This window comes from Pseudomonas migulae (genome assembly GCF_024169315.1).
GTDB classification, from domain to species: domain Bacteria; phylum Pseudomonadota; class Gammaproteobacteria; order Pseudomonadales; family Pseudomonadaceae; genus Aquipseudomonas; species Aquipseudomonas migulae_B.
This window is the reverse complement of record NZ_JALJWR010000001.1, coordinates 6,162,355-6,217,685: the sequence shown is the minus strand read 5'-3', so window position 1 is coordinate 6,217,685 and position 55,331 is coordinate 6,162,355. Positions and strand designations below refer to the sequence as shown.

Sequence of the window (55,331 nt, the reverse complement as noted above, 5' to 3'; positions counted from 1 at the left end):
TGATCAACAGGGGCTTCGTCGTCCGACTGCAACGGAATCTCTGGTTCATCCCGTTTTGGGTCATGACCGGCTTCGTTATCCGCCGTGCGCGTCACGTTCTGCTGCGATCTGTTGCCAGGTGCATTCTCGTCAATGTCCATGGTGACTCTCCGCTCTCATGCCCGGGTGAATCCGTGCTTAAACGTGAGAGGGCCACACCGCGCTCGAGTGCCCGGCATTGGACGAATGGCGAAAACGAAAAACCCGGCAAGTGGCCGGGCAGTCAAGAAAGTAAGCCCACCCTGACCAGTTGCGGCCACTCAGCATTTCTCTGAAACAGCTGGCAGGGCGAACTACTGCACCTTATTCGAGTGAGGCTTTCGCGTATATCAGCTTTTCCCTGATACCCACTCTCAGCATTCCCCGCAAATGTCGCGCACATGAAAAAGGCCAATGCTGTGAACATTGGCCTGAGTCATTGAAGAATATGGTCAGGGCGGAGTGATTCGAACACTCGCCCCCTGGCACCCCATCGCCTTTCTTTTCATACCAGTCGAATGAGCATCAAGACCAAGAGCACGTTCAATACGGCCAGCGCACTCAGGCCCGCAAGCACACCGCCAGCGCCCCAGGTCTGCAACAGGTAGATCCGCCGGTCGATTGAGAAACTTTCGCCACCCACTGCCTGGCTTTTTATGAGTGGTCCCGTGCCCCGCGTCAGCACCCAGCGATAAAGCGGCGCAACGCCAATGACCAATAACACGCCATAAGCCACGCACGTCGTGCGCCAACCAACGTGTTCAATGACCAGCGCAACCGCGGGCCATGACAGTGTTGTCGCAAACCCTGGAGGTCGGCACTGGCACCATTCCGCGCAGCGGGTTTCGGCTGTAATCCGCTGCTCGGGAGTAGGCCTGCAATAGTCTGCTTTGGACCTCGAACTATAGGCAGCCGTCGGCCAGAAGCAGTCGGTCGTGACCGGCAGACAACGGCCAATAGCTGACTGTCGAATAATCAACGGAAATGACTCAAATAGATAACCGTCCGGTAGACACGTCTTGACGAATTCATCTTAGGGCGACGGCGTGAGCAAGGCGCCCTTGTTGACGGTTGCGGTGGGTGGTCAAGTCCATGCAATTACGCCGCTGGGATAAAGCGAGTGAGCCTCGCGACCGATGTTAGGTTGCGCGCCCTTTCCCGCTGAAGCGAGCGATTCACCTCAATCGAGCCAATACAGCCAGAAAATTCCAGCAAAAAACTTTTACCTAACAAGTGTTAGATAGGTGTTGACGCGCGTCGAATCACCCGCTAAGGTTTGGCTACCTAACGACAGTTAGGTAGCCCAGCCACCAATCTGCAGGATCGACCATGACTACTAAACTTCAGCTTTTCACTTCGCCTTCGGCCTTTCCGAACCCACAGCGTCTGCGTCTGTTCATGCACGAAAAAGGCATCGCTGACCAATTTGCCGAGACTATCTATGACATGTCCCCTGTAGGAGAACAGCGTGGCTGGCGTCATTTGAATATGAACTCGTGGGGCGAAACTCCCACCCTTCAACTGGCTGACGGTAGCTACATTTCCGAAACGGCTGCCATCGTTCGTTATCTTGACCAAGAGTATCCCGGTCGCAAGATCATGGGAGAGACCGCACTGGAACAGGGTCTGGATAACATGTGGGATAACCGGGTGTGGGTGCACATCCTGTACCGCATCGTTACAGCGTTCCACGTGTTGCACACCGGACTCGGCTTCAAGCTAGAACTGACCAAGAATGAGGCTTGGGGCGAACACTGCCGTAAGGAAGCTTTGGCTCACGCTGCACTGGTCAATCGTCATCTGTCAGACGGCCGCGAATGGCTGCTCGGCGGCGATGCCCCGACCTTCTCGGACATTACCCTGGCAACCGCGATCGCCTTCTCGAAATTCCCGGTCAATGCCACTCCACTGGACGAGCGGTTTGAGTTCCTGGATGCGTACTGGCAGCGCTGGACAAAACGTCCAAGCTTCCAGGCTGCCTACGCTGATCACAACAGCGGCATTCCTGAGCTGGATTCGCCAGCCCAGTAACAGCTTCTCAATGGAAACTCCGGCGCGCCGAGATCGCCACGCCCCTGGCTTTCTCGGTGACCGTAGTAATCTCGCCAGTGTCGGCTGGCGGTGCCGCTTGCTGAACCATGATGGAACGGCTTCAGCCTGAGCACCCAAGTCGCATTGAACTCACTGCTCTCACTGACAATCTACCTGTCACACGGTAGGCCTTTGCTGTAAATTAGCTTTCCCTATTTAAGCGATCGTCCCAAGACGAAAGGCACCAAGATGAGCGTCAACTCCAAGGAAGCCATCTTGTTGGCGGCCAAGAAAATTGCCCAATCGCAGGGCTACAATGGTTTGAATTTCCGCGACCTTGCGCAAGATGTTGGTATCAAAGCGGCGAGTATTTACTACCATTTTCCAAGCAAAGCCGATCTGGGTATTGCCGTTGCCAAACGATATTGGGAGGACGGTGCGCTCGCGCTCGAGATGATCGAATCAGAAAGCCCCTCTCCGATTGACGCTCTGCGTCGCTTTCCTGAAATCTTCCGAAGATCGCTTGAGGCCGACAATCGTCTCTGCCTGGGCAGTTTCATGGGTGCTGAAACCGATACTTTACCCATTGAAATGACAAAAGAAATTCAGACCTTTGCGGATGTCAACATTGCATGGCTAAGCAAGCTTCTAGTGGCTGCGAAGGTGTGCAAATCAAGTGAGAGTGAATCTAGAGCACGTGCAATTTTCGCAGCTATTGTCGGTGCCCAGCTCTTAGCTAGAAGTCGCTCGGATATCTCGCTTTTCGATGCCCTGGTCGATTCATACCGCGCGTTCGGACCTCTGCCGACTTAGCAACTGACTGCGACTCGGTTCAGCGAACGGGCGGCTTCGTCGCATTCGCGTTCAATGCGAAGCGGCGTAGCTGTTGCGAAATTGCACTTCACTTGACCACCTGATTGCATCGGTACTGACCGCTGAACGGTTTAGCCAATCTGTTGCATCGACCGGTTGAATCCACAGCCAATAGCAGACATTGGATCAAATCCGATCTGGCAAATTACGGACTGCTGCCTGACTTACTCGAATCTGCCTTCTGTCAAGCCTGGTTTCGCGATGTGAAAAAGGCCATCACTGCGGCGAGAACCAACAAAATGGAGCTTGCGAGAAACGTCATACGATAACCGCTCCCGTCGAACAGCAACCCGCCGAGGGTAGACCCCATTGCAATGGAAAGCTGAATGACTGCCACCATCAGGCCGCCACCGGCCTCAGCATCCTTGGGTAACGCCTTGGCCAACCACGACCACCACCCCACAGGTGCTGCCGTCGCGATCAGTCCCCACAGCCCCAGCAATACAAAAGCTGCCACGACTCCGCCGCCAAGGATAATCAAGGAAAGTGCAATGGCGGCCATCAACAGTGGAATGCCGATCAGGACCTGGTACAGGCCGGTTTTCAGGAAAGCGCCGATCAGGATGGTCCCTGCAAAACCCGCCACGCCGATGACCAGCAGGATCATCGACAACAGGGAGACATCTACACCAGTGACGGTCTCCAGAAACGGGCGCAGATAGGTGAACAAGACAAACTGCCCCATGAAGAAAATGCCCACACTCAACATGCCGAAACTGACCAATCGGCTCTTGAACAATCGAAAGACATTGCCATTGCCCGCATTGCGCGGCGCCGTCGTCATGGCTGGCAGGCTGATCCACTGCCAGATCAACGCGATGATCGCTACCGGAATCAAGCAGAAAAAAGCACCTCGCCAACCGATGACACTCCCCAGATAGCTTCCCAGTGGTGCGGCCACTACGGTTGCCAAAGCATTGCCGCCGTTGAAGATTGCCAATGCCTTGGGCACGCTATGGGACGGTACCAGGCGCATGGCCATTGCCGCCGACATCGACCAGAACCCGCCGATCACCACGCCGATCAGCGCACGCCCCATCATGTACACCGTATAGTTTGGCGCCAGACCGACCACCAGTCCCGACACGCACATAATCCCGGTCAGTAGAAGCAACAGCGTCTTGCGGTCCATTGAGCCCGCAAGCCTGGAAATCGAAAGGCTTGTCAGCACCGCAAAGGCGCCGGAGATGGCGATCCCATACCCGGCCAGTCCTTCACTGATTTGCAGATCCGATGCAATCGGCGTGAGCAAACTGACCGGCATGAACTCCGATGCGATCAGCGCGAATACGCACAGTGTCATCGCAAAGATGCCACTCCAGTAAGCCGGCTGCTCCTCTGTCCCCGGCGTGCCGAGGGCATCACCTGTCGGGGTGTCGAATACAGGTGTCTCGCTCATCATAAGTACTCCGTTCCAGATACGTGACAAAGCTTGACGGATTCGAGATACCCTGATTAGTAGGCGTAATCTTCATGTGGTTTTGAGAAAAATTCAGCAATGTCCAATACCAAAGTCAACGATCTCCAGGCTTTTCTGGCGGTGGCGCGCGATCAAAGCTTTACCAAAGCTGCCGCCAAACTGGGCGTTACGCCTTCTGCGCTGAGTCATACAATCCGGGCACTTGAACAAAGACTGGGGATACGTCTGCTGGCCCGCACGACACGCAATGTGTCGCCGACAGAGGCGGGAGAAAGATTGATGCGCTCGATCGCCCCGCTTTTCGAGCAGATCACTGTTGAGCTTGAAGCGTTGAGCGAATTACGGGACAAGCCGAGTGGCACGATTCGTATTTCCTGCACTGACGATCAGATTGAGTTGTGCATTCGACCGATGCTTGCAGAGTTCTTGAAGAGTTACCCGGATATCACACTGGAGTTCTACGTCGACTATGGATTCACCAACGTGGTCGAGGAACGCTTCGATGCCGGCATTCGCATGGGTGAATCGATCAGCAAGGACATGATTGCGGTTCGCATAGGACCGGATTGGCGGTTGGCGGTGGTGGGATCTCCGGCGTATTTCGAACGCAAACCGGCACCAGCGACGCCCCATGAGTTGACTGCCCATGAGTGCGTCAATATTCGACACAGGCCATCAGGGGCAATTTACGCCTGGGAGTTTGAACGAAATGGCGAGGCGTTTACGGTCAAGGCAGATGGGCAACTTGTTTTCAACAGCATCATGCATGTCCTCAATGCCGCCGTTGATGGCATTGGTCTGGCTTATGTACCAGAGGAATTGGTCGCACCGTATCTGGCCGACGGCCGCCTCAAAGAAGTCCTGGCCGACTGGTGTCCTGTGTTTCAGGGTTACCATTTGTATTACCCCAACAGACGCCAGACGTCTCCCGCCTTTTCTGCACTGGTCGAGGCGCTGAAATATAGACGCTGAGCTTTCTGTATTCGACGTGCTGCAACGTCTGCTATGGGTTGTGGATTCAACCGGCAAGCGGTGAGGATTCTACTGAGAGCCAGTCGTTTTGCAGGGGTAAAACGCCTGAAAATAAAAAGGGTCGCAAGATAAAATCTCGCAACCCCTTGAATTATATGGTCGGGACGGAGTGATTCGAACACTCGCCCCCTAGCACCCCATCTTCTTTTTTATACTTCTTGATAGCTTCGAAAATTCTGCTCTGAACTCTTAGAAGCTAGTATTCACGGGGGTCCAGCAACGTCTATCAACAGCCGACGTTTTATGGGGGAAAAGTAGGGGTAACCGTGAAAAAGCCGACACACTGAGTGATGCGCATGGTCATCCAGTGTGCTCAGGCGATACGGGCCACACCACTGCTTTTTTCCAGGTCTCCAGGCGAAAAAAACCCGCCGAAGCGTTTTTTCATCTATGTCCAGGTCAGTTTGGCGAGGCGCCACTCAAATTTTCAATCAATGACGGGGTCACCACTGCGCGATATCCATCCGCATTTGGGTGCAATCCATCCGCAACATACTGATTAAAAAGATCCGGATTTGATTTCAAGACCGCCTGCCACCTTGGAAAATTGTCGATCAAACGAAGCCCCCTGGCTTTTGCGACATCCCGGTACATCTGGAAGTAATCCCTTAACTTCGGTCTCTCCACTCCAGAGCCTCCAATCACTGGATTCGTCACCATTAAAATGATCTCCGTCGATGACTTGGCAGCCTTGATCCGGTCAATCATTAACTCGAGGTTTTTCCGCGCTTGTTCGACGGTGGTTTTGTGGGGAAGGAAAGCGTCGTTGATCGCGAATTCGATAAACACCGTATCCGGGCTTTTGGAGATAACTCGACTTTCGAGATTTTCAACACCCCATCCCGACCACATCGAACCCTTGCCACTATTTATAACCGTGGCACGTCCTGGGTATCGCTGATTCAGATCATCCCCAAGCTGCTGCACCCAGGCGCCAGAGGCCGTCAAGCTCGTACCATAAGCTACGACGGTCTGCGCCTTGCCAGCATCTAGGTTTGAATACAGGTCGCTTTCCTGACCAGCAAAGCTGGCCGCGCTTAACGAAAGTAACATTCCAGCAAACAGAGCCTTGGCCCACAAACCATTCATTCAACTGTCCCGATCTTTTCACAGATGGCAAGGATGAACCTGTGAGCTTGAGGCGTCCACAGGTGGCATTGGGCCTCACCACGTAAGGTGCGGGCGAGGATGTCTCGGTCATTGTCAGGAAAGATGGGCAGAAAATTGCAGGACATGCGAACGAAGGCATGGCCAAAAACTACCAGCGGGACCAGGAAATCGTCTGCTCCGAGGCGATTCCTGACCCGAATATCAGCGAAATCACCGGGTAGTTTTGCGCGGGTTTGTGCAGACCTGAAATGAGAAAGGGATCAAGCCCGTTAAGCACTTGATCCCCTTACGAAATATGGTCGGGACGGAGTGATTCGAACACTCGACCCCTAGCACCCCATGCTAGTGCGCTACCGGACTGCGCTACGCCCCGACTAGGCGTGAAACTCGTTCTTCACCTCGAAGAACGCTCAAGAATATATCGCAAGCTTTTGAAAACTGGAAGTATTCAAACGCATGAATTTATTTCTTGAGCACCACCAGCACATCTTCCAGTTCGGCAATCATCTGCCGAATCATCTGCTTGTATTGAGTGGTGTCGTCTTTGGCTTCATCGCCGGACAAACGCAAGCGCGCGCCGCCGATGGTGAACCCTTGATCGTAAAGAAGCGCGCGGATCTGCCGGATCATCAGCACGTCTTGTCGCTGATAATACCGGCGGTTTCCGCGGCGTTTGACGGGGTTGAGTTGAGGAAACTCCTGCTCCCAATAGCGCAGCACGTGCGGTTTTACCGCACACAGCTCGCTGACTTCACCAATGGTGAAGTAGCGTTTGCCTGGGATGACGGGTAGCTCGTCGTTATGACTTGGTTCCAGCATAAGCCTCAACTCGGGCCTTCAACTTCTGCCCTGGACGAAAGGTGACCACACGGCGAGCCGTGATCGGGATTTCTTCACCCGTTTTCGGATTGCGGCCAGGCCGCTGGCGTTTGTCCCGAAGGTCGAAATTGCCGAAACCGGACAATTTGACTTGTTCGTTGTCTTCAAGAGCGTGCCTGATTTCTTCAAAAAACAGTTCGACCAATTCCTTGGCCTCCCGTTTATTCAGGCCCAGCTCTTCATAAAGACGTTCCGCCATTTCAGCTTTCGTCAGAGCCCCCATACGTCACTTCCTTAACGTGGCGTTCAACCTTTGTTCGAGCGAGGTGAGGATGTTTTGCGTCGTGGTATTCACCTCATCGTCATTAAGAGTGCGCGATGGATGCTGCCAGGTCAAGCCGACTGCAAGGCTTTTTCTATCAGGATCAATGCCTTTACCCTGATATACGTCAAATAGCCTGAGGTCCGTCAGCCATTCCCCTGCATTTTCACGGATTACGTCCAGTACAGCGCTGGCCGCGACGTCTTTTTGGGCGATCAGTGCAAGGTCACGTCGCACTTCAGGAAAGCGCGATAACTCCTGGAATTTAGGCATTTTGCCCAACGCCACTTCAGCCAGAACCAGCTCGAATACGAAGACCGGACGATCGAGACCGAGGGTTTTCGACAATTCAGGGTGGATCGCGCCAACGAAACCTACCAAACGACCTTCACGTTCGATGCGCGCGGTCTGACCCGGATGCAATGCCGGGTGTTTACCCGGCACGAACGTGAACGAATCCAGCGCACCGGCGAAGCCCAGCACCGCTTCCACATCGGCTTTGACGTCGAAGAAATCCACGACATCGCGACCTTGTGCCCAGCCTTCCGGCAGACGGCTACCGCACACGACGCCAGCCAGCATCGGCTCTTGCTTCAAACCTTCCAGCTGACCGACAAAACGCAGACCGCTTTCGAACAGACGGACGCGATCCTGTTGACGATTCAGGTTGTGCTGAAGCGCCTTGACCAGACCAGGCCACAGGGACGAGCGCATGGCCGCCATGTCGTTGGAAATCGGGTTGGCCAGCAGCAGCGGCTCGACACCCGGATTGAACAACTCGAACTGTTTCGGATCGATGAAGCTGTAGGTGATCGCTTCCTGATAACCACGGGCCACCAGCAGACGACGCAACTCAGGCAGGTCACTGCGCGCTTCCGCCTTGGCTTGCGGCGCCAGACGGGCTTGCGGGTAACGAACCGGCAGACGGTTGTAGCCGTACAGACGGGCCAGCTCTTCGATCAGGTCAACTTCGAGGCTGATGTCGAAGCGATGGCTTGGTACTTCAACGCGCCACTGCCCTGCCCCGTCGGCCGAAACGGTCAGGCCCAAGCCGTTGAGCAAACGCTCGACTTCGGACGCTTCCATTTCCATGCCCAGCATCTGGGAGATGCGTTGCGCGCGCAGGGTAACCGGCGCGATTTTCGGCAGGTGCTGCTCACTCACGGTTTCGATGATCGGGCCGGCTTCGCCGCCAGTGATTTCCAGCAGCAGGCCAGTGGCGCGCTCCATGGCTTCACGGGCCAGTTGCCAGTCCACGCCACGCTCGTAGCGGTGCGAAGCGTCGGTGTGCAGGCCGTACGAACGAGCCTTGCCAGCAACGGCAATCTGATCGAAGAACGCGCTTTCAAGGAATACGTCGCGGGTGGTCGCAGTGTCGACGCCGCTGTGCTCGCCACCCATCACGCCGGCGATGGCCAGGGCGCGAGTGTGGTCGGCAATCACCAGCGTATCGCTACGCAAGCTGACTTCCTGACCGTCGAGCAGAACCAGCTTCTCGCCTTCTTCAGCCATGCGCACACGGATGCCGCCATTGATTTCGGCGAGATCGAACGCGTGCAGCGGTTGGCCCAGCTCCAGCATCACGTAGTTGGTAATGTCGACGGCAGCGTCGATGCTGCGCACATCGCCACGACGCAGGCGCTCGACCATCCACAGCGGCGTAGGCTTGGACAGGTCGACGTTACGGATCACACGGCCCAGGTAACGCGGGCAAGCAGCCGGCGCCAGGACTTCAATCGAACGCACTTCGTCATGCACGGCTGGCACGACTGGAACGATCGGACGAGTGACTTTAGCGTCATACAGCGCGCCCACTTCACGGGCCAGACCGGCCAGGGACAGGCAGTCGCCACGGTTCGGGGTCAGGTCGACCTCGATGCTGGCGTCGTCCAGACTCAGGTATTCACGAATGTCCTTGCCCACTGGTGCATCGGCCGGCAATTCCATCAGGCCGTCGTTGCCTTCGCCGACTTGCAGCTCGGCTTGCGAGCACAGCATGCCGTTGGACTCAACGCCACGCAGCTTGGCTTTCTTGATTTTGAAGTCGCCTGGCAGTTCGGCACCGATCATGGCGAACGGGATCTTCAGGCCCGGGCGCACGTTTGGCGCGCCGCAGACTACCTGGAAGGTCTCCGAGCCATTGCTGACCTGGCAAACACGCAACTTGTCGGCGTCCGGATGCTGCTCGGTGCTCAGCACCTCGCCCACCACCACACCGGTGAATTCGCCGGCGGCCAGCGTAACGCTATCGACCTCAAGACCGGCCATCGACAGACGAGCAACCAGCTCGTCGCGACTTACCTGCGGGCTTACCCAGCCACGCAGCCATTGTTCACTGAATTTCATCCTGCTCTCCTAAGAATTCGTTACGACTAGCGAAATTGCGCGAGGAACCGCAAGTCGTTGTCGAAGAACAGACGCAAGTCGTTCACGCCGTAACGCAGCATGGCCAGACGCTCAACGCCCATGCCGAAGGCAAAGCCCGAAAACTCTTCCGGGTCGATCCCGGACATGCGCAGCACGTTCGGGTGAACCATGCCGCAGCCCATGACTTCCAGCCAGCCAGTCTGTTTGCAGACACGGCAGCCCTTGCCGCTGCACATCACACATTCCATGTCGACTTCAGCGGATGGCTCGGTGAACGGGAAGTACGAAGGACGGAACCGCACGGCCAGTTCTTTTTCGAAGAACACGCGCAGGAACTCTTCGATGGTGCCTTTCAGGTCGGCGAAGTTGATATCGCGGTCGACCAGCAGGCCTTCGACCTGGTGGAACATCGGCGAGTGGGTGATATCGGAGTCGCTACGGTACACACGGCCTGGGCAGACGATGCGGATCGGCGGCTGTTTCGATTCCATGGTGCGGACCTGTACCGGCGAGGTATGGGTGCGCAGCAACATGTTGGCATTGAAATAGAAGGTGTCATGCATCGACCGGGCCGGGTGATGGCCTGGGATGTTGAGCGCTTCGAAGTTGTGGTAATCGTCTTCGACCTCAGGGCCTTCGGAGATGCCGTAGCCGATGTGGGTGAAGAACTGTTCGATACGTTCCAGCGTACGAGTAACCGGATGCAAACCACCCGAGGTCTGGCCACGGCCAGGCAGGGTCACGTCAATGGACTCGGCAGACAGTTTGGCGGCCAGGTCGGCCTCTTCAAACAGTGCCTTGCGGGCATTGAGAACCTCTGTGACACTCTCCTTGGCAACGTTGATCAGGGCGCCGACTTGCGGACGCTCTTCTGCCGGCAAATTCCCCAGGGTCTTCATCACCTGAGTCAATTCACCCTTTTTGCCAAGGTAGTGAACCCGGATTTGCTCCAGGGCATTGATATCTTCAGCGCTTTGCACAGCCTCTAGTGCTTGAGAGACGAGCGCATCCAGGTTTTCCATGTACAGACTCCAGATACAAAATAGGGGAAGAGCTTGAAGGCTCTTCCCCTATTTATGACGTTTAACACCTGGCCCCACAGAGGTGAGGCCGGGTGACTGTCGGGGGTACTTAAGCCAAGGTGGCTTTAGCTTTCTCGACAATCGCAGCAAACGCCGCTTTTTCGTTCACTGCCAGATCAGCCAGAACCTTACGGTCGATCTCGATGGACGCTTTTTTCAGGCCGGCGATGAAACGGCTGTAGGACAGACCGTTGATACGTGCACCAGCGTTGATACGAGCGATCCACAGAGCGCGGAACTGACGTTTTTTCTGACGACGGTCACGGTAGGCGTATTGGCCTGCCTTGATTACCGCTTGCTTGGCAACACGGAATACGCGCGAGCGAGCGCCGTAGTAGCCTTTAGCAAGTTTCAGAATTTTTTTGTGACGTTTACGGGCAATGACGCCACGCTTTACACGAGCCATGAGTTACTTCCTCTATTCTTGACTAAAATTAACGAAGGCGCAGCATGCGCTCGACTTTTGCCACGTCAGACGGATGCAGCAAGCTGCTACCGCGCAGTTGACGCTTACGCTTGGTCGACATTTTAGTCAGGATGTGGCTCTTGAAAGCGTGCTTGTGCTTGATACCGTTAGCAGTTTTCAGAAACCGCTTAGCAGCACCACTTTTCGTTTTCATTTTTGGCATGTTCGGATACTCCGCATTCAGTTGATAAACATAATCAGAAGGCCTGCCGTGCCCTGATGATTACTTCTTCTTTTTCGGGGCGATGACCATGATCAGCTGGCGTCCTTCCATCTTAGGATGCTGTTCGACCGAACCGTACTCGAGCAAGTCACCTTCAACTCGCTTGAGGAGTTCCATCCCCAGCTCCTGGTGGGCCATCTCACGGCCGCGGAATCGCAAGGATACCTTGGCCCTGTCCCCATCACTCAGGAAACGTACCAGGTTGCGCAGTTTTACCTGGTAATCCCCTTCCTCCGTCCCTGGACGAAACTTGATTTCTTTAACCTGAATCTGCTTCTGGTTTTTCTTGGCCGCGGCAATCTGCTTCTTCTTTTCGAAGATCGATTTGCCGTAGTCCATCAGTTTGCAAACAGGGGGTACTGCATCGGCGGAAATCTCCACCAAATCCAGCTTGGCCTCTTCAGCCTTAAGAAGCGCGTCTTCAATTGACACAATCCCAAGCTGTTCACCTTCAGCCCCAATTAACCGAACCTCGCGTGCCGAGATATTCTCGTTGATCGGGGCTTTCGGTGCAGCTCGTTTATCTTGTCTCATTTCACGCTTAATAATAATTACTCCGAATCTGGGCGACCACGCCGGGAAACCGCTTGCGCGAGAAACTCAGCGAACTGGGCGACGGGCATCGAGCCCTGGTCAGCACCTTCACGAGTACGCACAGCGACAGTCTGCATCTCGACTTCCCGATCTCCGATAACCAAGAGATAGGGAACCTTGAGCAAAGTATGCTCGCGGATTTTAAAGCCGATCTTTTCATTTCTCAAGTCAGACTTGGCACGAAATCCGCTTTCGTTGAGAGTTTTTTCAACCTCGGCGGCAAAATCGGCCTGTTTGTCAGTGATGTTCATGATCACTGCCTGGGTCGGAGCCAGCCACGCAGGGAATGCACCCTCGTAGTGCTCGATCAGGATGCCGACGAAACGTTCGAAGGATCCGAGGATCGCCCGGTGCAACATAACCGGGTGCTTGCGACTGTTGTCTTCGGAGACGTATTCGGCTCCCAGACGGACAGGCAGGTTAAAATCGAGCTGCAGGGTACCACACTGCCAGACGCGACCGAGGCAATCTTTCAGCGAGAACTCGATCTTCGGACCGTAGAACGCACCCTCGCCCGGCTGCAGATCGTACGGCAGGCCAGCGCTGTCAAGGGCTGCAGCCAATGCAGCTTCGGCGCGATCCCACAGCTCGTCGGAACCGACGCGTTTTTCCGGACGAGTGGACAGCTTCATCTCGACGTCTTTGAAGCCGAAGTCGGCGTAGACGTCCATGGTCAGCTTGATGAATGCAGCGGATTCGGCCTGCATCTGCTCTTCGGTGCAGAAGATGTGGGCGTCATCCTGAGTGAACGCACGCACACGCATGATGCCGTGCAGCGCACCCGATGGCTCGTTACGGTGGCAGGCACCGAATTCCGCCAGGCGCATCGGCAACTCGCGGTAGCTTTTCAGGCCCTGATTGAACACTTGCACGTGGCAAGGGCAGTTCATCGGCTTGATGGCGTAGTCGCGGTTTTCCGACTGAGTGGTGAACATGTTGTCGGCGTAGTTGGCCCAGTGCCCGGATTTCTCCCACAGGCTTCGGTCAACGACTTGTGGAGTCTTGATCTCCAGGTAGCCGTGGTCACGCTGAACCTTGCGCATGTACTGCTCGAGCACCTGGTACAACGTCCAGCCGTTCGGGTGCCAGAACACCATGCCCGGCGACTCTTCCTGGGTGTGGAACAGGCCCAGGCGCTTGCCGATCTTGCGGTGATCGCGCTTTTCAGCTTCTTCGATGCGCTGGATGTAAGCCGCCAGCTGCTTTTTGTCAGCCCATGCGGTGCCGTAGACGCGCTGCAATTGCTCGTTCTTGGCATCGCCGCGCCAGTAGGCGCCGGACAACTTGGTCAGCTTGAAGGATTTCAGGAAACGCGTGTTCGGCACGTGCGGACCGCGGCACATGTCGACGTATTCTTCGTGATAGTACAGGCCCATGGCCTGCTCGTTCGGCATGTCCTCGACCAGGCGCAGCTTGTAGTCTTCGCCGCGAGCCTTGAACACTTCTATCACTTCCGCGCGCGGAGTGACTTTCTTGATCACGTCGTAATCTTTTTCGATCAGCTGCTGCATGCGCTGTTCGATGGCGGCCAGGTCGTCCGGAGTAAAAGGACGCTCGAAGGCGATGTCGTAATAGAAGCCTTCGTCAATGACCGGACCGATGACCATTTTGGCGGTAGGGTACAGCTGCTTGACCGCGTGGCCAACCAGGTGGGCGCAAGAGTGGCGAATGATCTCCAGCCCCTCTTCATCCTTTGGCGTGATGATTTGCAGCGTAGCGTCGGCGCTGATGATGTCACTGGCGTCGACCAGCTTGCCATCGACCTTGCCGGCCACGGTGGCCTTGGCCAGACCTGCACCAATGGATGCGGCGACCTCGGCTACGGAAACCGGGTGATCGAATGAACGTTGACTGCCGTCGGGAAGAGTAATAGTTGGCATGGCGCCTCCTCTCCTAGTGGTGACCCCTACCAAAGGTCACGTGGGTTGGGATGAGCCAGTACAAGATCCGGTCCAGGCCATTCAATGACGAACGCCTGCCTTACAGCGGCAGGAGCCTTGCGGCCAACCGGAAAACCGAACCAGAGTGACTGGGATTCAAATCAGGGTTATTCGAACATCTGCCGCCGCCGGGACTGAAGGTCATCCGGAGCTTGCAAATACCCGAGCGGGGCATGCTAGCACAGATGAACGGTCGTCGCCGTGCCGGGTTTTCCGCGAGGGCAAATCAGGTGTTTTTATGCCAGAGTGATGAACTTGAACCCGGTTTTACCCCTCAGATAACAAGACATTGACCCACAAGGAGCATCCCAGCATGCGTCTGAATCGTTTGTTCGCAGTAGTCGCCCCCATCGTCCTGCTGCTGCCGCTGGCCGCCCATGCCGATTGGCCGAAGGGCGAGCGCGAGAAATACATGGCTCAATGCACCCAGGCCGCGACTCCGCAGATTGGCGCAGCGGCGGCAAAATCCCACTGCGCTTGCGGCGCCGATGCGATCAAGTCGTACCCGGCCAGCGACATTCAGGCATTGATGGACAACAAGGCCAGCGACGCCCTGAAACAAAAAGCACTGACCCAAATCGCGTCCTGCAAAGCCGATCCCAAAGCGAAAAAATAAGCCCGAAAGGACGCTTTGAAGGCCCCGACAGCCGATGAAAAGCCCCCGAAAAGCTGTTTTTCGTACAATTTATGCAGGTTTTACAGCTTTTTTTATCGTCTTTACTTTCGGCTGAAAGCCTTTTAAAACGGGGCTTTCAGCCACATCAAGCAACAAAGAAAGCGTGACTGCAAGGCAAACAGCACGTCCGGGGGGCTCCCAAAGCGAACATTTCGACTATGATACCCCGGTGTGCCCAGTTGGCCTGAGCAGCACAGTACTACTGAAAATATATGTTTCTTGGAGATACACCATGTCTAATCGCCAAACCGGCACCGTTAAATGGTTCAACGATGAAAAAGGCTTCGGCTTCATCACTCCTCAAGGTGGCGGTGACGACCTGTTCGTACACTTCAAAGCTATCGAAAGCGACGGTTTCAAAAGCCTGAAAGAAGGCCAGACCGTTTCCTTCGTGGCTGAGAAAGGCCAAAAGGGTATGCAAGCTGCTCAAGTTCGCCCAGAGTAATTTCCAGGCGCACTAAAAAAACCCCGTCCATGTGACGGGGTTTTTTATGGGTGAAGCAAAAGCCTGGCGGCCTCAGCCGCAGTTGACGCGCGTGATCACCAGCTTGTCATCGGTGTTCAGGTTCAGGCGATCGGAACGGTACTCCAGGGTCACCATATCGTTCGGCTTGAGGATACGGGCATTCTGCGCGCCAGCGCGAACGCGCGCCTGCTCCAGCAGTTCAGGCGAAGCCTTTTTGCCAATGGTGAATTCGGCAGCCTTTGCTTCGCAGCGGCTGTGACCGGTATCAGTCGTCGTGACAGGGTCTGTTGCCGACTCGGTGGACGTACTGCTGCAACCTGCCAGCAGGCTAGCGGCCAACAAAGTACCCAATGACGCGAGCTTCCAAGGCATGAAGCCTCCTTTTTTCAATAGTTAAGCTGAGATCGTGCGACCGCCAATCTGGCATTTGGTTTCACAGGCAGCGCTTTCACCCTACCCTCGATCCGCACAATCGGCGAGTTTGCCTGAGCATTCCCGGCCGTTCATCCCTCAATCGTGACTGAATATGAACAGCACTCAATAAATGTCGATGTAGTCGAACGGTGGTGTCGGCCAATTTTCTTTAAGCGCATTGAAGATCTGCATGACCCAGACCTCGTCACTGGCCGCGACCAATCCTACATATCCAGACCCCTTGGCCCATGTCTCCAGACGAAACAGCAGACCACCGATGTCGGTGCCGCCCACGACGCCCGATGAAATGTAAGCGATGCCGCCCTTAGTGACCCGCAACTGAGTGTGCTCATCATCGCTGGCACTGGCCAGCAACTGGCGCACCGCTTCAAGGGTCAAGCCGTCAGGGGTGTTCAAATCGATCTGCACAGCGCTGTCCTTGAAAAATCCATCAAAGACCAAGTGTCGCATAGCCCTCCCCTCATGCCTAAGTCGGAGTGCCAAACGTCCGGCAAAATGGTTAACTCACACTCAGACTTTCCCGAATTCACGAGCGCCATCATGACCACCGTAAGCATCGACGCCGACATCAAAGCCAAATGGCCGCAAGGTCATAGCTCCTACAGCCCGGGCAGCCCGGAAGAGTTGGCAATCATTGGTATCGATCTATTGGTCAAGGAGCTGGGGACTGAAGCGGCGCAATCCTTCATCGCGCAGGTGTTCGAGAAGTACCCGGCCGACTACAAGGGCGCCGAATACAACGAAAGGGAGTGAAATCCCGCAGGCTGGCACCTGCGGGCGTGAATCTTACTTCAGGCGTGCCAGACGCTGGGTCAGCAGGTCGAAGAAACCCTGGGCGTCGCCGCTTTCAACCCAGAAAGCGTTCTTCGGCGCTTTCAGGCCGTCATACCAGTCGACGATGGTTTGACCGAATGTCGGGCCCTCGCGGCTATCAACCACCACATTGACCGAGCGGCCAGTGAACAGCTCGGGCTTGAGCAGGTAGGCAATGACCGTCGCGTCATGCACCGGGCCTCCCGGAAGACCGTAGTGCTCCATGTCGCCTTTGACGTATTCGTTGAGAATATCGCTCACCAGCTTGCTGGCGTTGTTGTTCAGCGCGGCGATCTGCTTCAGGCGCGCTTCGCTGGTGAGAACCTTGTGGGTCACGTCCAGCGGCAGATACGTCAGTTTGACGCCACTTTTCAGCACCACTTCCGCCGCCTGCGGGTCAGCGAACAGGTTGAATTCAGCCACAGGGGTGATGTTGCCGCCATTGAAGTGCGCACCACCCATGATCACCACTTCCTTGATGCCCTGGACGATGTCAGGTTCCTGGATCAGCGCCAGGGCCAGGTTGGTCTGCGGACCGAGCATGGCAATGGTGATGCTGTGGGGCTTGGCGGCTTTCAAGGTATCGATCAGGTAATTGACTGCATTACCCTTGGCCAGGCCTTTCTTCGGCTCATGCACGGCGACGCCCGACAGACCTTCCTTGCCATGAATGTTCTCGGCATAGATCGGCGTGCGCATCAGCGGTTTCGGCGCACCGGCATACACCGGCACGTCTTCGCGCCCTGCCCATTCGCGGGCCAACCGCGCATTACGCGACGTCTTGTCCAGGCGAACGTTACCCGCGACGGTGGTCAGCGCGCGGATGTTCAATTCTTCCGGCGATGCCAGGGCAAACAGCAAGGCCACCACGTCATCGGCACCTGGGTCGGTGTCGATGATCAGGTCGATCTTTTCCGCCGCCTGGGCGCTTGTTGCGGTTATCAAGGACAAAAGCAGCAGACTCCGGAGCAGGTGGTGCAGTTTCTGAGCATAGCGGTGCATAGCGCACTCCTTGTGCGTGGGAAAACAGAGAGACAATGGCGAATCAGAACGTGACCCCGGCCACCAGCACGATGTTGCAGTACGGCTGGCATTCGCCTGTACGAACAATCGCCCGCGCCTGTCGGCTCAAAACCTTGAATTGATCATGACTGAGCAGCTCACGCTGCCCCAGTGCGCCTTCGGTATTCAGTTCGTCCAGCGTGACCAGCGCCGACGGTTGCTTGTCCAGGATCTCCCGGGCCAACACGTGGCTTTCGACCTGCATTTCGCTGAGCACGACATTCAACGTGCTGATGAAATCCGGAATACCGTGAGTCAGCGCCAGATCGATCAGTTCGACGCCCGGCGGCACCGGCAGACCGGCGTCGCCAATCACGACCATGTCGCCGTGGCCCAGGGAAGCAATCAGTCGCGACAGCGCGACGTTGAGCAGTGGTGTCTTCTTCATGGGGTTTTAAAGGCCTGTACATCGGACAAATCAGGAATCGAGGGTTGCGCGCCTGCACGGGTCACCGACAGTGCGGCAGCCACCTGACCGAAACGAATCGCTTCACCCTCGTTTTCGCCGGCCGCCAGCGCGGCGGCGAAACCACCGACAAAGGTGTCGCCAGCCGCCGTGGTATCGACCGCTTTTACCTTCGGCGCCGGAAAATGCTCGAAGCTTTTGCCATTGGCAAACAGTGAGCCCTGGGCGCCCAGGGTGATGATGACTTTACCCGCGCCCATGGCAATCAGCCGGGTCGCCGCGGTTTCGGCAGTTGCCAGGGAATCCACCGGCAAACCGCTCAGCGCCGTGGCTTCGCTTTCGTTCGGGATCAGGTAATCGATGGCGGCGTACCAATCTGCCGGCAACGGACGACTGGCTGGCGCCGGGTTGAGAATCACGGTTTTGCCCAGTGCTCGACCGCGCTTGAGCGCATGTCCGACCGTGGCATCCGGCACTTCCAACTGACAGATGATCACATCTGCCGCCTGCAGTACCGCGTCAAAGCGATCGATCACTTCGGGTGTCAGCGCCCCATTGGCACCGGCGACGATGACGATTGCGTTCTGGCTGTTGTCATCCACCACGATCAACGCCACGCCGCTGGCACCGTCGACGATGCTGACTGCCTGGCAATCGATGCGGTCGGCCAACAATGCCTCGCGCAGTTCCACGCCATAGGCGTCGCTGCCCACGCAACCGACCATCGACACCTGCGCCCCCAGTCGCGCCGCAGCCACCGCCTGATTGGCGCCCTTGCCGCCGGATACTGTGGCAAACGATTCGCCGATCAGCGTTTCACCGCCACGGGGCAACCGCGACGCGCGAGTCACCAGATCCATATTCAGGCTGCCTATCACCACTACTTTTGCTGGCATACATTGCTACTCATCATTTCTATTTCAGTGGTGCTTTTGGTTTATCGGCTTTCGATTTTCAACGGAAGTGATCAAACACACCGGCCAGCGGCGCGGTCGATTCCCGCAGGACAATACTGGGCGTCACGATCCGTTGATCGGTGGCCATGTCCGGTGTGGCGATCCTGCGCAACAGCACGCCGGCCGCCATCTCGCCGAGCTGCAGGATCGACTGGCCCACGGTGGTCAGCGCCGGATAGACATAACGGCTCATCTGGATATCGTCGAAACCGATTACCGACAGCTCGCTCGGCACACGAATATTGCGCTCGGCGGCCGCTCGCAACACGCCGATGCCGATCATGTCGTTGCCGGCAAAAATCGCGCTGGGCGGGTTCTTCTCCAACAGGATTGCGGCGGCGCTGTAACCACCGGTGCTGGTGAAATCGCTTTCCAGCATGCGTTCGCGTGGCACTTCGACGCCCGCCTCTTTCAAGGCGCGGCAATAACCCGCCAGACGCATCTGCGCCACGCTGGTACTGGCCGGCCCGCCAATGGTGGCGATGTCCCGATGCCCCAGTTCCAAAAGGTGGCGGGTCGCCAGATAGGCACCGTACTCGTGATCGATGCGCACCAGGTCGGCATTCACGCCTTCCAGCCCGCGGTCGACGATGACCATCGGCGTGCGCACACCTGCCAGACCTTCTGCCAGACCCGCATCACCGCCGGCCGATGCCACGATCAGCCCGTCAATGCGCTTTTCCAGCAACACGCGCAGGTAACTGCGTTGCTTTTCCGGGTTGTCGTCGGAGTTGCAGAGAATCACGCAATAGCCATTTCTCTCGCAGTAATCCTCGATGCCCCGCGCCAGTTCGGCGAAGTACGGGTTGAGACTGTTGGGCACCAGCAAGCCAATGGTCGCCGTGGTCTTGGCCTTCAATGAACGAGCCACGGCGCTGGGCACGTAGTCGAGAGTTTTAATCGCGGCTTCGACCTTGACCCGTACCTCTTCACTGACCGGCCGGGTCTTGTTCACCACGTGGGAAACCGTGGTGTAGGAAATTCCCGCAAGCGCTGCCACATCCTTGATTGTTGCCATGACTCAGGTCCGCCGGCTTGCGCGCTGACTGCGATAGGTATCAAGCACCACCGCCACCACGATGACCGCGCCGGTGATGATGCGCTTGGTCGGCTCGGTTGCGCCGATCTGCGCCAGACCAGCCGCCAGCACGGAAATGATCAGGACCCCGAAGAAGGTGCTGATGACCGAACCGCGCCCGCCCATCAGACTGGTGCCGCCGATCACCACGGCAGCAATCACTTGCAGCTCCAGGCCGGACCCGGCATTCGGGTCCGCCGCTTCCAGGCGCGAAATCTGGAACAGCGCGGCGATACCGGCCAGCAGCCCCATCAGACTGAACACCAGGATCTTGTAGGGCTTTGGATTGATCCCTGCCAGACGTACCGCCTCTTCGTTGGTGCCGATGCCGATCAGGTAACGCCCGAACACCGTGCGGGTCAACACCGCCTGGGCAATGAAGATAATCAGCAAGGCAATGATGAACGAAGGCGAGATGCCGAAGGCGATCGGGTTGGACAGCCAGGCAAAGGCATCACCGATGTAGGCCGTGCGCGAACCGGTCATCTGATACGCCACACCGCGTGCCATTTCCAGCACGCCGAGGGACACGATGAACGACGGAATCCGCCAGGCCACGGTGATCGAACCGGTGATGGTCCCGGCCAGCGCTGCCGCCGCCATGCCGAGCAACGCTGCCGGAAGTACGCTCCAGCCCCAGCCGAGAATCGCCACGCTGACCGTCGACGCCGCGAGTGCCAGCACCGAGCCCACCGACAGGTCGATGCCGCCGATGATCAACACGAATGTCATGCCGACCGCGAGCACCATCAAGTCCGGAATCTGGTTGGCCAGGGTGCTGAAGGTGTCATAGGACAGGAAATGGCTGCTCAGGACCGAGAACAGCGCGACCATCGCCAGCAAGGCACCGGCCAGGCCCAGATAGGTGCCGAGGCCGTAAAAATTGCCACTACGTTTACCGGCAGACGTTGCAGTTTTCATTGGGGATCCCTAGGCGCTGCTTCATTGAGCAACGCATCACGTTTCTGGTAGCCGGCAAAAGCGGCGGCAAGCAAGTCATCCTGGGTCCAGCTGTCGCGCTCGAACGTCTCGATCAGACGCCCCGCCGACAGCACGCCGATGCGGTCACAGATCAGCATCAGTTCGCGCAGGTCGCTGGACACCACCACCAGCGCCTTGCCCTGACGGGTCAGTTCACCGAGCAGTGCATAGATGTCGAATTTGGCGCCGACGTCGATGCCGCGAGTCGGCTCGTCGAACAGCAACACCGAACAATCGCGCTCCAGCCAACGGCCGATCACGACCTTCTGCTGGTTGCCGCCGGACAGCTCCGAGACCAATTGCGTCGGGCTGGAGCTGCGGATGTGCATGGCGTCGATCTGGCGCTGGGCCAGGGACATCTCGTCGCCGTTATTGACGAAGCCACCGCTGGAAATCTCCGGCATATTGCCCAAGGCAATATTCGCGCTGATCGATTGCGTCAGCAGCAATCCCTCGCCCTTGCGGTCTTCGGTGATCAGGGCAATGCCGTGACCGACCGCGTCAGCCGGTGAACGAATACTGACGACTTTTGCCGGCGACCCCAGCGCAACCGTGCCGCTGTCCGCCGTGTCGGCGCCGAAGATCAGGCGCAGCAACTCGGTGCGCCCTGCCCCGATCAAACCGGAAACCCCGAAGATCTCGCCGGCGCGCACTTCGAAGGACACGTCGCGCACCTTGTCCGAGCGGGTCAGCCCCGTGACCGTCAACGCCGGAGCGCCGATCTTGCGCGGGCCCATGTCGATGTGTTCACCGAGTTCACGGCCGACCATCAGGGTGACCAGTTGCTCGCTGTTGTAATTGGCCATCGGCTCGACGCAGACCAGGTTGCCGTCGCGCAACACCGCAATGCGTTGAGCGACACGCGCCAGCTCTTCGAGGCGGTGCGAGATATAGATGATCGACACGCCGCGAGCCTGCAGACGGGTGATCTGCTCGAACAGCATCTCGACTTCACGGGCCGTCAGCATCGCGGTCGGTTCGTCGAGGATCAGCACGTGGCAATCGCCGATCAGGTTACGGGCGATCTCGACCATTTGCTGGTGACCGATACCCAGCTCGCCGACCAGGGTGTCCGGATCGATCGCGTCGAGCCCGACCTGAGCCATGGCTTCAAGCGCGGCCTTGCGCAATTGCTTGCGGCTGATCCAGCCGCCGTTGCTGGGCAGGTTATCGAGAAACAGGTTTTCCGCCACTGACAGCGTCGGCAGCAGATTGAGTTCTTGCATGACCATGCGAATGCCCAGGTCTTCAGCCTGGGTGCGGCTGCCGGGGCGGTAATCCTGACCCTGGAATTGCATCTGGCCGGTGGTCGGCGTGACCAGCCCGCCAATGATCTTCGACAGCGTGCTTTTACCGGCGCCATTCTCGCCGGTCAGCGCCAGCACTTCACCGCGCATCAGCGTCAGGTCGATGCCGGTCAGGACAGGTTGCGCATAGGTCTTGCCGATACCGCTGACCGAGAGGACAGCGTTCGGAGCGGAAACTGACATAAAAACTCTCCATGTGCTCGCCCGGACGGACGAGCACCGTTGTGTCGCCAGAAGAACTACTTGGTTACCAGCTCTACCGGAGTTTCGATGACACCGTTGGTGCCGCTGTCGACCTTCTCGCCCTTGACGATTTTCAGCGCCGTCTCGATACCGAACACGGCCTGGCGGGCAGCAAACTGGTCAGCGGTGGCCAGGACACGGCCATCCTTGAGCATTGGCTTGATGGCATTGATGTTGTCGTAGCCGACCACTTGCACCTTGCCGGCCTTGCCTGCGGCACGCACGGCAGACACGGCGCCGACGGCCATGCTGTCGTTGCCGGCCAGCAGGGCTTTGACTTGCGGGTATTCGCTGAGGATCGATGCGGCGACCTTGTTGCCTTTGTCGATTTCCCAATCGCCGGATTGGAGGGACACGACCTTGATCTGCGCCGCTTCCATCGCATCCTTGAAACCTGCAGTGCGGGCCTGGGCGTTAGTGGTGGTGGACACACCTTCGATGATGCCGACTTCGTCACCGGCCTTCAGTTGTTTGGCCAGGTATTCACCGACCAGTCGCGCACCCTTGCGGTTGTCGGGACCTACGAACGGAACATTGATATTTTTACTTTTGACGACCGCTGGATCCAGCTGGTTATCGATGTTGACCACGGTGATGCCGGCGTCGATGGCTTTCTTGATCACCGGGACCATGGCCTTCGAGTCAGCGGGGGCGATGACCAGCGCATTGACCTTGGCCAGAATCATTTGCTCGACGATGCGTGTCTGGCCTGCCGTGTCCGTTTCGTCCTTGATGCCGTTGGAGATCAGGTCGAAATCGGCCGAGTGGTCTTTCTGGTACGCCTTGGCGCCGTCTTCCATGGTCAGGAAGAATTCGTTGGCCAGGGATTTCATGACCAGTGCGACTTTGGGTTTTTCAGTGTCGGCGAAGGCCGAGGAGACAGGCAACGCGGCGGATGCGGCAGCCAGCATAGCGACAGCGAGAAGACGTCCAGCGAATGGCAGCTTCATGGGTTCACTCCGATCTTATGATTATTCTGAGCAACGCTTGCGCTGGCATAAGCTTCACCGCATTCGCCGAGGGACAAGCCATCGGCGGAGCCGCGCAAACGTTTGCGTAGACCGAACTATGCGAACCCTGTCGTCATTTGTCAACGACCGAAAAAACCGTTTTTGTGCTTGCAGCGAGTGTCTCTTTACGCCGTGGTGCTGACAATACCACCTGCGTTGGACCCCTTGGCCAGTTCCTTGACCAGATTGCCGGTAACTTCCAGCAGCGCGCCGTTGGTGTCGGCGACTTGCCCCTGAATCGACATGACCACCGCAGCCTTGGCTTCCGGTGTCGGATAAGACGCAGCCTGGGCTGCCGCCAATTGCTGCTGTTGCTCGCGCAGTTGCTGCTGCAGTTCCTGCATGCGTTTGAGCAACATTTTTACTGCGATGCTCTGGTCGCCGCCGCTTTCGGCTTTGGCTTCGGCCGGGGCCCCGCCACCGGTGCGGACCTTGGTTTCGTCAGCCGCGTCCTCAGTACCCAACGCCAGTGCCGACGCTTCGGAAGTCGACTCGCTCAAAGCGTTGATCGTCGCCGTGGACTTGCCACCAATGGTGATTGCGCCTGCATTGGGAAAGCCAACCGAAAATGACATGTGAACTCCTGGAGAAAAAGATCCTTTGAAGGGCATCGACCTGCAATTGATTTTCTTTAGTACCGATTTGCCGTCTGGCAAGACGACTTGTTCGACAGGAGCCGTAGCCCTTTTCGGAGAGCCGAACGCAAATGCCAAACATATTCGGAAATCCGGACAACAAGCTGTTTAAAGTCACGTTGATAAAAACCACATAATTGATACAAATCATGAAGTTAAAGGCATTTTTTCAATTCTGAATATGACTGGTACAGATCCTGCTCCCTCTCCTCCACCCCAGGCGTACAGATCAGCCTGGGGCGCATCTAGATGAACCTGCATCAGCACCGTCTCACTACTAGAGAGAAAAATAATGACATCTGCTTTCAAGACTTTCGTTCCGGGCGCTTTGGCCCTTCTGCTGCTCCTTCCAACAGCCCTTCAGGCAAAAGAAGCCGAAACCCAACAAAAACTGGCGAACGTGGTGATCCTCGCCACCGGCGGCACGATTGCCGGCGCAGGCGCCAGCGCCGCCAACAGCGCGACCTATCAAGCGGCGAAAGTCGGCATTGAACAATTGATCGCCGGGGTTCCGGAACTGAGCCAACTGGCCAACGTTCGCGGCGAACAGGTCATGCAAATTGCGTCAGAAAGCATCACCAACGACAACCTGCTGCAACTGGGCCGTCGCGTGGCCGAACTGGCCGACAGCAAAGACGTCGATGGCATCGTCATCACCCACGGCACCGACACCCTGGAAGAGACCGCCTACTTCCTGAACCTGGTCGAAAAAACCGACAAGCCGATCATCGTCGTCGGTTCGATGCGCCCGGGCACCGCGATGTCCGCCGACGGCATGCTGAACCTGTACAACGCCGTGGCCGTAGCCAGTAGCAAAGACGCTCGGGGCAAAGGCGTGCTGGTGACCATGAACGATGAAATCCAGTCCGGTCGCGACGTCAGCAAGATGATCAACATCAAGACCGAGGCGTTTAAAAGTGCCTGGGGTCCCCTCGGCATGGTGGTCGAAGGCAAATCCTACTGGTTCCGCCTGCCAGCCAAGCGCCACACCATGGATTCGGAATTCGACATTAAGAACATCAAGAGCCTGCCCGACGTCGAAATCGCCTATTCCTACGGTAACGTGAGTGATACAGCCTACAAAGCGCTGGCTCAATCCGGCGCCAAAGCCATCATCCACGCCGGTACCGGCAATGGTTCGGTGTCTTCACGGGTGGTTCCAACCCTGCAGGCCCTGCGCAAGGATGGTGTGCAAATCATCCGCTCTTCCCACGTCAACGCCGGTGGTTTCGTACTGCGTAACGCGGAACAGCCTGACGAAAAATACGACTGGGTCGTTGCGCATGACCTGAATCCGCAAAAGGCTCGCATCCTGGCCATGGTCGCGCTGACCAAGACCAATGACAGCAAAGAGCTGCAGCGGATGTTCTGGGAATACTGATTCGCCCTCGCCCGACCGGTTCCGGTCGGGCACCGCTGTTACCACTCGCCATCCCCGGCGAGAGCTCTCTTCTCTGATAAAAAAATTCCCCTCTTCCTACACCAAACGGAAAAAACTGCTGTCAGAGGATTTTCTTGAATTTTAAGCAGTTGCGAAAATGCCTACAGTTAAATACTGTATGCACGTACAGCTTAATAAGGATAATTCCGTGGCCACCACCTCTGCCTCTCCCGACGCCTATCAACGCATGGGCATGCGCGTTCAAAAAATCATCAATTCCCCCACCGCCCAGAAAGCCAAAGCTGCGCTGATCTTTCGTCTTCCCGACGAACCTGTGGATGAGTGGGAACAATTGCTCGAAGAAATCGATGAGAACGACAACGTCACCCTCGCCTACCGCGACGATGGCGGCGTGCAGATTTTCTGGGTTGTGCCGAAGGAAGACTGAGTCAATGAGTGTCCGTTGTTTTGTTTTGCTGTTTCTGTTCTTCGCGATGGGCGCCCAGGCTGACGCCCCGCGCACCTTCAGTGAAGCCAAGAAAGTCGCCTGGAAGCTGTACGCACCGCAATCCACCGAGTTCTACTGCGGGTGCAAGTACACCGGCAACAAGGTGAACCTCTCCGCGTGCGGTTATGTACCGCGTAAAAATGCCAAGAGGGCCTCCCGCATCGAATGGGAGCACATCGTCCCCGCCTGGCAGATCGGCCACCAGCGTCAGTGCTGGCAGGAAGGTGGACGCAAGAATTGCACGCGCTACGACCCGACCTATCAGAAAGCTGAAGCCGATTTGCATAACCTGGTGCCGAGCATCGGCGAAGTGAATGGTGATCGCAGCAATTTCAGTTTTGGCTGGCTGCCGGAGCAATCCGGTCAATACGGCTCGTGCCTGACCCAAGTTGATTTCAAGGCGAAGAAGGTCATGCCCCGCCCTTCCATTCGCGGCATGATCGCCCGGACTTACTTCTACATGAGCAAGCAGTACGGTTTGCGCCTGTCGAAGCAGGATCGGCAACTGTACGAAGCCTGGAACAAAACCTACCCGGTGCAAGCCTGGGAACGGCAACGCAACCAAAGCGTGGCGTGCGTGATGGGGCGCGGTAACGAGTTTGTCGGGCCGGTCGACATGAAAGCGTGCGGTTAAACGCTGACTAAACGAAAAAAGGCCTTGGGTTGAATCCCAAGGCCTTTTTTTGTTTTAACCGCGCTCGCTTTACCAGGGTGGTCAATCGCCGTTACTGAGTCACCGGACGCTCGATGACCAGCAATTCAATGTTCTGTTTTTTCGCCCGGGTCAACGCCGCGCGCACTTCCGCCTGCTTGGCTTCAGCCTCGGCTTTCGAACTGTATGGGCCCATCAGGATGCGGGTCTTGCCATTTTCCTTGATCACGCTGGCAACGAAACTGTGCTCGATCAGCCAGCCACTAAGATCGCTGACCGCCTGAGTTATTTCACCTCGCACTTCCAGATCCCACTGGGGTGCGGAGGCCACCACCGGCGCGGCAGTCGCTGCCGGCTGCGGCTTTTGCGCATCTACGCTCTTGCCTTCACCACATCCCGCCAATGCCAGTACTGCGATTACCAAGGCCATTTTGCGCACAACGCTTCCCTCTGAATGCTGAAAGCGGGGATTTTAACATTCATGAATACTTCCCGAGTGCCGCAAAATGGGCTCAAAACAACGAGAATGATGGATGCGGCCTCTGTATAGTTACGCCTTGGGAATTAATGCAGCATCTGCGCGTCAGAAAGAGGCACCCAAACCGTGAGACTTCGCACTAATCTATACATACCACCGACCTCTGCACTGTCCGAATCAGGTGCCCTATAAAGCAATCAAGGAGAAGACCATGCTGATACTCACCCGCAAAGTCGGTGAAAGCATAAACATTGGCGATGACATTACGATCACCATTCTGGGCGTAAGCGGTCAGCAAGTCAGAATTGGCATCAACGCCCCGAAAGACGTTGCGGTGCACCGCGAAGAAATCTATCAGCGCATTCAGGCCGGCCTGACCGCCCCGGACAAGCCACAATCCTGAATCCTGCTGCAATCAGTAGCCAGCCCGTTCGCCCCGGAACCACGGCTGGCTAAGATTCAAGCGTCGCCATCATCACCGCAGTCACCCACACACAACGTGAAGCCGATACTAGCGGCATGTCTCACGTCATGGCTGTCGGACGTTTCGGATAAATCCCGGGGGAAGAGCGCAATCGCACCCGCCTAACCAAACGTCACACCCCGCGCCATACCCGTAGCCGCCACGACCATTAGCAGCACCAGCAGCGCTTCGATATGACTGATCCGTGCAAACAGCGTTGCACGGCCGGAATTGATGGATGCACCCCGCGCCTGCGCAATCCGCCATTTGATCAGCGTCACCATCGGCGCGACTTCAAGCAGCAGAATGAGGACGAACAGCGTCATCTTGAGATGGAACAGCGGCTGATGAAGATAGTAGTCAGTGCCTTTTTCGTACCCGCCGAAGGCACGCATCCCACCGGTCACTAACAGGATGACTGCAGAAATGCCCCATAGGTTATCCGCTATCAATACGCTGCGAGCGTCCCCCACGCCTTTGGCCAGGCGCCGAAAAGCCGTACCGCGGGACAGGACCGCCCAAAAACCCAGGGCAAACGCCAAGAGATGGATCGCAGCAAGAAACCAGTGCACAAGCATCGAAATACTCCCTCAAGCCAACATTCGGATTGGCCTGAAGTAGTAGCCCAAAAAGCAGGAGCTTGCCTGCGCCAAGGATGGAAGACGTGAATCGCTCAGAACTGCCAACACTCGTACGGCTGCCGGGAATGCTTGCGCGCAGTACTGAATGAGGCAATCACCCGGGTCACGTCCTCGGTGATGCGCTCACGGCTGAGATCAGTAAACGAAAGTGAATCAGAGTCCGCCCACTTCGCGCCCCTGACGCGACCTGAAATCCTGAGGACGGAACAGCAATCGCGGCAACTTGAAGAGTTCGCACGCACGATCGATAAGCTGGAAAGCAGTAGATTTGCGACGCTGCGCGACAATCATTCGGCCGATTTCGAAACCAAACTCAGCGGCATCTTCACGCGACACAAAACGCATCGAAGGCGCTTCACTTGCCTCGCTGATCTCTTTGCCGTCGAACCAAATCGAAATCCTGGCGTTGTGATGCGCGCTCAGGTTTTCCGGTTCGTCCTGCTGTGTTTTGATCGGCCCGACTGTAGCAACCTGGATTTGGTAGCCCAAGTGAGTCTCTTGCTTCGTAACGATTGAAGGCTCTGTTGTCATTACCGCGTCCATGCCGTGGGGGTGATCTCGGGCGCTACAATACCCGTAAACTTGAGCAATGCCAAATTGCCATCACCTCAGCTTTGCATCTGGTACGGAGGGCGGTACCTGACTGGAATGACGGGGAGCCTTTGCAAACGATGTATAAACGCAGGCAACAAAAAAGGGCCCACCTTTCGGTGAGCCCTTCTAGACCGCCCAGCAGAGCGGATTTTGTTTGGTAGGCGCGATTGGACTCGAACCAACGACCCCCACCATGTCAATGTCTGCTTGAGCAAGCTTCAAGCCTTGGTGCTCAAGGGTTTCACAGAACGCCCATTCACATTATGAGGCGTCAACAATGGCCAATTTCCGCTTACTTCCGTCCGGCAACTGGAATGCTCAGGTACGGATAAAGGGCAAACCTCCCCAGTCGAAAACCTTCAACACCAAAGCTGAAGCAGAGTCATGGGCGAACCAGCTAGAAGCCGTGACGATGGATTGCAAGCACCACACCATTTATACGTTGGGCATGACGTATTGCGAAACGATGCTCAAGGGGAAAGGCAGCTACGACCACGCACTGAAGATCGTGGAGCATCTGGGTAGACACTTCACTCAGCCTATTCACGAAATCACGCCTCAGATGATCAACGACTTCAAGATCATGAGATTGAAGAAGGTGAAGCCAGCCACATGCAGAATTCAACTCGCCTTCATGTCGCGGTTCTACCGATTCGCAAAACGCGGCTTGCTGATCGACATTCACAACCCTGTAGCTGATATCGCACTACCGAAGCCAGACCGGTCTTCTGACAAGGTGATCAGTGCAACCGAGCTTGAGCGACTGCTGGCAAAGTTATCTCCCACCATGAAACCCATCATTGAGTTGGCATATGAGACTGCGATGAGACGGTCTGAAATCCTGAAGCTGACCAAGGACTGCCTGCACCTCAAAGATCGTATTGCCGATGTGATCGACGGGAAGAACGGTACACGATCAGTTCCCCTTACCCACCGAGCCGTCGAAATTCTTGAATTCGCCCAACTGTGGGCCACTGTGGAACGCTACCCAAATGGAGTGCTATTCACCGTCACTCCACACGCCGTATCTCAGGCTGTGCGTCTGGCACGTGTAAAGGCAGGTTTGGACAGTAGCGTCAGACTGCACCAACTCAGGCACACCAGAATCACCAACGTCGCAAAGAAGGGATTCAACAATTCCCAGATCATGATCGTCTCAGGACATAGAGATACTCGATCCGTCGCACGATATTCCCACCTCAATGTCAGGGACGTACTGCACCTCATCGACTGATGCAACGGACGGACTGCCAACCTTGGCGAACGTAGGGTTGGCGGTTCCAGAAACTTACTCAATACCTCCGAGAACCGCGTCAAAACCTGCACTAGATTCGCCGGTTTCCGAACGAGCACTTCCGTCCCGCCCCGTGTTTACGGGCTTACATGGGTGTCTGAGCTAAGCAAAAGGCGTTCTTCACCACGAAAAACGGTTTCTGATGAAATCGCCCCTGTCAAGACTGCCCTTGACCGCCAGTCGAAAATATGCATAATACATCGTCTACCAAGTAGGTAGACAGACAACTTAGAAGCCTCCACCGCGACCACCGAATCGGTGCCTTGCAAGGGGGCTTTTTAACGCCTGTGATTTACCAAATCAAACCGGCACAACCCCGAGGGAATTGCCTATGACATAAACTGAACAGGAGAAACCTAGATGACTAGTATCGCCCCCAATAAAGTAATCAACACCGCCGTATCCGCTCCCGGAGCGGGCAAGACTCAAGCATTCATTACCCAGATTCCGTCTCTGCTTTCTGCGCGACACTCCATCGTTCTTGCACTCCCTACCCTTGATCTCTCTGATAGCTTTGTTCGCCGCTTGCCAGCTGGCGTGCCTTACCGTGTCATCAACTCCACCACCTGTGATCACGTTGGCACGGAGCTGATGGCTGCTTTGAAAAAGAAAGAAAGCCATCTGATAATCACGACACATCAGAGCATTTTCGCCGTACGACCCAATTTGCTCAGGAGCTGGACGCTAGTCGTCGACGAACTACCTCCTGTGGTTGATTTTCCAGCTTTCCCATTCGAGCCGTCAGAGCTTGCTCAACTGTTCGTGAATGCAATGGAGCATGATGGGCGTTTATACATCCGGGAAGGTTGTGCTGGTGCGATTGAAACATCATTGGCGACTTTCAAGGCGGTATCAGCGGGAGCTGAACGCACGTCGATGCTGAGCAAGGAAGGGGCTCGCATCTACGAGTGCTTGAAGGATGGGCACCCGGTCTTTATTGATTCGGAGATTCCCAATGGCAACAGATATGTTCGAGCAGTTGTTGAGTCCAGTTGCTGGGACACCTTCGCTGCGGCAGAAGAGGTGCACGTTCTTGCGGCCAGTGTAATTGGCAGTCAGTTCGATGATTTTGCTCAGGTGCATGGTGTCACATACGCTAGGTCGGATTTCACTCCAGCGTTTGAAGGCTACACCTCTGCTGTCACGATCTACCCTGTCATGCCAAAGGGGCGCAACTACAGCAAATCCGCAGTGACTATGATTGCCCATGGTGGCGGTGCTACGGATCAGCCGAAGCAGGGAGAGCTTCTGGTGATTGACGACATTTTGAAGGCAGCTCTCCAGCGAACTACTGGAACTCCTCTGCTATTCAGCAACAATTGGGCGGGTTTGAGATGGTTGCCAAGGGGAACTGTGCATCGCTGCTCAATCGACAGTCGAGGCTTGAACGAGTATCAGGGCGAAACTGATGCAATTCTTCTGTTTGGTGGAAACCCATCGCCATCCGATCAGCTCGCACTGGAGTTTCTGGCAACAAAGTATGGTCGAGAGTTTCGCCAAGGATTCATCGTCACCAGATTTTTGGAGCCCAGCTTACAGGCAGCGACTCGGACAGCAGTACGAGACAGACGTAACACCAAGCCAATACAACTGTTTGTGCAAGATGGGCGAGTGGCTGATTATCTTATCGCCACCTATATGCCACATGCCGTGATCGATTGGAGCTTGTCTGAAATATGTCCAGTGGGTGAAGACCGTAGAACGACTGTGGACGTACGTAGAGTTCAAGTCTGCGAGTTGTTTGCACAAGGCAAGAAGAATGCTGAAATTGCTCGCCTGACTGGTGTACATCGAAACACACTACCAAGCTGGAGAGAGGACTGGCGAGCGGGTCAAGCAGCTTAAGTTAAAACCAGTTGCACATCGCAACCCTAGCTTTAGTTTGCAAGGTAAAAAATGCACATTGATCCTAAGAGCCTTACTAGGAAAGGTGTGCAGTTTTAATAACATCAGTCGTATCGTCCCGATTCTGGATCAGCACTCCAGTAGATTAATATAGTATCAACATCCAAGCTCTTGATCTGCTTCCACCGAAGGTGATGTGTATAACTGTCAGCATCCGCTAACGAAGGAGCACTGAATACTTCCGCATTCATTTTTGCACCAACAAAGAAGAGCAAGATCAAAAGCGAAGAGCTGATTTTGTGTAAATCTCATTTAATTATTAGAGTACATCCGAAGGAAAGTCGGCTGTCACGCCGTAGCTGAGTACAGTTGAAGCTCACGCTTTCGATGCGAACACTTTGGCTCAAACACACTTCAGCGAAGCTGGCAGGGTCTCATGCTCAAAGCTCCGCTTTACGTGTGCAGCAGTTATCGCAAGTAGAAGTACAGAAACACCACTACCAGAATCACAAAGATCACTCGCCCTTGAAGCACATCACAGTTCAATTGGTCATTCTTGATTTGTTGGTAAGTGCCGGTATCACTCAAGCCTTGCGTCTTATAGAGCATGATCTGATTGATCTGTTTGTCGATTTTATTGTTGTGAGCGTCATTGCTCCGCATGGTGATTCCCCACACCAACAGCCAGAGTCCTCCAGTGAGCACCGTCATAATCACGTGCAGGATGTGATTCGTTTTCTTCTTCTGGGTGGTGAGTACAAACAGTTTTTCGTTCATGTCCTGCCCTTACTCGGTCTGAGGCTGGTGTGGTGTGCCCAATGGCTCATTGGATAATGAATCAACGCAGCCAACCATTCGCTGTCATGGCGGTTTTCCCGCTGGGAAGCTGGATCAATGCTGACTTGTCGCCGTCCTTAGGACCTTCGATGAAATTGACCTTGGTAGCTGTTGAGATCGTTCGGCACTTTCCCGAGTCGATCAAGCGTTCAGCCTCATCTTCGTCCTGATCAAGGGACGCCTCCACCATCTTTGTCCAGTCACCAGCCTTGTAGCAAACCATCGAACCAGCAACGAGCGTTCGCTTTGGGTAGGTGTCAGCCATAGCGGCAGCAGACGCGATCAGGGGCAGCAGGCAGAGCAAACGAGTAACGGTGTTCATCAAGCGTTCCTTTGGTGGGCTTCATTTATTTGGACGTGATATTCACAGTATATTGTGAAGACCCGCCGATGCTCAACCATGACAGTGCCCGCTCACTAGCGTGGAGGGATTGCATTGGAGATCGGGGTAGCCTTTGGGCGTGTACTGCGACAGAAAAGACAGGAAGCGAGCCTGACCCAAGAACAGTTAGCACTGGAAGCAGATGTGCAACGCAACTACGTCAGTCTGATCGAAAGGGGCGTCAATCAGCCTACGATTGCAATCCTATTCAAGTTAGCCGGTGCGTTGAAGTGCAGCCCATCCACGCTGATTCTCTTGGTGGAGAAGGAGTTGGGGAGATAGGCGGGGATTTCCTATGATGGCTAGGTTACTAACGGGCAACACCAAAATCAGCGAAACATGGGCATTCAACGGGATTCCATTTGATACCCACAAACACACTGGTGTTACTCCGGGAAGTGGTGTATCTGGTTTACCTACTGCTTAAAATCCGGTGGTGTTTAGTCACCGGATTCTTATAGGATTAGCTAATCAAAACAGGTTTTCAACGTAAGCCTTCAGCTCGCCATTACGTTTTTCAACTACGCGGCTAATGACTGCGCCGTTACCTATTTGGGCGACGTAGTAAATTTTATCCAGCTTTAGGTTTTTATAAGCATCTAGGAGCGGCCTAGCAATATCATTCCTAATATTGGTTAGAGTCTGCTCATCGAGACTTGTATACTTACTGAAATCTTGCAACCAGACGGTATCAACATTTTGTGCCTTTTTCCAACCAGCGTCTTCCAAGGCGCTATAGAACTCAGGTCGGTTATCCTTTGCATTTGTGAGGTCCAGCGACAGCATTACCTTGATCATACGATGCATCCTTTCTCATTGTAGCCTGACTAACCGCGAAGTGCGGTGTGATCAAGGTATGGGGGCAGGATGCTGGCTTTTCAATGGCTATCCGCCATTATCGTGTTTTTTTTGCTATCAATGGAAGTCTGGATCATGGTCGAAGTTATCAGCGTTGTATTCGTCTATTGCTGACTGTGTATGCCTGACTCCAATCTCGACATTACCCCAGTCTTTAACCATCTTTGCTACACCGTGGAATCCGGGGAAGAGGGTTGAGCCATCAATGCCCATCTTTGAACACAACTCCAACAAGTCCGGTGCTTCACTTAATGGTAGCGTCATTTTGATAAGCGGAGCATAGCCACTCGTTATGTCGTATATCTCTTGAACGTCCTCAAGTGCATCAGTCGTGTATGTATCGTCTACACTGTAATCCTTCGCGTGGTGAGCAGTGAACAAACCAGACTGAGCCGCTTGATTCTGGCTTGTGCCTCCCGGTGGTCGAATGATCTTCACCGTTTTCCAGAAAGGAGCAGAAGTTGTTTCCAGCGCCCACACAGCAATCTTTGGCATCCCCATAAAGTCAATCTCAAAGCTCGCTGATGCTGCGGCGAAGTAACATGCAACAAAGCTTCGATCAGTCCAGTCTAGAAGGCGGGTTGGCACTTCATAGTGCTGAGCTATCGCCATGATTTGGTGCATTTCTTGCTGAGGCCATGGTCTGTGTCCACTCATGAACGAGTGTTGAGCAGTTAGCAACCTGTCTCTAATCTGTTCTGTATATCCGGGCACAATTAATCCAGACCGGTCACAGCCATCTAAGAATTTCTTCAGAATGTCTAGTTCAAAGCGGACTTGGCCTGAACTTGATTTGTCGAACATTCTTCGAGGGGAGCCGTACCCAAATGACCCCTCGCCATTACGGCATACAGAAGGGGTTAGCTTGTATTCGTCGCTTGGCTGGCCCCTGAAGACGTATTTGCCGTTTTTCCAAACTTCATTAAGAGGTGAAACGTAGTCAAGCAACTGACGTGCAGTATCAAAAGGCTTCTCAAAAACGTTTCCCATCACTCACCTTGCTTCGAACTGGTCATGCCTGAGTGTACTGGCCATTCGGCAATGCCACCAACCTCCCAGTGCTTAGGCTCCTGTTGACATGTCCGCACTACAGCCTCAGCCAGCTTCAAGTTGAACTACTATCCTTGCCACCCCTCAAGGATGACCACCCATGGCAGAAAACACAGATGTCCATATAGCTATAGCAGACGTTCTAACACTCCTGCTGCACAACCAGCACGCTTTGGCTTCTGCAATCGAAGAAGTGGCCCTATGGGCTAAAGCCAGTGGCTCAAGCGAAACCCACGAGAACGCCGTCACTGCATTGCAGACTCTCGATGCGAACGCGTCTGCTATCACCATTGGAATTCTCAAGCTCCGGCAATAACCACTATCAAAGCAGTAGACCTATCCGGTAGTGCGATAGAGGTCGAGAAACAACTATCAATCGTCTATTGTTAATAGCTATATGATTCGATTATCATTTGGCTATCAAAATTAATGACAAAGGATAGCCAGCCATGAATGCCAACTTGTACCTACGTGCATCGACCAAAGATCAAGACGCCCATCGTGCAAGAGTTGCCCTTGAATCGTTCGCTACCGAGAGAGGATTGAGCATCGTTGGCGTGTACGCAGAAAACATCAGTGGGACTAAGCTCAACCGCCCTGAGCTGCTCGCCTTGCTTGGCAAAGCCGAGAGAGGAGACGTGCTATTGGTTGAGTCCGTAGACCGCCTCAGTCGTCTCTCACAGGCTGACTGGGACACACTCAAGGCCACCATCAAGGCCAAGGGGCTAAGGTTGGTTGTAGCTGATCTGCCTACTAGTCATATGCTGGTAGAGGCGAAGGGGATCACAGGCCAGATCATGGATGTGATCAACAACATGCTGATCGACTTGATGGCCACAATGGCACGACTGGATCAAGAGAAACGGGTAGAACGCATCAAGCAAGGACTGGAAAACAAGAAGACTGCTGACCCTGATTGGAAACCAGCAGGCAAAGGACGGAACATTAATAAGTGGGCGAAAGTGCGGGCGCTGATGCAAGACCATCCAACCATGTCTGCTGAGATGATCGCTAAGTTGGCTGACTGCGGTGTTGCCACAGTGTACAGGATCAAGAAAGAAACAAAGGCGGCGTGACGGCGTTGCGGACAGTCGCCCTGTGTCTGTTGGTCCGGTCAGCGGATACAGGGTAAGCTGGAACTTATTTCTAGATTTTGGCGGCTATGATTTGACCTCCTCGCACTTGGTTTAGCAGGCCAGAAAAAAACACCACAATTACTTTGCCAGCCAAGGAACCAAATATATCAAGTACATTATTTTTTGGTGCGGGACTGGACTCTCAGCGTAATGCGCTAACAGTTTCTTTAATTTCATCTTTTAGGATGGCGTTCTTCCTATCTTCCTCTCCACCCCACTCATCCATTAACGATGCAAGTAATCTTTTTGTGAGAACCTTGTACTCTGGAAAATGACGGAGTTCGTATATATAAGCTCGCTGACTGGCAAGCTTTAACAATCCAGCACCATCACTTCCTGTGCTGATATCTCTGATGAGCTTATGGTATTTGCCATACCGCTCATTGTTCAACTCATCCTTTCTTACAGTGACATATCTGTAAGCAGAGAATGCCAGCACTACAATAGAGAGCAAAAAAGCCAAAACAGCAACAATCAACCCAAGTTCATTTAAGTGTAAACCAATCCACTGTGTTGCGAATGTTAACTGTTCCATTTTCGACAATACTCCTGTGACAAACGGTATTTATACAATATCTAGAGTGCGATTGCTACGTAGAGTAGTGCAAACGCCTGCACCTGTCTGGACAGCACGGATTTTTCATTAGTCTGATGGACACGGTAGTGGCTTAACAGGGTAGCGAGTGGGGGTATGGGTACGTATTAAGCGATTGGTACTGGAGCCCCCCCCGATTGGATAGCCCTAATACACCTCCGAGGCAGAACACCAAAAAAACCGTCTTTAAGGCTAGCTACTCTTTAAATCTTTAGGTAACTGAAACCAACTTCCTTTCCGTTTACTTACCGAATGCTGCAAGGATACAGAATCCAAACTGTCTATATCGAATTCAGAAAAGTCAGAATCAGAAAGGACCACCTCTTTAAAGCTATTAATATACCCAACCATATTATCACTAGCATGTTTAGACAAAGGCATTTCCATCTCTCGAGGCTTACGCCATTGCGCCCCCATCAAATCCCACAATTTCGAGGTTAAAAAATCGCCATCTAATGGAGGTTTGGCAGCAAAAGATGCTAGACCTTTATCCTTTGTTTCCTGAGGTAAATCCATATAGTAATTATTCAATCCACATAAATCAGCCTTAAGCTCCGCCCCCCAAACAAACAACTGCCCTTTACTCATAAATAGAGGAGCAGTTTTCTTATGCAGCTTATCCCCAGAAACAAACAACTTACAAAACGGCAAATAATGCAAGTATGCAATATCTATTTTATTAGAGGGTCGCTCAGAAGAGATAAAACCTCTTAAAACACAAATATGAAAAAATACCTCTACCTTGATGACATGTGCCACATACGGTGCATATCTAGCTATAGGGGGAAATCCGCTAACCTGATATCGTTGAACAACCGTCCGATGTAACTCTAGAGGAATAGCCAGCGAAGATAGAACAAAACCTATTAAATCATATGGTTTGCTAGTGGACTCGACCACAGCCGTAGCGGCCAAAAACGCATCATCCATATTCTTGCATCGCAGAAAATCTATACCCAATTTTTCCGCATACCCTAAAGAGCTTTCAAATGTCATCGCCTTGACTTGAGCCCGCCACTGACTAGCAAACTCACGCTCAATTTCTAAATACTCTCGATTTTGCCATCTACTATATGCTTTGGCCTCTGGGGATATATCAAAGGCAAGGCCCTTTTTTCCACCCGACACAACAGGCTTACCTCCCGCCAAAACTGGCCGTCCATCCATAATAATTTTTTGGCCGAGCAAATTGCTTATCAGCAAGTCCCTGCTATGAACATTTGGAGTACCACCCATCTCTGGGGTTTTAGAAGCAATTTCGCAGACAATTTGCTCCGCTGTTCGCCCCCTACTCACTTCCTTAGCTAAATCAGCCAAAGTCTCGATATAAAATAAAGGTGAAATATTCACTTTAAAAAAATTATCAAACCAGACCGACTCGTCCACACTCAAGGACTGTAAGAATGATTTATCAAAAAGAGTAATTGGGCCCATAAGCTTTCCTTCATAAGCTAACTATCAAGCAATAGCATTTCTGCGATGGCTTGAACAGCATGAACGAGGTAGGATTGCCAGCACAGTGCACCGCCTAGTGAACCTAAACACTGTCACACTTCGAGATTTTTGACTTATAAATCCTTGTAGAGTCAAGGACTTAGAGATAACCCGACACACATAGTAGAAGCTGTCACAGCGTGACGATAGCCGCTCGCGGGCGGTTTTTTCATTCCACGATATTTTGATATCGTGACCAATGATAGCGAGCCGGAACGGAAATATCCCTTAACCCCGACCCTGCCTATGCGGTATTTTGAACGATTCGCCAGATACATCAGTGGAATTTCCGCCACAGCTCACGGGCGATATTGGGGCCAAGGCGTGTGTCGAATTACACTCGATGCATTTTTTCAAGAATCTTATTGAACTTAGTGCAGGCTTCGTCTTTCAACGCCCTACTAGAGATGACATACTTTTCGGACTTTGAAATAACCGCAATATTATAGGTTATCGTTAATGTTGCGATAAAGTCGAAACTCAGACTGGACGAATCATATGCCAAAATCAATAGCTTATCAGCAGAAATAGCAAGTCTAATAAAATATAGCGGCTCATCTTCAGCTGCATCATTGTTAATTATTAATGCACTATCACCCAAAACAAAATGTTCGCCTGACGTATTAGTCTGAGCAATAATCCATTCCATCTTACCTATTGACTGAGAAAGCTCTGAGTCGAGTACCCTCTCCACCATAAACTTCAGGATTGTGTTATCTCTTACTGCTTGGACATTGAACCCGAGAGTCTCAATAAGACCGGCTACATTTGGATGCGCTTCATGAAGGTCGTCGATATAGTCATCTACTTGAGATATATTTTTATATCTTTCAAGCCTTTGAGGGCTTCGCTCTATCATGGAAGCTATAAATATTGACCAAATAGTTCGTTCTTTTACCGTCAATGCGTTAACCCCACAATCCAGCAGCTTTCTGTGAACAATAGCAGCTTGATCATCAATCTTCGCCATGACTTCTTTTTCGATTTTATCGGATGACTGTTTAGCTCCGCGATATTCCGGGTACAAGGTGTACAGATTTTCTACGTACGCAACCGACTTGGGAGCACCTTTCCGTAGAGAAATATCACCCCCACCATTTCTATGATAAATCCATAGGCATCCACTTTCGTCCTGCCACTCTCTCAGAAGAAATTTAGGAATGAAATGGTGTTTTGTAGAGACTTGCTGTTTTGACATGAAATCGACCCACATACGGTAAATAAGCAATATTTTCGCACACCATCAATTGGAAGGTGGACTGTAAAAAACAGAGCAATATCAAGCTTTGAATGTGGCTGCTACAGCACGGCGCACCACTTAGGTGTACAAAAACGCTGTCACACTTCGAGATTTTTTACTGGAAAATACTTTTAAAATCAATTAGTAAAGATAGTTGGTGCGCAATTTCACTGCCGAGGCTGCAACCTGCCTCATGCCCGCATTTATCATATAGTTACAAGACCAACAGAATCTCGAAGCTTCCCAACTTATTTTCATATTTGTCGAGTTGCCGTTTGGCCTACTCGTGCCGTGCTTAGCACCTGAGACACGACGACCGTTTTCAGAATGGAGGGGGCATCCTTCAAATTCGGGGCCATTATTTTTGGCGGGATTTTGGGAAATCACATTTGAAGTGCTATCCCTATTTTCGCCGGGGCTGGATTTTTGGTGCATCTCTCTTAGCAATCGAGGTTACTCAAACCTAGCTGATGAATCATTTCAGGCCACGGCCCAACTACCCACACTTGATAGAAGCCAAGTGAGTCGACCCAGCCACCATATTGGGCGTTAAAAGCTTCGTGCACCGCATCAAGAGAAAGACCGGGAACGTCGGTAGCGTCGAGTGCCAAAATGAAGCCGTCCAGCTCTGGCTTCTGCTTGTGCGAAATCGACTTCTTCAGCATCTCGACTGCTTCAGCCATCGGTACGACTCGCTCAATCTCTTCACTCTTACTTCTGGCTAGCTCTTCCCAAAACGTTGAGTCAGTGAGCGCCCTCACAACCTGAATGCTCACTTTAGCCCCATCTGGTGAGCATACGAATGCGTCAACGTGCTTGATGTGCTCCACGTGCTCAAGGTCGGTGAAGCGTGCACCCGAAGCATTCAAGTGTTGAAATAGCCGCCCGCTGGTTTCTTTAGTGCCCTCCTCACCTCTAGGAGGCTTTCCGAGCATTCCTAGAGTGACGCCACCGCCGGGACACAAGTCCCCGCTGGAAGCCCTCCCCCTACCTTCATCTACGCTGACACGAACGTTTCTCCCATCTTGCTGCGTTAGAGCCACCACTCCATCAGACATAGACAAGACCCACGATGTCTTTGGAAGACTCCCATCATCATCTGTAGCCATGCTTCCCTCCACAAAATCCAGACGCCAGTCCACCACACTAGCAACAATACTTTCATGAGGATTCGCTTGGAGTGGGGTGGCCCGATGTTACACACAAGGAGTAATTTTATGAAAAAACTGATCGCAGGGATCGCCCTGATACTAGCTTGCACCACAGCGAATGCTGACGACCTTTTGCAGAACGCAGGAATGAAACCACTCGTGAGCGAAGACACACGCGCCACGCTCATCACGATTCGTCATTGCACTGAAGGCTATGGCTGTGCGGATACTCGGCTAGATCGCGTATTCAAAAACCTACGGGAATGCGATTCAGCCGGGAGGGACAGCATCGTCCACTTCCTTATGGAAGATGCAGAGAAGGGAATTGAAGGCCACACCGTTTCATATTCCTGCTCCTGAGTACTACGCCCCTCAACAAGCTCATCATACCGCCTCAATGCTTTTGCATATCTTCTATCAGTATCGCCGTGATGATGGCTTGCTCAATCCAGCCGACAGTCAGCTTGATCAGTAGCTTCAAATCCTTAATGTCCTTATCAACCCACGCTCTAACGTAGTGCGTCTCGTCATTCCCGAGCCAGACAGCTCTTTTTGCACACTGCTTGATATTTTCATTATCTACATACGTTTCGATGACCTGCCCCAGCGGCCGCTTTTTTACATCGTCTTCTTTGTCTGGAGATGTAGTGACGCAGTAATCTTTGACAAGGAACTCAAGCGCCTTTCGATACCCAACCCCTGCAACCTCCCCTAACCCAAACGCCTCAGCCTTGCTCGCCTGCGTGAATATTTCTACAAACTGAGGAGATATTTTTGCCACTTCGGGAGCAATAGTTGGCGCCAATGGATTTCTGGGAAATGTCGAACGCAAATAAAACCGATCAGAATAGCTCCCACCCTGCATCAGAGCCCGTTCAAATATGGCAATGAACATTCTCGAACATTTATGCCGAGGACACACAAAGGCCGCATCAATAACCCTGCCATTATCAGAAAAAATTGACTCCAGCGCTCCCGGCTCCATCGCATGATGACAGCACGGACATTCATCGGGATGCTGATCAACATCGTATAAGCTTCCTTCAACCTTGAGTCTTGGCATGCCGATCTTATCCTCGCATCGATCAGTAGAAACGAAAGTCGCTAGCGCCACCTGCTTTCGCGAGCGACACAAACAGGCCGAGCTTATCGACGGAGTCAAGCTGAAGCCATTCAAATTCAGTCCAGATACAGCGGAAGAATCGCACCAATAGAAGGACGCCTTCGGCGTTCACATTGCCCAGTGTGAACGAACCCGATATTTTGTGAACGTTCTGAAGAAATCCAAGACAACAAAAAAGGGCCCACCTTTCGGTGGGCCCTTCTAGACCGCCCAGCAGAGCGGATTTTGTTTGGTAGGCGCGATTGGACTCGAACCAACGACCCCCACCATGTCAAGGTGGTGCTCTAACCAACTGAGCTACGTGCCTGCTGTGAGGCGGCATTCTACGGAATTCCGGAGGGGTGTCAACACCTTTTTTCGAGCTAACCCTATGAATATGCAAAATATTTAATTTCGTCGCTGCGAAGAAGATTTTGCGGTGGCTGGCGGACGATTTTTAAGTCGGGTAGGATCGGGGCACTCGTAAAATATATTAAACAGAGGCTGCAGGATGGCGAACACCCCCTACCCAGAGTCCTATTACGCCGCGTCGGCCAATGCGGTTCCGCCGCGCCCGGCCTTGCAGGGTGACGTAGAGACTGATGTCTGTGTGATCGGTGCCGGTTACACCGGTCTGTCCTCTGCCCTGTTTCTGCTGGAGAACGGATTCAAGGTCACGGTGCTGGAAGCCGCCAAGGTGGGTTTTGGCGCGTCGGGCCGCAACGGTGGCCAGATCGTTAACAGCTACAGCCGCGATATCGATGTGATCGAACGCACCGTCGGCCCCAAGCAGGCGCAGTTGTTGGGGCAGATGGCGTTCGAGGGCGGACGGATCATTCGTGAGCGGGTCGCCAAATATAATATTCAGTGCGACCTGAAGGACGGTGGTGTGTTCGCCGCGATCACCGCCAAGCAGATGGGCCATCTGGAATCGCAGAAGCGTCTATGGGAACGCTTCGGTCACACGCAGCTTGAGCTGATGGATCAGAAGCGCATCCGTGAAGTGGTGAACTGCGATCAATACATCGGCGGCATGCTCGACATGAGCGGCGGGCACATTCATCCGCTGAACCTGGCGCTCGGCGAAGCAGCGGCGGTCGAGTCGCTGGGCGGCACTATTTATGAGCAATCACCGGCAGTGCGCATCGAGCGTGGCGCAAGCCCGGTGGTGCATACGCCTGAGGGCAAGGTCAGGGCCAAGTTCATCATCGTCGCGGGCAACGCCTACCTTGGCAATCTGGTGCCGGAGCTTGCCGCCAAGTCGATGCCTTGCGGCACTCAGGTCATCACCACCGAACCCTTGAACGATGAATTGGCGAAAAGCCTGCTGCCCCAGGATTATTGCGTCGAAGACTGCAACTACCTGCTCGACTACTATCGCCTCAGCGGTGACAAGCGCCTGATTTTCGGTGGCGGCGTGGTGTACGGCGCGCGGGACCCGGCGAACATCGAGGCGATCATCCGGCCGAAGATGCTCAAGGCGTTCCCGCAACTCAAGGACGTGAAGATCGATTACGCCTGGACCGGCAATTTCCTGCTGACCCTATCGCGCCTTCCGCAGGTCGGGCGCCTGGGCGACAACATTTATTATTCCCAGGGTTGCAGCGGTCACGGTGTGACGTACACGCATCTGGCGGGCAAGGTATTGGCCGAAGCATTGCGCGGTCAGGCGGAGCGTTTTGATGCGTTTGCTGGCTTGCCGCACTATCCGTTTCCGGGTGGACAATTGCTGCGCACGCCGTTTGCGGCGTTGGGCGCGTGGTATTACGGGTTGCGGGACAAGTTCGGGTACTGACCGACACTGCAATACCATTGTGGGAGCGAGCCTGCTCGCGAAGGCGGCGAGACAGTCAACATGAATGTTGAATGTGCCGGCCTCTTCGCGAGCAGGCTCGCTCCCACATTGGCTTGGGGTTAAAGCCGATCTCGTGGGATACCGCTGCGAATTCGCAAGATGTCGGCAAGGACGGCCAGGGCAATTTCCGCTGGGGTCTTGCTGCCCAGGTTCAGACCGATCGGCGCATGAATCCGCGCCAACTCCGCCTCCCCCAAACCACCAATCCTGCGCAACCGTTCGAAGCGTTTCTGCGACGTCTGCATCGACCCCATCACGCCAATGTAAAACGCCTCGGTGCGCACGGCTTCCATCATCGCCAAATCGTCGATGCGCGGATCGTGGGTCAGCGCCACCACCGCCGTGTCGCGGTGACAGCCGCCGTCGGCGATGAACACCGAGGGCAACTGACGGCGGATCTCGACGTTTTCCAACACCACGCCTTCCAGCACTTCGTCACGGGGATCGCAGAGAATCACCTCGAAACCCAGGCCTACCGCAAACTCGGCACACGCCTGAGCGACGCTGGAATACCCCGCCAGCAGCAAGCGCTGAGCCGCGCCGATCCGCAGTCGAACCCGGTCAATCTCACGCTCGACGCGTACGCCCTGCTCGCGATCTGCGAACACGCTGCGCGCACCGCTGGCAAGATCGACTTCGCGGATCAAGCGACGCTGACCCAACAGCGCCGATTCCAATTCCCGCAAATGCGCCTGAACCTCACAATCGGGATCGAGCTTCTCCACCAGCACATCGAGCACGCCGCCACAGGGCAGGCTGACCCTGGAACGCGGATCATCACCCTCGCCGTAACGCACGACGCTAACGGCTTGATCAAATGCGCCCTCGGCGACGCGCTCAAGGAAATCTTCCTCAACGCAGCCGCCGGACAGCGAGCCGATCCATTGCCCTTCGGCATTCACCGCCAGCAGCGATCCCGGCGCGCGGGGCGCCGAACCGTAGGTGGCGAGCACGGTGCACAGCCAGAGGCGCTGGCCGGCCATCGACCAGTCCAGCGCCCGGCGCACCACTTGCAGATCGAGATGCTGCATGTCAGTGCGCCTTGTGCTCGAGCGGCGGTGCATCAGCCCGCAACGTCTGCACGTCGCTCACAGCCAGATCGCCCGACTGGCCACCCCAACCCTGACGCAGGTAATTCAACAGATCCGTGAGTTGCTCGTGGCTGAGCTTCTCGGCGAACCCCGGCATCGGCTGCATGTGTTCGAAGCCGGCAAACTTCTGCTCACCGATGCCATCGTCGATCACGCGCACCAGGTTGCGTGGATCTTCCAGACGCAGCGTGGTGTTGCCACGCATGGCGACCGCGATGTGCGGCTTGCCTGCGCCGTCGACCGCGTGGCAACCGGCGCAGACGTTCAGGTAGTCCTGACGACCGCGTTGGGCGCTGGCACTCAGTTTCTCCAACGGCACGTCGCTCAGCACTTTCGCCGCCGGTGGCTGATCGCCGAGCAGGAAGGTCGCCATCGCCGCCAGGTCCGGGTCATTGAGGCCTTGGGTGCTGTTGTGGAACACCGGGAACATCTCGTTGAACATCGTGCCCTGGGCGCTCATGCCGTGCTTGAGGAACGTGCTCAGGTCCTGATGATTCCAGCCGCGCGCAGCCAGATCATTGGCCAACAGACTCGGCGCGAGATAGCCGTTGAGCAGGCCACCGGTCATGCGTTTGTCTTGCTGCATCGCGCCGGGCAAACCGCGCGGCGTGTGGCATTCGCCGCAGTGGCCGAGCACGTCGACCATGTATTGGCCGCGCTTGAAGGCTTCGCTTTTACCCTCGGTGGACGACAGTTTCACGTCCTTGCCGTAGAGCATGTTCCAGCCCGTCAAACCCAGGCGCACATTGAACGGGAAGCTCAGGCTGGTGACCGGCGCCGCTCGCTCGATCGGCTCGATCGTTTTCAGGTACGCGTGGATTGCATCGGAGTCTTCACGCGGCATCAAGTGATACGAGGTGTAAGGCATCGCCGGGTACAGGTTCGCGCCGTCGCGGCGTTTGCCTTCGGTGAGCGCGGCGAAGAATTCATCATCGCTGTACAGACCGATGCCGTGCTCTTTGCTTGGCGTGATGTTGGTGCCGTAGATCGTGCCGAAAGGCGAGACGATCGGCAGACCGCCCGCATACGGCGCGCCACCCGGCGCCGTGTGACAGGCCATACAGTCAGTGGCGCGAGCGAGATAGGCCCCGCGAACCACCTGATCATCCGCCTGCGCCAGCAACACCGGCGCAGCCAGCCCCACCGCCAACGCCAGTCGGGTAAGTAAACGGTTCATGGCTTAACCCTCCTTGACCAGACCGAGATCGGTCAGCACGTTGCGTGTTGCGCTGTAGTAGCGCACGTAGCCGGTGCAGCGGCAGACGTGGTGACCGAGGCTGTCCTCGATCACTTGTTTTAACTGGCTTTTGACGATCGGCTGACGTTGCAGCTTCTCCACCAGCACCGTCGCGGCATTCACGAAACCCGGCGCGCAGTAGCTGCACTGGAAGGCAAATTCATCGACGAAGCGCTGCTGGATCGGGTTCAGCTCGGTGACCTTGCCCTGTTCGTCGCGGGTCGCATGGCCTTCGATGGTCCGCACTTTCTTGCCTTCGAAGTAATGCGCGCCGGTGATGCAGGTGCGCACTTCTTCGCTGGTGCCGTCGGGGTTGTCGACGATCACCACGCAGGCGTGGCAAATGCCCTGGCCGCAACCGAGACGCGAGCCGGTGAGGTTTTTGTATTCGTGCAGGTAATCGATCATCGGCAGGTCATCAGGGATGTCCACCGGGCCGACGGATTGACCGTTGAGGGTCAGTTGAAGCGGACGGTTAGCCATTGAGGGCCTCCTTGATGCGAGCAGAAGTGATAGGCAGGTCGCGGACCCGTTTGCCGATGGCGTGGGCCACGGCGTTACCGATGGCACCGACCACCGGGATCATCACCACTTCGGCGATGCCCTTCGATGGATCGCTCGGCGACAGCGGCGGCAGGATCTCGGCCGTCTGCTTCCAGACCGCAACGTGGCGCGCCATCGGCAAGCGGTAACGGTTGAAGTTCCAGTCACCCTCCCCCGGCCCGCCTTCGTACAGCGGCATCTCTTCCATCAGCGCGTGGCCAATGCCCATGGCGATCCCGCCTTCGAGCTGGCCCCTGACCAGTTCTTCCACCAGCACCCGACCGCACTCGACCCACGAGTGATGGTTGAGCACCTGCACTTCGGCCGAGCCCTTGTTCACTTTCAATTCCACCAGCGTCGCCACCGGGCTGTAGTAAGTCACCGCCGCGTTGTTCAACTGAGTGTCCGGGTAATGCACGTTCTGCCGGTCCAGCAGATGGAAACCGGTGCTGTTCATCTGCGCCTTTTTCACGTTCGGCGCGCCGTCGCCGTACTTCACCGCCAGGCCGTCGAGCGGCAGGCGTTCACGCACGCCGTCGATGCTGAACTCGGCCTCGGCCCAGCTCCAGCGGTTGAAACCGTGCACGGTCGCACCGGTCACCAGGCCTTTTTCGTGGGCGTGTTTCGCCAGCTGTTCGAAACTCAGCGGCTGCATGCCGTTGGCGGTGAGCTTGCCGTCGACCCAATGCGCATCTTCGCGACGCACCACGTACGGATTGGCCTGGCCGCCGTAAGGGCCCTGCCCCCAGATCTGCAACGCTGCCGGCCACAAGCCGTGGTTGAACAGCACGCGCGCCGCTTCACGGGTGGCGTGGCTGAAGTAGTACGCGGAGTTGGTCGCCGATGAGGCCGAAGCGAGCTTGCCGACCCAGCGCGGGTTACGCAGGAAGTTGTCCTGCTCGGCCTGACTCATGATGTAAGGGTTGCCGCCGGTGATCAGCTGCAACTCTTTCCATTCGGTCTCGCCGGTCTTCACTTCGTGCGCCGGGTTGCCGAGGAAATCGGCCACGACCATCGCTTGCGAAGTGGACATGCCGGTGCCGATTTCAATGCCGATGTGGCGCAGGTGAATGCGTCCTTCAGCGGTGAATTCGACGCTGGCCATCGGTGCTTCCGAACCGGTGCCGAAGTCTTTCTGGCAGATGGCGAAACCCACGCCATACCAGTTATCCGGATCCTGCGCTTCGCGTTGTTTCTTGATCGCGTCACGGTTTTTCCAGACTTCGTGGACAGCGGCCTTATCGAGTATTTCATGCAGACGCAAGGCACCCGCCGGCACGGCGCCCTGGGTGTTTTTCATGCCCGAGACCATGGCGTTTTTCTTGCGCAGGTCGATGGCGTCGATGCCGAGGCGATCGGCAATTTCATCGACCATCATTTCGGTTGAGGCCATGCTTTGCAGCGTGCCGTAACCGCGCATCGACCCGGCTTCAACAGCGCGGGAATGGTAGGCCGTGACCTGCAAATCGTTCTGCGGCATGTAGTAGATCGACTGCGCCGCCGTGGCGCCAACCGCCGCCACCGAAGGGCTGTAGTTGATCCGTCCGCCACCATCGACGCTCATCTCGGCGCGGAAAATCTTGAAGCTGTGATCGGTCTTGTCCACCGCCAGTTGGTAGCGGATGTCGAACGGGTGACGCTTGATGCCGCTCTGGAATTGCTCGTAGCGATCGTTGGCCAGACGCACCGGCACACCGGCGCCGTACAACGCCGCCAGCGCCGCGTAGTAAACGAAAATGTTGTGGTCCTTGGAGCCGTAGCCGACGGTGTAGCCAGGGTGCATGTTCAGGTTGGCCAGGCCGAAACGCGACGGCGCGATCATCTTCGCGGTCTCGGTCGCGGTTTCCAGCGGGCACTGGGTGGCGACGACAAAATGCAGGGTCTTGGTCGCCGGATCGTACCAGCCGTTGCCGTTGTCCGGCTCCATCGCCGCCGGTTCGATCGACGGGGTTTTGTAGCGCTCGTCGAACACCAGCCAATTGTCTGGCGGTGTGTCGATCTGCTGTTTCATGCGCTCGGCGTAAAACAGTCCGCGCTCGGTCAGGTTGCCGTGCAGGTCCGGCTGGGAATTCCATACCGGGCGACGGTTTTTCAGCATCGGGAACAGGATCGAATCCTTGAGGCTGGCGAATTCGTCTTCGTCCGCCGAGGTCGCACCACCGACGCGCACATAGCGGAAGCTGCCGTAGGGGTCGCCTTCGTAGAACGGCACCTGGGCACCGTAACGAATCGCTTTGTCATTGAATTTGAGCTGGGCCTTGGCCTGGCGGAAACGCTCGAAATCGTTCCAGATCAGGATCGCCACCGGGTGACCGATGAACATCGGGACTTTGCCTTCCGGCAGCAGCGGATCAGGCGCGTGCTCTTCCGGAAAAGCGATGCCGTCCTTGTCCAGGTCGGCGGCGGTGACGATGCGATCCGGCTGCAACTCGGCGCCGAGCCACGACAAGTCATAGCCTGCGTAGATGCGGTCGGCCTTGATGGTTTTCAGCAGCATGGCGTGGCCTTGCTGCTGCGGCCAGCCCGGCATGTCCTTGGCGCGGATGTCACGGGCAAAGACTTTGCTGCCACAGACCTTGGACAAGGCATCGTTACGCGAGCGCGCCTTGCCGTTGTTGCCGAGCCATTGCTCGGACGGCACGGTCACGCTGTTTTCCATCAAGGCTGCCAGCGCCTGACTGCTGAGCGGCGTCAGCGTCACGCTCACACCCGCCACCAGCCCGCCCTGAAGGAACGAGCGCCGGGATATTTCACGGTTGGACATGGATCATCCTCTGGGCGGTTATGGGCCCGCCCTTCTGGTTATGTACTGGGGAATCTCGAGTCTTGCAGAAGCCCTTTTTGACGAGGCAAAGGGCTGTATTGACAGTGCAAAGCTGACCGAAAGGTTAACTTTATAGATTTATGCACTTATAGAAAACAACTGGTTACAAAAATCTGACCGAACAATCAAAAAACCGCTGCTTTGCGGCGGAGCAAATCGATGAACAGACCCAACTCCCGACTGATGTGTTCGCCCTTGCGCAGCAGCAATCCGAACGGCGCCAGCTGCACGTCCAGCGCCACCGGCAGCGCCACCACCAGACCCATTTTCAGGTAGTCGCGCAACGCGGTTTCCGACAGCACCATGATCGCGTCGGTCAGCTGGATCAGTTGCTGCATCGAGTACACCGAGCTGCACTCGATGATGTCGGCAGGCGTCGGCAGGGCCAGGCGTTGCAAGGCCTGATCCAGCCCAATGCGCGCCGGACTGGTTTCCGGTTGCAGGATCCACGGCCAGCCGCTGACCAGTTCCGACAGCTCGAGTTTTTTGCGTTTGGCCAATGGATGACCGGCGTGCACCACCACCAGCAATCGTTCATTGCCCAATTGCTCGAACTCGTAATGCTCGCTGTCCGTGGCCGCGTTGCGCCGAGCGATGGCAAGGTCGATACGGCCCTGCTCCAGCAGTTGAATCACCTGGTCGCTGGTGTCGCCCATGATGCGGATTCGCAGCTGAGGATTGAGCGCCTTGATCTCGGCGATCGAATCCATGACCAGGTCCGGTGCGGCGCCCATGATGGTGCCGATCGAGAGATAACCGTAGCCGCCCTGCTGCCGCGCAATCAGGTCTTCGGCGCAGCGGTCGAGGCCACTGATGGCTGACTCGGCGAAGCGGATCAACTCGGCGCCCAACGCCGTCGGCCGCATCCCGCGCGGCAGGCGCTCGAACAGGTCGCAACCGAACATGTCTTCGATCTCATGCAGCATGCGGGTCGCGGCCGGTTGCGACATGTTGAGGTTTTGCGAGGCGCGGTGCAGGTTCAGACTGCTACTCAGCGCCACCAGCATGTGCAGATGCTTGTAGCGCAGACGGTTGAGCAGGCTGCGGGAAACGGTGGGTGTCGTCATGACGAGCCTTTTTTATCGATACCCTGAAGGTATCAGTTGTTAGCTAGATTCGATTTGTAACGCATCGATCCGCGGCCGTACAGTCTTTCCCATAAGAACAAATGCCCTACCAAAGGAAAACTGCGATGAAGACTCTACCCGCGCCTCTGCTCGCCAAAATTTCCTGGCGGCTGCTCCCGTTCCTGCTGCTGATGTACATCATGGCCTTCCTCGACCGCGCCAACGTCGGGTTCGCCAAGCAAGCCTTTCAAGCCGACACCAACATCAGTGACGCCGCGTTCGCCTTCGGCGCCGGGGTGTTCTTCGTCGGTTACGCACTGCTGGAAGTGCCGAGCAACCTGATCCTGCACCGCGTCGGCGCCCGTCTGTGGATGTGCCGGATCATGGTCACCTGGGGCCTGGTCTCCGCCGCCATGGTCTTCGCCCACACCGAAACCAGTTTCTATGTCCTGCGCTTCTTGCTGGGCGTGGCCGAAGCCGGTTTCTTCCCCGGAGTCATCCTGTACCTCACCTACTGGTTCCCCAGCGCCGCGCGCGGCAAAGCCATGGGCTTCTTCTACTTCGGTGCGCCGCTGGCGTTTATCTTCGGCAGCCCGTTGTCCGGTCTGCTGCTGGAGCTGGACGGCTTTGCCGGTGTCCACGGCTGGCAATGGCTGTTCGCCGTTGAAGGCCTGATGGCCACGGCGGTAGGTGTCTGGGCCTATTGGTACCTGGACAATCGCCCGGCCGATGCAAAGTGGCTGACGGTTGAAGAACGCCAGCAAGTGCAAGGCATCCTCGATCAGGAAGACAGCCACAAACAGAACCATGGCCGCAGCCTGCTCAACGTGATCTGCCAGCCCTCGGTGCTGTACCTGTGCCTGATTTATCTGCTGATCCAGGCCAGCGTCTACGGCGTGGTGTTCTATCTGCCTACCCAGGTCGGCGGATTGCTGGGCACCAAGGTCGGGCTGATGGTCGGACTGGTCACGGCGATTCCGTGGATCTGCGCGATCGTCGCGGCGTACCTGATCCCCGGCTACAGCGACCGCACCGGCGAACGTCGACGCACCGCTTGCCTGACTTTGCTGATGTCGGCCGCCGGGATCGCCTGCTCGGTGACGTTCAGCAGCCCGTTCCTCGGCATCATCGCCTTGTGCTTCGCCGCGTCCGGTTTCATCGCCGTGCAACCGGTGTTCTGGACCTTCCCTTCCAGTTACCTCGCCGGCAGCGCCGCAGCGGCCGGGATCGCCCTGATCAATTCGTTCGGCGCCCTCGGCGGTTTCATCGCCCCGGTGCTGAAAAACTGGGCCGAAGGCGCCTTCCATTCACCCGCCGCAGGCTTGTACGTGCTGGCCGGCACCACCGTCATTGCCGCGTTGCTGGTGCTGGGCGTGCGTGCGCCCGGCCATAAAGCCTCGAACAAACCGGCCACCGTTTAAACCTGAGGAGTCACACCATGGGCATTCCAACCATCAAACACGTCCGCGCTTTTACCTTGAGAGGCGGCGGCGCGGATTACCACGATCAGGCGGACGGCCACTGGATCGACGATCACATTGCCACGCCAATGAGCAAATACCCGGAGTACCGCCAGAGCCGCCGCACCTTCGGCATCAACGTGCTCGGCACGCTGGTGGTGGAGATCGAAGCCAGCGACGGCACCGTCGGTTTCGCCGTGACCACCGGTGGCGAGCCCGCTGCCTACATCGTCGAGAAACACCTGGCACGTTTCCTCGAAGGCGCACGGGTCACCGACATCGAAAAAATCTGGGACCAGATGTACCAGTCGACCCTGTATTACGGGCGCAAAGGCATCGTCATCAATACGATCTCCGGCGTTGACCTGGCGTTGTGGGACTTGCTCGGCAAGATCCGTCAGGAACCGGTGCATCAATTGCTCGGCGGCGCGGTTCGCGACGAATTGCAGTTCTACGCCACCGGCGCTCGCCCGGACCTGGCGCAGAAAATGGGGTTCATCGGCGGCAAGATGCCGCTGCATCACGGCCCGGCCGAAGGCGAGGAAGGCTTGCGCAAGAACCTCGAAGAACTGGCGACCATGCGCGAACGGGTCGGCCCGGACTTCTGGCTGATGCTCGATTGCTGGATGAGCCTGGACCTCAATTACGCGACGAAACTGGCGGTCGGCGCTCACGAATACGGCTTGAAGTGGATCGAAGAAGCCCTGCCGCCGGACGATTACTGGGGCTACGCCGCGCTGCGCAACAATGTGCCCAAAGGCATGTTGGTGACCACCGGCGAACATGAAGCGACCCGCTGGGGTTTCCGCATGCTGCTGGAGATGGGCTGCTGCGACATCATCCAGCCGGATGTCGGCTGGTGCGGCGGGATCACCGAACTGGTGAAAATCTCCGCCCTGGCCGACGCCCACAACGCGCTGGTCATTCCTCACGGCTCGTCGGTTTACAGCTATCACTTCGTCGCCACGCGGCACAACAGCCCGTTTGCCGAGTTCCTGATGATGGCGCCGAAGGCTGACGAAGTGGTGCCGATGTTCCATCCGCAATTGCTCGGCGAACCGGTGCCGGTGAACGGCCGCATGCGCCTGTCGGCACTCGATCAACCGGGCTTCGGCGTGACGCTCAATCCGGAATGCCAACTGCATCGGCCGTACAACCGTTGAGAAAGGACCCCGTCATGAACATGCCTCACAACGCTTTCAAGGCCGCCCTGAAAAACCCGGCGACCCAGTACGGCATCTGGGCCGGTTTCGCCACCGGCTACGCCGCCGAGATCGTCGCCACCACCGGTTACGACTGGATGCTGATCGACGGTGAACACGCACCGAACACCGTGCCTGGCGTACTCGCGCAATTGCAGGCGGTGGCGCCCTACGCCACCGCGCCGGTGGTGCGTGCGGTGACGGGTGACGCCAACCTGATCAAGCAGTTGCTGGATATCGGCGCGCAGACGCTGATGATCCCCATGGTCGAAACCGCCGAGCAGGCGGCGGCCCTGGTCCGTGCCATGCGTTATCCGCCGCACGGTATTCGAGGCGTCGGCGGCGGCCTGACTCGCGCCACCCGCTGGGATGGCGTACCGGATTACCTGACCACCGCCCATGAGCAGCTGTGCCTGATCGTTCAGGTGGAATCGCGAATGGGTGTTGAAAACGTCGAAGCGATTGCTGCCGTCGAAGGCGTCGATGCGGTGTTTATCGGGCCTGCGGATCTGTCCATCGGCCTCGGCCATGCCGGCAATCCCGGCCACCCGGAAGTCCAGGAACAGATTCAAAACGCGGTACACGCCACGCTGGCGGCCGGCAAGGCCTGCGGCATTCTTGCGCCGAACGAAGAGGACGCGCGCCGCTATCAGAGCTGGGGTTGCCAGTTTATCGCCGTGGCGATCGATATCAGCCTGTTGCGTCAGAGCGCAATGACCACTCTGGCGCGCTATCGCACACCGGCCACCGCTCAAGCGCCGTCACGCACCTACTGATCAAGGAGTCGTCTCCATGCCTGTCTACGAAAACTTCATCAACGGCCAGTTTGTCGCCAGTACTGCTCATATCGATGTGATCAACCCCGCCACCGGCGCGGTGCTGTCGCAAGTCCCGGCCTCGACTGCTGAAGACGTGGATCGCGCCCTCGCCGCCGCCCGCGCCGCGCAAAAGGACTGGTCGCGCAAACCGGCGATTGAACGCGCCGGGCATCTGCGGCGCATCGCCGCCAAGCTGCGGGAAAACGTCGCGCTCCTGGCGCGCACCATCACCCTGGAACAAGGCAAGATCAGTGGCCTGGCGGAAGTTGAAGTCAACTTCACCGCCGATTACCTCGATTACATGGCGGAGTGGGCGCGACGCATCGAAGGCGAAATCATCACCAGCGACCGTCAAAACGAAAACATCTTCCTGTTTCGCAAACCGCTGGGCGTCGTCGCCGGGATTCTACCTTGGAATTTCCCGTTCTTTTTGATCGCCCGCAAGATGGCGCCGGCGCTGCTGACCGGCAACACCATCGTGATCAAGCCCAGCGAAGAAACCCCGAACAACTGCTTCGAATTCGCCCGACTGGTAGCCGAAACCGACCTGCCACCCGGCGTGTTCAATGTGGTCTGCGGAGACGGCCGAGTCGGTGCGGCGCTCAGCGCGCACAAGGGAGTCGACATGATCAGCTTCACCGGCAGCGTTGATACCGGCTCGCGGATCATGGCCGCCGCCGCGCCGAATATCACCAAGCTCAATCTGGAACTGGGCGGCAAGGCGCCGGCGATTGTGTTGGCGGATGCCGACCTGAATCTGGCGGTGAAGGCCATCCGTGATTCGCGGATTATCAACAGCGGCCAGGTGTGCAATTGCGCCGAACGGGTGTATGTCGAGCGCAAGGTTGCCGATCAATTCATCGAGCGTATCGCGGCGGCGATGAGCGCCACGCGCTATGGCGACCCGATTGCCCGGCCGGATGTGGAAATGGGACCGCTGATCAACCGTCAGGGTCTGGACAGCGTCAACCGTAAAGTCCGCACGGCGTTGAGCCAGGGTGCGAGTTTGATCAGCGGCGGGCAGATTGCCGATCTGCCGAATGGTTTCCACTTCCAGCCCACCGTGCTGGCCGGTTGCGACGCCACGATGGAAATCATGCGCGAAGAGATTTTCGGCCCGGTGCTGCCGATCCAGATCATCGATGACCTCGACGAAGCCATCGCCCTG

General features: G+C 55.8%; 60 protein-coding genes, 2 tRNA genes and 1 pseudogene (2 of these 63 only partly in view). 22 read left to right on the top strand and 41 right to left on the bottom strand.

What is annotated here, in order from left to right:
- Both J2Y86_RS28685 and J2Y86_RS28680 read right to left on the bottom strand, forming a co-directional pair.
- Positions 1-140 carry the beginning of a hypothetical protein gene (locus J2Y86_RS28685; protein ID WP_253439419.1) on the bottom strand. It extends 148 nt beyond the left edge of the window, so the window shows 140 of its 288 coding nt (coding positions 1-140); its start codon is at positions 138-140; the stop codon falls past the left edge of the window.
- 383 nt (positions 141-523) lie between these two features.
- Entirely contained in the window at positions 524-742 is a 219-nt protein-coding gene (locus J2Y86_RS28680) for a hypothetical protein (RefSeq protein WP_253439417.1), read from the bottom strand.
- Between the two features lie 605 nt (positions 743-1,347).
- Here J2Y86_RS28680 and J2Y86_RS28675 point away from each other — a divergent pair.
- Together J2Y86_RS28675 and J2Y86_RS28670 are read left to right on the top strand one after the other, a co-directional pair.
- Positions 1,348-2,049, top strand: a complete 702-nt coding sequence (locus J2Y86_RS28675; protein ID WP_253439415.1) for a glutathione S-transferase family protein — start codon at positions 1,348-1,350, stop codon at positions 2,047-2,049.
- 249 nt (positions 2,050-2,298) lie between these two features.
- On the top strand, positions 2,299-2,862 hold the full coding sequence (locus tag J2Y86_RS28670) for a TetR/AcrR family transcriptional regulator (RefSeq protein WP_253439413.1): 564 nt from the start codon (positions 2,299-2,301) through the stop codon (positions 2,860-2,862).
- Between the two features lie 244 nt (positions 2,863-3,106).
- On the opposite strand, the gene J2Y86_RS28665 is transcribed toward J2Y86_RS28670, so the two are convergent.
- Positions 3,107-4,324 (bottom strand): MFS transporter, encoded by a 1,218-nt coding sequence (locus tag J2Y86_RS28665; RefSeq protein ID WP_253439411.1) that lies wholly within the window; start codon positions 4,322-4,324, stop codon positions 3,107-3,109.
- A gap of 96 nt (positions 4,325-4,420) precedes the next feature.
- Between J2Y86_RS28665 and J2Y86_RS28660 the strand changes: the two genes are divergently transcribed.
- On the top strand, positions 4,421-5,314 hold the full coding sequence (locus tag J2Y86_RS28660) for a LysR family transcriptional regulator (RefSeq protein ID WP_253439408.1): 894 nt from the start codon (positions 4,421-4,423) through the stop codon (positions 5,312-5,314).
- Between the two features lie 459 nt (positions 5,315-5,773).
- Here J2Y86_RS28660 and J2Y86_RS28655 read toward each other — a convergent pair whose 3' ends face one another.
- Entirely contained in the window at positions 5,774-6,463 is a 690-nt protein-coding gene (locus tag J2Y86_RS28655) for an SGNH/GDSL hydrolase family protein (RefSeq protein WP_253439406.1), read from the bottom strand.
- Positions 6,464-6,582: 119 nt separating this feature from the next.
- Between J2Y86_RS28655 and J2Y86_RS28650 the strand changes: the two are divergent.
- Positions 6,583-6,705 (top strand): annotated as a pseudogene (locus J2Y86_RS28650) (integrase); the annotation flags it as partial.
- A gap of 75 nt (positions 6,706-6,780) precedes the next feature.
- On the opposite strand, the gene J2Y86_RS28645 reads toward J2Y86_RS28650, so the two are convergent.
- The 9 genes from J2Y86_RS28645 to thrS form a co-directional block, all read right to left on the bottom strand.
- Positions 6,781-6,857, bottom strand: a tRNA-Pro gene (locus tag J2Y86_RS28645).
- A gap of 89 nt (positions 6,858-6,946) precedes the next feature.
- Positions 6,947-7,303, bottom strand: a complete 357-nt coding sequence (locus tag J2Y86_RS28640) for a MerR family transcriptional regulator (RefSeq protein ID WP_003179985.1) — start codon at positions 7,301-7,303, stop codon at positions 6,947-6,949.
- Positions 7,284-7,586: an integration host factor subunit alpha gene (gene ihfA / locus J2Y86_RS28635; RefSeq protein ID WP_002553164.1), complete on the bottom strand. Its 303-nt coding sequence runs from the start codon at positions 7,584-7,586 to the stop codon at positions 7,284-7,286. The genes J2Y86_RS28640 and ihfA overlap by 20 nt, the downstream gene beginning before the upstream one ends.
- A gap of 3 nt (positions 7,587-7,589) precedes the next feature.
- A complete protein-coding gene (gene pheT / locus J2Y86_RS28630; RefSeq protein WP_253439404.1) occupies positions 7,590-9,971 on the bottom strand; it encodes a phenylalanine--tRNA ligase subunit beta in 2,382 nt (793 codons plus the stop codon).
- Between the two features lie 26 nt (positions 9,972-9,997).
- The gene (gene pheS, locus J2Y86_RS28625) at positions 9,998-11,014 is read right to left on the bottom strand and encodes a phenylalanine--tRNA ligase subunit alpha (protein ID WP_253439402.1); all 1,017 of its coding nucleotides are present in this window, start codon (positions 11,012-11,014) and stop codon (positions 9,998-10,000) included.
- A gap of 109 nt (positions 11,015-11,123) precedes the next feature.
- Positions 11,124-11,480, bottom strand: a complete 357-nt coding sequence (gene rplT, locus J2Y86_RS28620; RefSeq protein ID WP_007905879.1) for a 50S ribosomal protein L20 — start codon at positions 11,478-11,480, stop codon at positions 11,124-11,126.
- 28 nt (positions 11,481-11,508) lie between these two features.
- Positions 11,509-11,703 (bottom strand): 50S ribosomal protein L35, encoded by a 195-nt coding sequence (rpmI, locus tag J2Y86_RS28615; protein ID WP_002553160.1) that lies wholly within the window; start codon positions 11,701-11,703, stop codon positions 11,509-11,511.
- A gap of 60 nt (positions 11,704-11,763) precedes the next feature.
- Positions 11,764-12,315, bottom strand: coding sequence for a translation initiation factor IF-3 (gene infC, locus J2Y86_RS28610; RefSeq protein ID WP_172435341.1), 552 nt, complete (start codon positions 12,313-12,315; stop codon positions 11,764-11,766).
- The gene (thrS, locus tag J2Y86_RS28605) at positions 12,315-14,237 is read right to left on the bottom strand and encodes a threonine--tRNA ligase (protein WP_253439400.1); all 1,923 of its coding nucleotides are present in this window, start codon (positions 14,235-14,237) and stop codon (positions 12,315-12,317) included. The genes infC and thrS overlap by 1 nt, the downstream gene beginning before the upstream one ends.
- A 373-nt stretch (positions 14,238-14,610) precedes the next feature.
- Between thrS and J2Y86_RS28600 the strand changes: the two genes are divergently transcribed.
- Positions 14,611-14,913 (top strand): hypothetical protein, encoded by a 303-nt coding sequence (locus J2Y86_RS28600; RefSeq protein ID WP_253439398.1) that lies wholly within the window; start codon positions 14,611-14,613, stop codon positions 14,911-14,913.
- 292 nt (positions 14,914-15,205) lie between these two features.
- On the top strand, positions 15,206-15,418 hold the full coding sequence (locus J2Y86_RS28595) for a cold-shock protein (protein WP_003179963.1): 213 nt from the start codon (positions 15,206-15,208) through the stop codon (positions 15,416-15,418).
- 72 nt (positions 15,419-15,490) lie between these two features.
- Here the strand turns inward: J2Y86_RS28595 and J2Y86_RS28590 are convergent, their stop codons facing one another.
- Positions 15,491-15,811 (bottom strand): I78 family peptidase inhibitor, encoded by a 321-nt coding sequence (locus J2Y86_RS28590; protein ID WP_253439396.1) that lies wholly within the window; start codon positions 15,809-15,811, stop codon positions 15,491-15,493.
- 165 nt (positions 15,812-15,976) lie between these two features.
- The gene (locus J2Y86_RS28585) at positions 15,977-16,282 is read right to left on the bottom strand and encodes a hypothetical protein (RefSeq protein ID WP_214382142.1); all 306 of its coding nucleotides are present in this window, start codon (positions 16,280-16,282) and stop codon (positions 15,977-15,979) included.
- 132 nt (positions 16,283-16,414) lie between these two features.
- On the opposite strand from J2Y86_RS28585, the gene J2Y86_RS28580 reads away from it, so the two are divergent.
- Positions 16,415-16,627 (top strand): hypothetical protein, encoded by a 213-nt coding sequence (locus tag J2Y86_RS28580; protein ID WP_033061806.1) that lies wholly within the window; start codon positions 16,415-16,417, stop codon positions 16,625-16,627.
- Between the two features lie 33 nt (positions 16,628-16,660).
- Here J2Y86_RS28580 and J2Y86_RS28575 read toward each other — a convergent pair whose 3' ends face one another.
- From J2Y86_RS28575 to J2Y86_RS28540, 8 genes are all read right to left on the bottom strand, one after another.
- The gene (locus J2Y86_RS28575; protein ID WP_253439394.1) at positions 16,661-17,689 is read right to left on the bottom strand and encodes a nucleoside hydrolase; all 1,029 of its coding nucleotides are present in this window, start codon (positions 17,687-17,689) and stop codon (positions 16,661-16,663) included.
- A 43-nt stretch (positions 17,690-17,732) separates the two neighbouring features.
- Positions 17,733-18,137, bottom strand: a complete 405-nt coding sequence (gene rbsD / locus J2Y86_RS28570) for a D-ribose pyranase (protein WP_253439392.1) — start codon at positions 18,135-18,137, stop codon at positions 17,733-17,735.
- On the bottom strand, positions 18,134-19,051 hold the full coding sequence (rbsK, locus tag J2Y86_RS28565; RefSeq protein WP_253439390.1) for a ribokinase: 918 nt from the start codon (positions 19,049-19,051) through the stop codon (positions 18,134-18,136). Before rbsK ends, rbsD begins: the two co-directional genes overlap by 4 nt.
- Before the next feature lie 58 nt (positions 19,052-19,109).
- Positions 19,110-20,129, bottom strand: a complete 1,020-nt coding sequence (locus J2Y86_RS28560) for a LacI family DNA-binding transcriptional regulator (protein WP_253439388.1) — start codon at positions 20,127-20,129, stop codon at positions 19,110-19,112.
- A 3-nt stretch (positions 20,130-20,132) separates the two neighbouring features.
- Positions 20,133-21,110 (bottom strand): ABC transporter permease, encoded by a 978-nt coding sequence (locus tag J2Y86_RS28555; RefSeq protein WP_008028232.1) that lies wholly within the window; start codon positions 21,108-21,110, stop codon positions 20,133-20,135.
- The gene (locus tag J2Y86_RS28550; RefSeq protein WP_253439387.1) at positions 21,107-22,660 is read right to left on the bottom strand and encodes a sugar ABC transporter ATP-binding protein; all 1,554 of its coding nucleotides are present in this window, start codon (positions 22,658-22,660) and stop codon (positions 21,107-21,109) included. Before J2Y86_RS28550 ends, J2Y86_RS28555 begins: the two co-directional genes overlap by 4 nt.
- 56 nt (positions 22,661-22,716) lie before the next feature.
- Positions 22,717-23,670, bottom strand: a complete 954-nt coding sequence (locus J2Y86_RS28545) for a sugar ABC transporter substrate-binding protein (RefSeq protein ID WP_008028234.1) — start codon at positions 23,668-23,670, stop codon at positions 22,717-22,719.
- A gap of 185 nt (positions 23,671-23,855) precedes the next feature.
- Entirely contained in the window at positions 23,856-24,305 is a 450-nt protein-coding gene (locus J2Y86_RS28540) for a hypothetical protein (protein ID WP_253439385.1), read from the bottom strand.
- 352 nt (positions 24,306-24,657) lie between these two features.
- Here J2Y86_RS28540 and J2Y86_RS28535 point away from each other — a divergent pair, with 352 nt between their 5' ends.
- The 3 genes from J2Y86_RS28535 (at position 24,658) to J2Y86_RS28525 (ending at position 26,888) form a co-directional block, all read left to right on the top strand.
- The gene (locus J2Y86_RS28535; protein WP_253439383.1) at positions 24,658-25,746 is read left to right on the top strand and encodes an asparaginase; all 1,089 of its coding nucleotides are present in this window, start codon (positions 24,658-24,660) and stop codon (positions 25,744-25,746) included.
- A gap of 157 nt (positions 25,747-25,903) precedes the next feature.
- On the top strand, positions 25,904-26,194 hold the full coding sequence (locus J2Y86_RS28530; RefSeq protein ID WP_253439381.1) for a DUF1654 domain-containing protein: 291 nt from the start codon (positions 25,904-25,906) through the stop codon (positions 26,192-26,194).
- 4 nt (positions 26,195-26,198) lie between these two features.
- Entirely contained in the window at positions 26,199-26,888 is a 690-nt protein-coding gene (locus J2Y86_RS28525) for an endonuclease (RefSeq protein WP_253439379.1), read from the top strand.
- Between the two features lie 91 nt (positions 26,889-26,979).
- On the opposite strand, the gene J2Y86_RS28520 is transcribed toward J2Y86_RS28525, so the two are convergent.
- Entirely contained in the window at positions 26,980-27,345 is a 366-nt protein-coding gene (locus J2Y86_RS28520) for an SPOR domain-containing protein (RefSeq protein WP_253439377.1), read from the bottom strand.
- 250 nt (positions 27,346-27,595) lie between these two features.
- On the opposite strand from J2Y86_RS28520, the gene csrA reads away from it, so the two are divergent.
- On the top strand, positions 27,596-27,787 hold the full coding sequence (gene csrA / locus J2Y86_RS28515; protein ID WP_008028241.1) for a carbon storage regulator CsrA: 192 nt from the start codon (positions 27,596-27,598) through the stop codon (positions 27,785-27,787).
- A gap of 182 nt (positions 27,788-27,969) precedes the next feature.
- Here the strand turns inward: csrA and J2Y86_RS28510 are convergent, their stop codons facing one another.
- Positions 27,970-28,425, bottom strand: coding sequence for a DUF2214 family protein (locus tag J2Y86_RS28510; protein ID WP_253439375.1), 456 nt, complete (start codon positions 28,423-28,425; stop codon positions 27,970-27,972).
- A 216-nt stretch (positions 28,426-28,641) separates the two neighbouring features.
- A complete protein-coding gene (locus J2Y86_RS28505) occupies positions 28,642-28,977 on the bottom strand; it encodes a hypothetical protein (RefSeq protein ID WP_253439373.1) in 336 nt (111 codons plus the stop codon).
- Positions 28,978-29,359: 382 nt separating this feature from the next.
- On the opposite strand from J2Y86_RS28505, the gene J2Y86_RS28500 reads away from it, so the two are divergent.
- Together J2Y86_RS28500 and J2Y86_RS28495 are read left to right on the top strand one after the other, a co-directional pair.
- Positions 29,360-30,316: a tyrosine-type recombinase/integrase gene (locus J2Y86_RS28500; protein WP_253439371.1), complete on the top strand. Its 957-nt coding sequence runs from the start codon at positions 29,360-29,362 to the stop codon at positions 30,314-30,316.
- A 420-nt stretch (positions 30,317-30,736) separates the two neighbouring features.
- Entirely contained in the window at positions 30,737-32,221 is a 1,485-nt protein-coding gene (locus J2Y86_RS28495; protein ID WP_253439369.1) for a hypothetical protein, read from the top strand.
- A gap of 468 nt (positions 32,222-32,689) precedes the next feature.
- Here J2Y86_RS28495 and J2Y86_RS28490 read toward each other — a convergent pair whose 3' ends face one another.
- Both J2Y86_RS28490 and J2Y86_RS28485 read right to left on the bottom strand, forming a co-directional pair.
- Positions 32,690-32,998: a hypothetical protein gene (locus tag J2Y86_RS28490; protein WP_253439367.1), complete on the bottom strand. Its 309-nt coding sequence runs from the start codon at positions 32,996-32,998 to the stop codon at positions 32,690-32,692.
- A gap of 61 nt (positions 32,999-33,059) precedes the next feature.
- On the bottom strand, positions 33,060-33,380 hold the full coding sequence (locus J2Y86_RS28485) for a hypothetical protein (protein WP_253439365.1): 321 nt from the start codon (positions 33,378-33,380) through the stop codon (positions 33,060-33,062).
- Between the two features lie 114 nt (positions 33,381-33,494).
- On the opposite strand from J2Y86_RS28485, the gene J2Y86_RS28480 reads away from it, so the two are divergent.
- Positions 33,495-33,722 carry a helix-turn-helix domain-containing protein gene (locus J2Y86_RS28480; protein WP_253439363.1) on the top strand — a complete coding sequence of 76 codons (228 nt, stop codon included), beginning with the start codon at positions 33,495-33,497 and terminating at the stop codon, positions 33,720-33,722.
- 189 nt (positions 33,723-33,911) lie between these two features.
- Here J2Y86_RS28480 and J2Y86_RS28475 read toward each other — a convergent pair whose 3' ends face one another.
- On the bottom strand, positions 33,912-34,238 hold the full coding sequence (locus J2Y86_RS28475; RefSeq protein WP_253439361.1) for a hypothetical protein: 327 nt from the start codon (positions 34,236-34,238) through the stop codon (positions 33,912-33,914).
- Between the two features lie 117 nt (positions 34,239-34,355).
- A complete protein-coding gene (locus tag J2Y86_RS28470) occupies positions 34,356-35,288 on the bottom strand; it encodes an FRG domain-containing protein (RefSeq protein ID WP_253439359.1) in 933 nt (310 codons plus the stop codon).
- A gap of 160 nt (positions 35,289-35,448) precedes the next feature.
- Between J2Y86_RS28470 and J2Y86_RS28465 the strand changes: the two genes are divergently transcribed.
- Both J2Y86_RS28465 and J2Y86_RS28460 read left to right on the top strand, forming a co-directional pair.
- Entirely contained in the window at positions 35,449-35,664 is a 216-nt protein-coding gene (locus J2Y86_RS28465) for a hypothetical protein (RefSeq protein WP_253439357.1), read from the top strand.
- A 133-nt stretch (positions 35,665-35,797) separates the two neighbouring features.
- Positions 35,798-36,424, top strand: coding sequence for a recombinase family protein (locus tag J2Y86_RS28460; RefSeq protein ID WP_253439355.1), 627 nt, complete (start codon positions 35,798-35,800; stop codon positions 36,422-36,424).
- Between the two features lie 202 nt (positions 36,425-36,626).
- On the opposite strand, the gene J2Y86_RS28455 is transcribed toward J2Y86_RS28460, so the two are convergent.
- The 4 genes from J2Y86_RS28455 to J2Y86_RS28440 form a co-directional block, all read right to left on the bottom strand.
- The gene (locus J2Y86_RS28455) at positions 36,627-37,019 is read right to left on the bottom strand and encodes a hypothetical protein (protein ID WP_253439353.1); all 393 of its coding nucleotides are present in this window, start codon (positions 37,017-37,019) and stop codon (positions 36,627-36,629) included.
- Between the two features lie 252 nt (positions 37,020-37,271).
- Complete coding sequence (locus tag J2Y86_RS28450) at positions 37,272-38,513, bottom strand: hypothetical protein (protein WP_253439351.1); 1,242 nt, start codon at positions 38,511-38,513, stop codon at positions 37,272-37,274.
- Between the two features lie 394 nt (positions 38,514-38,907).
- Positions 38,908-39,771: a DUF4238 domain-containing protein gene (locus tag J2Y86_RS28445; RefSeq protein WP_253439349.1), complete on the bottom strand. Its 864-nt coding sequence runs from the start codon at positions 39,769-39,771 to the stop codon at positions 38,908-38,910.
- A gap of 482 nt (positions 39,772-40,253) precedes the next feature.
- On the bottom strand, positions 40,254-40,922 hold the full coding sequence (locus J2Y86_RS28440) for a hypothetical protein (RefSeq protein WP_253439347.1): 669 nt from the start codon (positions 40,920-40,922) through the stop codon (positions 40,254-40,256).
- 108 nt (positions 40,923-41,030) lie between these two features.
- On the opposite strand from J2Y86_RS28440, the gene J2Y86_RS28435 reads away from it, so the two are divergent.
- On the top strand, positions 41,031-41,324 hold the full coding sequence (locus J2Y86_RS28435; RefSeq protein WP_253439345.1) for a hypothetical protein: 294 nt from the start codon (positions 41,031-41,033) through the stop codon (positions 41,322-41,324).
- 34 nt (positions 41,325-41,358) lie between these two features.
- Here the strand turns inward: J2Y86_RS28435 and J2Y86_RS28430 are convergent, their stop codons facing one another.
- Entirely contained in the window at positions 41,359-42,027 is a 669-nt protein-coding gene (locus J2Y86_RS28430; protein WP_253439343.1) for a hypothetical protein, read from the bottom strand.
- A gap of 290 nt (positions 42,028-42,317) precedes the next feature.
- A tRNA-Val gene (locus J2Y86_RS28425) sits at positions 42,318-42,394 on the bottom strand.
- A gap of 183 nt (positions 42,395-42,577) precedes the next feature.
- On the opposite strand from J2Y86_RS28425, the gene J2Y86_RS28420 reads away from it, so the two are divergent.
- The gene (locus J2Y86_RS28420) at positions 42,578-43,861 is read left to right on the top strand and encodes an NAD(P)/FAD-dependent oxidoreductase (RefSeq protein WP_253439341.1); all 1,284 of its coding nucleotides are present in this window, start codon (positions 42,578-42,580) and stop codon (positions 43,859-43,861) included.
- Between the two features lie 119 nt (positions 43,862-43,980).
- Here J2Y86_RS28420 and J2Y86_RS28415 read toward each other — a convergent pair whose 3' ends face one another.
- The 5 genes from J2Y86_RS28415 to J2Y86_RS28395 all read right to left on the bottom strand — a co-directional run bounded on the left by J2Y86_RS28415 (position 43,981) and on the right by J2Y86_RS28395 (position 50,683).
- A complete protein-coding gene (locus tag J2Y86_RS28415; RefSeq protein WP_253439339.1) occupies positions 43,981-44,952 on the bottom strand; it encodes an XdhC family protein in 972 nt (323 codons plus the stop codon).
- 1 nt (position 44,953) lies between these two features.
- Positions 44,954-46,189 carry a cytochrome c gene (locus J2Y86_RS28410; protein ID WP_253439337.1) on the bottom strand — a complete coding sequence of 412 codons (1,236 nt, stop codon included), beginning with the start codon at positions 46,187-46,189 and terminating at the stop codon, positions 44,954-44,956.
- 3 nt (positions 46,190-46,192) lie between these two features.
- Positions 46,193-46,732 carry a (2Fe-2S)-binding protein gene (locus J2Y86_RS28405; RefSeq protein ID WP_253439335.1) on the bottom strand — a complete coding sequence of 180 codons (540 nt, stop codon included), beginning with the start codon at positions 46,730-46,732 and terminating at the stop codon, positions 46,193-46,195.
- Positions 46,725-49,556 (bottom strand): xanthine dehydrogenase family protein molybdopterin-binding subunit, encoded by a 2,832-nt coding sequence (locus J2Y86_RS28400; protein WP_253439333.1) that lies wholly within the window; start codon positions 49,554-49,556, stop codon positions 46,725-46,727. The genes J2Y86_RS28405 and J2Y86_RS28400 overlap by 8 nt, the downstream gene beginning before the upstream one ends.
- A gap of 185 nt (positions 49,557-49,741) precedes the next feature.
- Positions 49,742-50,683, bottom strand: a complete 942-nt coding sequence (locus J2Y86_RS28395; RefSeq protein ID WP_253439332.1) for a LysR family transcriptional regulator — start codon at positions 50,681-50,683, stop codon at positions 49,742-49,744.
- Positions 50,684-50,808: 125 nt separating this feature from the next.
- Here J2Y86_RS28395 and J2Y86_RS28390 point away from each other — a divergent pair, with 125 nt between their 5' ends.
- The 4 genes in view from J2Y86_RS28390 to aldA are tightly spaced (at most 17 nt apart) and all read left to right on the top strand, a layout consistent with a single transcriptional unit that may run on beyond the window.
- Positions 50,809-52,104 carry an MFS transporter gene (locus J2Y86_RS28390; protein WP_253439330.1) on the top strand — a complete coding sequence of 432 codons (1,296 nt, stop codon included), beginning with the start codon at positions 50,809-50,811 and terminating at the stop codon, positions 52,102-52,104.
- Positions 52,105-52,121: 17 nt separating this feature from the next.
- Positions 52,122-53,306, top strand: a complete 1,185-nt coding sequence (gene rhmD, locus J2Y86_RS28385) for an L-rhamnonate dehydratase (protein WP_008067008.1) — start codon at positions 52,122-52,124, stop codon at positions 53,304-53,306.
- Between the two features lie 14 nt (positions 53,307-53,320).
- Positions 53,321-54,121, top strand: coding sequence for an aldolase/citrate lyase family protein (locus J2Y86_RS28380; protein WP_253439328.1), 801 nt, complete (start codon positions 53,321-53,323; stop codon positions 54,119-54,121).
- 16 nt (positions 54,122-54,137) lie between these two features.
- Positions 54,138-55,331: the 5' portion of an aldehyde dehydrogenase gene (gene aldA, locus J2Y86_RS28375; protein WP_253439326.1), read on the top strand. The gene runs 231 nt beyond the window's last position; only the first 1,194 of its 1,425 coding nucleotides appear in the window; the start codon lies at positions 54,138-54,140; its stop codon lies beyond the right edge, outside the window.

Coding starts and splice junctions, on each gene's coding strand:
- J2Y86_RS28490 (WP_253439367.1), bottom strand. CDS start 32,998: ATGAACGAAAAACTGTTTGTACTCACCACCCAGAAGAAGAAAACGAAT.
- J2Y86_RS28405 (WP_253439335.1), bottom strand. CDS start 46,732: ATGGCTAACCGTCCGCTTCAACTGACCCTCAACGGTCAATCCGTCGGC.
- J2Y86_RS28430 (WP_253439343.1), bottom strand. CDS start 42,027: ATGCCAAGACTCAAGGTTGAAGGAAGCTTATACGATGTTGATCAGCAT.
- rbsK (WP_253439390.1), bottom strand. CDS start 19,051: ATGCCAGCAAAAGTAGTGGTGATAGGCAGCCTGAATATGGATCTGGTG.
- J2Y86_RS28575 (WP_253439394.1), bottom strand. CDS start 17,689: ATGCACCGCTATGCTCAGAAACTGCACCACCTGCTCCGGAGTCTGCTG.
- J2Y86_RS28530 (WP_253439381.1), top strand. CDS start 25,904: ATGCCTACAGTTAAATACTGTATGCACGTACAGCTTAATAAGGATAAT.
- J2Y86_RS28450 (WP_253439351.1), bottom strand. CDS start 38,513: ATGGGCCCAATTACTCTTTTTGATAAATCATTCTTACAGTCCTTGAGT.
- J2Y86_RS28440 (WP_253439347.1), bottom strand. CDS start 40,922: ATGGCTACAGATGATGATGGGAGTCTTCCAAAGACATCGTGGGTCTTG.
- J2Y86_RS28670 (WP_253439413.1), top strand. CDS start 2,299: ATGAGCGTCAACTCCAAGGAAGCCATCTTGTTGGCGGCCAAGAAAATT.
- J2Y86_RS28540 (WP_253439385.1), bottom strand. CDS start 24,305: ATGTCATTTTCGGTTGGCTTTCCCAATGCAGGCGCAATCACCATTGGT.
- J2Y86_RS28485 (WP_253439365.1), bottom strand. CDS start 33,380: ATGAACACCGTTACTCGTTTGCTCTGCCTGCTGCCCCTGATCGCGTCT.
- J2Y86_RS28420 (WP_253439341.1), top strand. CDS start 42,578: ATGGCGAACACCCCCTACCCAGAGTCCTATTACGCCGCGTCGGCCAAT.
- rpmI (WP_002553160.1), bottom strand. CDS start 11,703: ATGCCAAAAATGAAAACGAAAAGTGGTGCTGCTAAGCGGTTTCTGAAA.
- J2Y86_RS28535 (WP_253439383.1), top strand. CDS start 24,658: ATGACATCTGCTTTCAAGACTTTCGTTCCGGGCGCTTTGGCCCTTCTG.
- J2Y86_RS28415 (WP_253439339.1), bottom strand. CDS start 44,952: ATGCAGCATCTCGATCTGCAAGTGGTGCGCCGGGCGCTGGACTGGTCG.
- J2Y86_RS28550 (WP_253439387.1), bottom strand. CDS start 22,660: ATGTCAGTTTCCGCTCCGAACGCTGTCCTCTCGGTCAGCGGTATCGGC.
- J2Y86_RS28560 (WP_253439388.1), bottom strand. CDS start 20,129: ATGGCAACAATCAAGGATGTGGCAGCGCTTGCGGGAATTTCCTACACC.
- J2Y86_RS28590 (WP_253439396.1), bottom strand. CDS start 15,811: ATGCCTTGGAAGCTCGCGTCATTGGGTACTTTGTTGGCCGCTAGCCTG.
- J2Y86_RS28445 (WP_253439349.1), bottom strand. CDS start 39,771: ATGTCAAAACAGCAAGTCTCTACAAAACACCATTTCATTCCTAAATTT.
- J2Y86_RS28455 (WP_253439353.1), bottom strand. CDS start 37,019: ATGGAACAGTTAACATTCGCAACACAGTGGATTGGTTTACACTTAAAT.
- J2Y86_RS28600 (WP_253439398.1), top strand. CDS start 14,611: ATGCGTCTGAATCGTTTGTTCGCAGTAGTCGCCCCCATCGTCCTGCTG.
- J2Y86_RS28395 (WP_253439332.1), bottom strand. CDS start 50,683: ATGACGACACCCACCGTTTCCCGCAGCCTGCTCAACCGTCTGCGCTAC.
- J2Y86_RS28475 (WP_253439361.1), bottom strand. CDS start 34,238: ATGATCAAGGTAATGCTGTCGCTGGACCTCACAAATGCAAAGGATAAC.
- J2Y86_RS28380 (WP_253439328.1), top strand. CDS start 53,321: ATGAACATGCCTCACAACGCTTTCAAGGCCGCCCTGAAAAACCCGGCG.
- J2Y86_RS28495 (WP_253439369.1), top strand. CDS start 30,737: ATGACTAGTATCGCCCCCAATAAAGTAATCAACACCGCCGTATCCGCT.
- thrS (WP_253439400.1), bottom strand. CDS start 14,237: ATGCCAACTATTACTCTTCCCGACGGCAGTCAACGTTCATTCGATCAC.
- J2Y86_RS28470 (WP_253439359.1), bottom strand. CDS start 35,288: ATGGGAAACGTTTTTGAGAAGCCTTTTGATACTGCACGTCAGTTGCTT.
- pheT (WP_253439404.1), bottom strand. CDS start 9,971: ATGAAATTCAGTGAACAATGGCTGCGTGGCTGGGTAAGCCCGCAGGTA.
- J2Y86_RS28660 (WP_253439408.1), top strand. CDS start 4,421: ATGTCCAATACCAAAGTCAACGATCTCCAGGCTTTTCTGGCGGTGGCG.
- J2Y86_RS28525 (WP_253439379.1), top strand. CDS start 26,199: ATGAGTGTCCGTTGTTTTGTTTTGCTGTTTCTGTTCTTCGCGATGGGC.
- ihfA (WP_002553164.1), bottom strand. CDS start 7,586: ATGGGGGCTCTGACGAAAGCTGAAATGGCGGAACGTCTTTATGAAGAG.
- rhmD (WP_008067008.1), top strand. CDS start 52,122: ATGGGCATTCCAACCATCAAACACGTCCGCGCTTTTACCTTGAGAGGC.
- J2Y86_RS28655 (WP_253439406.1), bottom strand. CDS start 6,463: ATGAATGGTTTGTGGGCCAAGGCTCTGTTTGCTGGAATGTTACTTTCG.
- J2Y86_RS28510 (WP_253439375.1), bottom strand. CDS start 28,425: ATGCTTGTGCACTGGTTTCTTGCTGCGATCCATCTCTTGGCGTTTGCC.
- pheS (WP_253439402.1), bottom strand. CDS start 11,014: ATGGAAAACCTGGATGCGCTCGTCTCTCAAGCACTAGAGGCTGTGCAA.
- J2Y86_RS28580 (WP_033061806.1), top strand. CDS start 16,415: ATGACCACCGTAAGCATCGACGCCGACATCAAAGCCAAATGGCCGCAA.
- J2Y86_RS28640 (WP_003179985.1), bottom strand. CDS start 7,303: ATGCTGGAACCAAGTCATAACGACGAGCTACCCGTCATCCCAGGCAAA.
- J2Y86_RS28555 (WP_008028232.1), bottom strand. CDS start 21,110: ATGAAAACTGCAACGTCTGCCGGTAAACGTAGTGGCAATTTTTACGGC.
- J2Y86_RS28390 (WP_253439330.1), top strand. CDS start 50,809: ATGAAGACTCTACCCGCGCCTCTGCTCGCCAAAATTTCCTGGCGGCTG.
- J2Y86_RS28500 (WP_253439371.1), top strand. CDS start 29,360: ATGGCCAATTTCCGCTTACTTCCGTCCGGCAACTGGAATGCTCAGGTA.
- rbsD (WP_253439392.1), bottom strand. CDS start 18,137: ATGAAGAAGACACCACTGCTCAACGTCGCGCTGTCGCGACTGATTGCT.
- J2Y86_RS28545 (WP_008028234.1), bottom strand. CDS start 23,670: ATGAAGCTGCCATTCGCTGGACGTCTTCTCGCTGTCGCTATGCTGGCT.
- J2Y86_RS28675 (WP_253439415.1), top strand. CDS start 1,348: ATGACTACTAAACTTCAGCTTTTCACTTCGCCTTCGGCCTTTCCGAAC.
- J2Y86_RS28465 (WP_253439357.1), top strand. CDS start 35,449: ATGGCAGAAAACACAGATGTCCATATAGCTATAGCAGACGTTCTAACA.
- J2Y86_RS28665 (WP_253439411.1), bottom strand. CDS start 4,324: ATGATGAGCGAGACACCTGTATTCGACACCCCGACAGGTGATGCCCTC.
- J2Y86_RS28595 (WP_003179963.1), top strand. CDS start 15,206: ATGTCTAATCGCCAAACCGGCACCGTTAAATGGTTCAACGATGAAAAA.
- rplT (WP_007905879.1), bottom strand. CDS start 11,480: ATGGCTCGTGTAAAGCGTGGCGTCATTGCCCGTAAACGTCACAAAAAA.
- J2Y86_RS28400 (WP_253439333.1), bottom strand. CDS start 49,556: ATGTCCAACCGTGAAATATCCCGGCGCTCGTTCCTTCAGGGCGGGCTG.
- J2Y86_RS28410 (WP_253439337.1), bottom strand. CDS start 46,189: ATGAACCGTTTACTTACCCGACTGGCGTTGGCGGTGGGGCTGGCTGCG.
- J2Y86_RS28460 (WP_253439355.1), top strand. CDS start 35,798: ATGAATGCCAACTTGTACCTACGTGCATCGACCAAAGATCAAGACGCC.
- csrA (WP_008028241.1), top strand. CDS start 27,596: ATGCTGATACTCACCCGCAAAGTCGGTGAAAGCATAAACATTGGCGAT.
- J2Y86_RS28435 (WP_253439345.1), top strand. CDS start 41,031: ATGAAAAAACTGATCGCAGGGATCGCCCTGATACTAGCTTGCACCACA.